The following is a 57,671-nucleotide window of genomic DNA, read 5'->3' on the forward strand; positions in this document are numbered from 1 at the left end:
TTATCCTCTTTTTTATCTTTATTCTTCAAGGAATATGGCTTTTTATAGCCGATTTAGCAGGAAAAGATTTAGACTCCTATTTAATTTTCAAGTTTTTAGCCTTTTATTCTCCCAAAGTTGTACCTCTGGTTTTGCCACTTTCTGTATTACTGGCTTCCATCATGACTTTTGGTAATTTTGCTGAAAATTATGAGTTTGCTGCAATGAAATCATCCGGTATATCATTAAAACGTGCTATGCATTCATTGGCTATTTTTATTTTAGGATTAAGTTTCATAGCTTTTTTATTTGCTAATAACATTATTCCTCAGGCCGAATATAAATTCATTAACCTTCGAAAAAGTATTGTACAACAAAAGCCTTCGATGGCGATTGCCGAAGGTCAATTTAGTAACGTTGGAAGTTATACGATAAAAGTTGCCGATAAGTATGGTGATAATGACAATTTATTACGCGATGTGACAATTCACAAACTGTCGAATCTTGGAGTTGGTACGAATGTGGTGATTAAAGCCAAGCGAGGAGAATTAATCAGCAATGAAAATTCAAATTTTCTTCAATTAATTTTATTTGATGGAAATTACTATGAAGAAGTTCCGGTTAAAAATTATACCGAAAAGAATAAAGTCCCTTTTGCCAAAAGTTCGTTTAAAAAGTATATTATTAATTTTGATTTAGCTCCATTACAGAAATCAAATTTAGATACTGATCAAATCACAAATACGAACAACATGCTGAATGTTAATGAATTAAAATACACATTAGATTCGCTTGAGGGCAACTATAAAAAAGATATTGTTTCCTACACTGAAAATACGCAACAACGTTTAACAAACTTACGGACTACCCAAAAAAACAATACATTAAAAGACACACTTTTGACAGATTTAATGTCAATTGTACAACCCAATCAAATTATAACCGTTTATGATAATGCCAAGGCTAATGTTTCAAATATTAAATTTTCCATAGAAGGTTCTTCTTTTGACCTTCAAGGAAAAATAAAAAATATAAACAATCATTGGCTAGCTCTGTATGATAAATTTGTCATTGCCTATGCTTGTTTGCTAATGTTTTTTATTGGAGCTCCCATTGGTGCCATCATCCGAAAAGGAGGTTTGGGATTACCGATTGTGTTTGCTATGGTTATATTTATTGTCTACCATTTTATTAATGTATTTGGTAAAAAATTAGCCCAAGAAAATGGAATTACACCTTTTTTAGGGGCATGGATGTCATCCATTTTATTAACACCTTTTGCTGTTTTGTTAACTTACAGGGCTACGAATGATATAGGATTAGTCAATATGAATTTAATTTTACAACCCTTTCATAAATTATTTAATAAGCGAAAAACAGAATAAATCTCAAAAAATTTATGTCTCAAAAAATACAACTAAATACAATTGAAGAAGCCATAGAAGATATCCGACAAGGAAAAATTATCATAGTGGTGGATGATGAAGATAGAGAAAATGAAGGCGATTTTTTGGCTGCCGCCGAAAAAGTAACACCTGAAATGATCAATTTTATGGCAACACATGGCCGTGGACTCATTTGTGCTCCATTAACAGAAAAACGTTGTCAAGAATTAGAACTTCGCACCATGGTTAGCAACAATACCGACCACATGGAAACGGCATTCACTGTGTCAGTTGATTTAAAAGGACATGGAGTAACTACGGGGATTTCAGCAGCCGATCGTGCAAAAACAATTTTAGCTTTGGTTGATGAAAACACCAAACCTTTTGATTTAGCTAGACCCGGACATATTTTTCCTCTCATTGCTAAACAAGGTGGTGTTTTACGAAGAACCGGTCACACTGAAGCTGCCATAGATTTCGCCAGACTTGCCGGTTTTACACCAGCGGGTGTTATATGTGAAATTATGAATGAAGACGGTTCAATGTCTCGTTTACCGGAATTGGTAGAAGTTGCCAAAAAATTTAATCTCAAATTAGTTTCAATTGAAGATTTAGTGGCTTACCGAATGCAACATGACAGTTTGATTCAGAAAAAAGAAGATTTTGAAATCAACACCCGTTTTGGAGCATTTCGCATGAGAGCTTATTTGCAAACAACTAATAAACAAGTGCATTTGGCTTTAACAAAAGGAAGTTGGAATAATGGAGATGCTGTTTTAACTCGTATTAATTCAAAACAAGTGAACAATGATATTTTAGAGACTCTCACTAATAATTCGGAGAAACGTTTGGAAAATATGTTCAATCGCATCAATGAGGAAGGAAAAGGTGCCATCATTTTTATCAATCAGGAAATACCTTCGATAGAATTGCTTAACCGCATTGGCGAATTAAAAACTTTACAGGAAGAAGGACAAATGAAAGCTCCTCCAATTAAGATGGATGCAAAGGACTTTGGTATTGGAGCACAAATTCTTCATGATTTGGATATTTCCAAAATTAGATTACTCTCCAATTCCGAACAGACTAAGCGAGTTGGAATGATTGGTTATGGACTCGAAATTATGGAATATGTTAAGTATTAATCCACTATTTTAGTGCCTTCAAAAATTTTCTGTTCTTCTAAATCGTAGAAAATGAAACGTTTAGTTCATACTTTTTAAATAGTAAAGTTTTTTAATAAAAAAAGGTTTGTTTAAACCAAAAATCGTTCTATATTTGCACTCGCAATCAGAAAATGGTTGTGATTTATTGGAGAAATGGCAGAGTGGTCGATTGCGGCAGTCTTGAAAACTGTTGACTGTAACAGGTCCGGGGGTTCGAATCCCTCTTTCTCCGCAAAATTAAAACCCTAACGATTGAAAATCAATTAGTTAGGGTTTTTTATTTGCTAATTATCCCCACATTATCCCCACGTTGTTTGTGTTTTTAAAATATTATTTTAATAAAAAATCAATAATCATGAATGCTCAAGTCTCAATTAAAGATTTTATTTATATCAGAAGTCAATTATTAAAATCATTTATATTGAAATACAAATTATCAATCCTTTGTAAAAAAATCAGCCATTAATTCTGCTTGTTTTAAAACTGTCTCAATTGCTTTGGCTTGTTTGTCTGGCGGATAACCCCACTTTGTCAATGTCCGCTTTACAATTACCATAAGTCTTGCTCTTGCACTTTCTCTAATTGTCCAGTCAATAGTTGCGTTTGCTCTTACTTTGTCCGTAATTTCTCTTGCAATTTCTTTGAGTTGGTCGTCACCCAGAACCATAACTGCACTGTCGTTTACTTCTAAAGCATTGTAAAAAGCAACTTCGTCTTTTGTTAATCCAAGTCGTTCGCCTTCTTTGTCCGCTTCTTTAATTTCTTTTGCAATGTTTATGAGTTCTTGAATAATTTCTGCCGTTGTCAGCAAGTTGTTTTGATAGCGTTTTATTGCACCTTCCAACATTTCCAATAACTTTTTACTCTTTACTAAATTGGTTTTTGAACGTGTTTTTATTTCGTCATTGAGTAATTTCTTTAAAAGCTCTAAAGCCAAATTTTGATGCTTCATTCCTTTAACTTCTAAAAGAAATTCATCAGATAAGATTGAAATGTCTGGTTTTTCCATACCAGCAGCTTCAAAAATATCCATTACTATATCTGAACTTATGGCTTCATCTACTATTTGTTTGATAGCTGTTTCAATTTCAATGTCTGATTTACCGTTTCCATTCCCTTCAAATTTTACAAGGCGAGCTTTTACTGCTTGAAAAAATGCAATGTCGTCTTTGATTTCCATTGCTCTTGGATGCGGAATAGATAAGGTGGAAAAAACGGTCAAATTGACCACCTAATTCCGGAGCAAATTGACCACCGATTCCGATTCAAAATGACCACCTAATTTCGGGTCAAATTGACCACCACTTTCCGGTTGAAATTGACCACCGAAAAATACTACTTTTTTTCATGCTGTTAGCCACCTAAATTCGTTGAAAAACGAATTATGGCAAATAAAATAACAGACATGAGTAAGATAAGAAAAGTCATTAAATTTCATTGTAACGGCAAGAGTAATTTATTTATCAGTAAGTACCTTTCACTTTCCAGAAACACGGTAAAGAAGTATATTTCTTTGTTTAAAGTATCGGGCTACAGACTTGATTATATCGCTGAGAAGACAGATGCTGAACTAGAAGCTATTTTCGTTGGAAACACTGCAGAACAAGTCAATCCTAAGCTAGAGAAGCTTTATAGCTTTTTTCCACAAATGGAGCGACAACTCAAGAGCGTTGGGGCAACTGTTCAACAGCAGTGGGAACTGTACTTTGCCGCAAACCCTGATGGAGTGCGGAGCTCACAATTTAGAGTTCACTTTAAAAACTGGAGTAATCGTGTGAATCCGGTGATGCATATTCAACATAAATCCGGAGATAAGATGTATGTGGATTATGCCGGGAAAAAACTTTCTATCGTTGATGAGAATACCGGAGAAATAAAAGAAGTTGAGTTTTTTGTAGCGATTCTTGGTGCCAGCCAATACACCTATGGAGAAGGCTCGATGAGTCAACAGAAGGAAGATTTTGTAAATTCTGTTGAAAACGCCATGCGTTATTTTGGTGGAACTCCAGCTGCGATTGTTCCTGACAATTTAAAATCGGCAGTCATAAAAAGTAGTCGTTTTGAACCAACGATTAATGAAACTTTAGCTGATTTAGCAGAACATTATGAAACTACCATACTACCTGCTAGGGTTTACAAACCAAGAGATAAATCATTGGTTGAAGGAGCAGTTAAGATTTTATACCGAAGAATTTATGTGCATCTTAAAAACAGAACATTTTTTAATTTAGAGCAATTGAATGAAGCTATTTGGGAATTATTAGATCTTCATAATCGTAAAAAACTCACCGGACGACCTTATTCTCGCTACGAACTCTTCCTTGAAGACGAGAAGGACAAACTGCGTCCATTGCCACTAGAACGTTTTCAAATCAAGTATCATTCTTTTGCTACGGTTATGCAAAACGGACATGTATTAAACAGTCAGGATAAAAACTATTATAGTGTTCCCTATCAATACATCCGTAAAAAAGTAAAGCTTTTGTATACGCAATCAGTAGTTGAAGTGTATTACAAATACAATCGTATTGCTATACATCAAAGAAGTAATAAGGCTTATGTATACACCACCAATGCGGAACATTTAGCCAGTACGCATCAGTTTGTAGCTGATTGGAGTGCTACTCGTTTTATTGATTGGGCAAACAGTATCGACCCTTGTGTGGGTGAGTTTATCATTAAAATCATAGAGAACAGAAACCACCCTGAACAGGCTTTCAAGAGTTGTTTAGGAGTTCTGACGTTCGAGAAAAAAGTGGGCAGAATACGATTAATCAATGCTTGCAAAAGAGCTCTTGATTTTAAGATTTACAACTTTAAAACCATACAAAACATTTTGGAAAACAATTTAGACTCTATTGATGAAGATAAAGACTTGAATCAAGACTTACCTGAACACCAAAACATTAGAGGCAAAAACTATTATGAATAATTTAAAACCATTACCTATGAATCAAGCAACAGAAAGCAAAATGAAACAAATGAAGCTCTATGGCATGCATAGTGCTTTTAAAACCGCATTAGAAAGCGGTAAAACAGACCATTACACCATTGACCAATTTGTGTCAATGATTATTGATGCCGAATGGGATGAAAGGCATAACAGACGCATTGAGCGAAGCATTAAAAACGCCCGGTTCCATTACAAGTCAAACATTGAAAATATCCATTTTGATGAATCTCGGAATCTGGACCGTACTCTTGTTTTTCGATTGGCAGAATGTGATTTTGTAGAGAAAAATCAAAACGTTTTAATCACCGGAAGCACCGGTGTCGGTAAAAGTTTTTTAGGTACGGCACTGGGTTATCAGGCCTGTATACAAGGTTATAAGGTTAGTTATTTTAATACTTCAAAACTTTTTGCCAAGTTAAAAATGGCCAAAGCAGACGGCTCGTATTTGCGTGAACTCGCCAAAATAGAAAAACAAGATGTAATTATTTTAGACGATTTTGGTCTCCAAGCTCTCGATAGTCAAAACCGAATTACACTCTTAGAAATCATTGAAGACAGGCACAATAACGGTTCAATTATCGTTACTTCACAGATACCGGTACAAGGTTGGTATGACATTATTGGAGAAAAAACAATCGCCGATGCTATCTTGGATCGTTTGATACATCATTCACACAGAATCGAACTATTGGGTGAATCGATGCGGAAGAAAAAAACCATTAATAAAGATTAATTTTTTTAACTATTTTTGAATAGAAACTAACACATGAAAAAAAGTAATTTTAGGTGAAAAATCGAGGTGGTCAATTTGAACCGGAATTGGGTGGTCACTTTCAACCGAAATCAGGTGGTCACTTTAAATCGGAATTGGGTGGTCAATTTGACCGGAATTTGCAGTATGAACTACACGAATACATTGATTTTTTAAACAAAATCAATCGTAAAGTAAAAATTGAAATATAATTCCAAATCATATTGTAAATGGTAAATTTTATTTAAACCGTTGGGCAAAATATAATCTTTACATAAAATCTCTATTTTTTTTGATTAATTACATGACTCTATTCGAATTTTAATCTTTGATGAATGAATAATTTTGTTCTATCTCAAGTTTGTGAATTCGAAATAGGTGATAAATACAAATCTTATTATACCAGACGTTTTTTAAAATTTAGTTAATTTCGGCTTTTTTAATTTGAATTCATATTTCTTTGATTATGATAAATGTCATAATTTATAAAACCACAATTAAAGACCTTTGTATCTCTAATTAAACTTGTCATGCAAATCGATTTGGATTTACTTTTCACTTGGGGAGCGGTTGCAAAAAAATATAAAAAAAATGATATTATTTTTTATGAAGATGATAGAGCTTTATTCTATTATCAAATAATCGAAGGTGCAGTAAGAATGTACAATTCAAATGAAGAAGGCAAAGAGTTTACGCAAGGTACATATGGAAAAGGAAATAGTTTTGGAGAACCTCCTTTGTTTATTAATGAAGTTTATCCAACTTCAGCAATTGCATTACATGATAGTGTAATTATAAAATTATCAAAAGAAAAATTAATGAGAATTTTAGAAGATTATCCTTCAGTAAAACTCTCGTTCTTAGAATTATTGGCACAACGCATTTATAATAAAACCATAACATTTAAACAAATCATTAATCAAAATCCAGAACATCGGATTAAATGTTTTTTAGAAAATTATAAAAAGCAAAATAAATTAAGTTCTACTGAAAAAGTATTTATACCATATACTCGACAAGAAATTGCAGATTTTACCGGATTGAGAGTTGAAACGGTCATAAGAACTCTTTCAGAGATGAACAAATCTAAAAAAGTGAGCATCGAAAAACATAAATTATATTTTTAATGAAAAAACTAAACTTAACACATTGGATTAAAATATCATTATTTAGTTTATTTGTTGTTGCTTTACTTGGGGTTTTAATGCGTTATAAAATTGCTTTTGAATTGCCTTTTATAGCTCAAAAGAATATTCAACACGCTCATTCACATTTTGCATTTGCCGGATGGGTTACGCAATTGCTGATGGTTTTAATGGTAAATTATTTATCCAAATATACATCCGAAGTAAAAATTTTAAAATATAACACCCTTTTTTGGATTAATATTATTGGAGCTTATGTAATGCTCGTAAGCTTCATTATCCAAGGATATGGTTTTGTTTCCATTCTGTTTTCAACCTTGAGTATTTTTGTCTTTGTTTGGTTTGCCATTTTGTTTTACAAAGACGCAAAAGAAATTCCGTCAAGTTCATGGAGCAAAAAATGGTTTTTGGCTGCATTGTATTTTGGAGTTCTTTCTTCTATTGGGACTTTTGCTTTGGCATATATGATGGCTACTAAAAATGTGCCACAAGATTTATATTTATCGTCTATTTACTTCTATCTGCATTTTCAATACAACGGTTGGTTTTGGTTTGCTTGCACGGGATTGTTTGTCAGTTTAATTCCTGCTGATTTAAAGAATACCAAAGAAAACAAAACGGTTTTTCAATTATTTGCTTGGAGTTGTATTCCTGCCTATTTGTTATCGGTTTTATGGTTAAAACTACCGGCTTGGGTTTACGCACTCGCAGTAATTTCTGCTGTAATTCAATTGATTGCATGGTTTAAATTAGTAAAATTATCATTTACAATTTTTAAATTAAACCCTCGCATCGCTGGATTTTTAAAAATTCTCTTTATTGGAATTGCCTTTTGCGTAACACTAAAATTAGTATTACAATTCGGTTCTGTTTTTCCGGCTATCAGTAAATTAGCTTTTGGATTCAGATCCATTGTGATTGCTTATCTTCATTTAGTTCTATTAGCAATCATTAGCGGATTTTTGTTAGCCTATCTATATACCAATGATTTGGTATATCGAACTTCAAAAACAGTATTTTTTTTAGTACTTTTTATTGTAGGAATATTTTTAAACGAGTTAATTTTAGCTCTTCAAGGAATCTTTTCCATTAAATATGTGCTTATTCCTTATGCTAATGAGTTGCTATTTATAGTATCAATTATTCTTTTTACTGGAATTTTCGGAATGGTGTACTTTAATAGAAAAAAAGTCTAAAAAAAGTACATTCTTATGATTTCACTCATAAAATTTCTTTGTTAAATATGTGAACTTTGATTCAGAAATTTTAAAGAAACTTAATTATGAAAAAAACAATTCAACTTCTCTTTATTACCGGGTCTATGCTGGTATTAAGTTGTAAAGAGAACAGTGAAACTCCTCAATCTACTGCTCCAGAAAATGGAGTAGACTTAAGTGTAGGACAAGAAGGAGTCGTAGATGAAACCTCTAATCCGAATATTGTTCAGGTGGCTTCAGGAAGTAAAGACCATACTACATTGGTTGCTGCAGTTCAAGCTGCCGGCTTAGTTACTTCGTTAAGCAATGCCGGACCTTTTACAGTCTTTGCTCCAACCAATGCTGCTTTTGATAAACTTCCTGAAGGAACAGTAGAGGGTTTATTAAAACCGGATAAAAAAGGAGATTTGGAAAATATCTTGGGGTATCATACTTACGTTGGTTCTTTAAAAACAGAATATATGCAAGACGGTCAAGAATTTGATATGGTCTTTGGTGGAAAAGTTAAAATTACCAAGGAGGGAGATAAAACATTTGTAAATGGCTCAGAAATTGTAGCCAGTATTCCAACCTCTAATGGAATTATTCATGTAATTGGAGACGTTTTATTACCCAAATAATATACTTATTTTTCTTATTTAATTATTAATTCAAAAAAGCGTGATGTGTCGTACTCACGCTTTTTTTAAATATTTTTCAAGAAGGTTTCGCCCGATTTTAATCCCATCGCAAGTTCTTCCAAACTAGTGGTTTCAAGCATTTGACGCAAATCATTGCGAATAGTTTTAAATTTTTGATGTAACGGACAAGGATGTATTTCATTGCACCTTTTCATTCCTAAACCGCAACTATTAAAAACTTTTTCTCCATCAATGGAATAAACTACTTGAGCTAAATTGATTTTATTAATCAACTTAATTGGTATATAAAAACCTCCATTCACACCTCTAACCGATTGAATAATACCCTCTTTAGAGAGTTTTTGTAAAATTTTTGCGGTAAACGCTTCCGGGGAATCAATTTCTTTTGCGATGTCAACAAATCCAACTTTTCTATTCAACAAAGAATTATTGGCAATAAAAATAACCGCTTTTATAGCGTATTCGCAAGATTTTGAAAACATAATTTATTTTTTACAATAGTAAATAATTATCCACTAAAATCAAAGAAAGAGGATTATTGAAAATACTTAAAACCTTTAGATTAAACTCAATTCTATTCTATTTCCTCCTAAAATTAAAATGACTACCTTTTTAGCAGTCATGTTTAAATTTAACGGGTTAGTAAGAGTAGATTTTTAATATAATCTAAACAAAGTTTGCTTGTAATTCAATCGCTTTTGGAAATAAAATATTGTTTTCCAAGTGTATGTGTTTGTGTAAATCTTGCTCAAACTCTTTCAACATTTGAAAGGCTACTCTGTATGTTGAACAAGCATCTTCCGGAGGTGTAAATCCATCAGTTAAGGTTGCAATCGTTGCAAAACGTTCGCCTTCAACGGTATGCTCGTCTTGCATCATGGCGATTGGATTTTCAACGGTACCAAAATGAGGTTCTTGAATGGATTGATTTTCTTTTTGAGCTTTCACCATTTTTTGAATAAAAGGGAAAAGAATTAATTCTTCTTTTTTCATGTGTTGAGCTAAATCACCGGCACTTAATTTGAATAAAGAATTAATTTCAAAAAGTTCCGGATGACGCTCACCATGCACTTTGCATAGTTTATCCAAAAATTGTAGTATCAAAGGTGTTTTTTCTTCCACATACGAATGATGTTTTTCAACAATATATTCTATTAGTAAGGAAGGTGACCATGATTTAAAATCAATTGCATGATCGCTTTTAGTTTCTAAAATCGCTTGGATTTCATTTTCTAAATCTGTCGGATTGATGTCTTTTTTTGCACAAACTTCTTCCAAAGTTCTGTTGCCTTTGCAACAAAAATCGATGCCGTATTTAGAAAACAAAGCTGCCGTTCTGAAGTCGTTGGCAACATATTCGCCTACTGTTAATTGTTCTAATGTATTCATTGAATGTGATTTTTTAATTATACGTCAAAGATAAAGTGATACATTTCCTTTGTTTATGACCTCAATCATAATCAACTTATATTTAACTTTTTTTTAATTATTGTATGGTTTTATACATAATCACATCTGAAATATTTTTCGCTCTATCTTTGATTTCTTCGGCTTTTTCCCCTACAAAAAGTTCATCTACCGTTTGTCTGAAAACTTCATTCCAATGATTAAAATGAGCATGGGTTAACGGACATTTGTTGTGCAATTCTTTATGTTTTTGCATTGGATTTCCGTCAAAGTTTCCGGTAAAAAACAAAACATTATCCCAAAAATCATACATTTTAGGCAAATGATCTTCCCAATTCACTTGGGCAACATCATTAAATATAAAACCGATTACTTGATCGGTTTTAATTTTATCATAAAAAGCATCCACTAATCGGATGATGTCACTTCGATTTTTTATATCTTTTCTCATCGTACTTTAAATTTGGTGATTATAAATCTTTTCGGATGAATTTTCGCAAGGATAAATAAAACGGAATGATTACCCAAAGAAGCAATAACCCGAAGGAAGCAAAAAGTCCTACTGTTGTTCCGAAAAAATCTTTAAAAATAGCTCCGGTGTAACCCATCATCGCAGAAACATCTAAATGCAATAATATTTGAATTCGGGCTAAATCTATCGGACTTAACGCTGTTACGGCAACCATAGCCTTTTCAATAGGATATTCAGACAATTGAAACAATAAAAACAATACTAATCCATCAAAAAGTAACGCAAAATACAACCAGGTTAAGATGGCAAATCCAATACCTTTTGCTTTGTCACGCGTAAGAATGGAACATAAAAAAGCCAACGCAATAAACACAACCGAAATCAAACATCCAATTAAAATCATCATCAATCCAACAGCATTCGGGGCATTGATTAACAGTGGAATTCCCGCTCCAATAAAAAAAGCCAATACCATCGAGGCACTCAAACCAAAAAATAAACTTTGCCAGATTTTGTTTCGTTTAATGGGCTGACTTAATAGTAATTCTATAAACTCGGAACTATTGTATAAATAGATAGTGGTGAATAAAATTGACACGAGTGGAACCGTAAATAGAATGACATTTAATATGGTTAAAAGTCCTTTGGCACTATTATCTTCTAAGCCAAAAGCACTCCATGACAACAGACTTAAAACAATGGTATAAACTAAAACAATTTTGTTTTTTAAGATGTCGGTTAATATGATTTTGATGATTCTATTCATTTTTTCTGTTTTAAAATACTTGCAATGGCTTTGGAGATTTTCGTTTCATTGGTTTCCATTTTCAAATCATCTACTTTTTTATGAAAATGAATGTTCCCTTCTTGCATAAAAACAATCTCTGTAACCAAATCGTCTAACTCACTCAGCAAGTGCGACGTAATTAAAATCAATTTTCCTTTTTCCTTTTCTTTGATGATTTTATCTTTTAAAATTTCAGAAGCCAACGGATCTAAACCGGCTGTAGGTTCGTCGAGAATCAACACCTCTGGATTGAATAAAAAAGCCAACGTTGCACTTACTTTTTGGGTGGTTCCGCCGGAAAGCGTTCGCATTTGCTTATCCGCCATTTTATCTAACTCGAAACTGTGCCATAATTCTTCATCCAATTCTTGATTGGTATTACGAATGGCTTTAATCATTTCAATCACACCACCAATGGTCATTGTATCAGGATATCTACCAATTTGAGGCATGTAGCCAATCGATGAACGGTATAAATATTCTTTAACAATACTTTTTTTATTGAATTTTATGGAACCAGTGTCCGGTAAAACCATCCCTAAAATGGTTTTTATTAAGGTGGTTTTTCCACAACCATTTGGACCAATCAATGCAATACATTCACCCTTTTTACAGGAAAGTGAAACATTCTGTAGCACGTTTAACTTTCCGAATGTTTTAGTTAAATTTTTTATTTCTATCATAATTTCAGGGGCTTCATCAGTGGTGCTTTATCTACAAAATTATCGGGTGTAATACTCGGTAATACTTTTTCTGATTTATCTAACAACGTAATCATAAAGCTACGAAACAGTAACATTGCTGAAGGATTTTTTTCAACCAAAACCGCAAATAAACTAAGCGGATGATAGGGAACATCGCCCAATCCATCTCTATTAATATCATAGCCTTCGTATTTATCCCAATAATTATTGTTAAACGTATTTAAAACTAAACTTCCATTGGTTCCCATGTCGAAAGTATTGCCTTGAAAATTATTATTTACAATTTCATTATCCATACAACTGGCTTGAATTTTCATGGCCCAACCATTACCTTCAAAAACATTTTTTTCAATTTTGATACGGTTGGTTCCTTCCATGTAAATACCTGATGTGTTGTTTTTAAAATAATTGGTATAGATATAACTATCTGAAATCTCTTTTAATAAAAGTCCGTACGAGGAAGCTCCCCAATTTTCATCAAAATAATTATTAATCATTGTTACATTTTTAGAAAACATGACGGCTACTCCAGCCCCATTATTTCTGAAAATATTTGTGATGTAGGAATCATTAGATGAGAACATAAAATGCAATCCGTATCGAATGTTATTTGTTGCGATGTTTCTCCAAATGACAGAATCATACACAAATTCAAAATAGATACCGTCACGATGACCTTTGACAGAGTTTCCAATGATTTGTAAATCATTACTTTTCCATGCATGAATACCGTTTCCGATTTGTTGTTCTTCTTTGCCGTAAGCAATAATCGTGTTGTTTTTAACAATACAGTTTCTTCCGTTTTGGATGTAAATACCAAAGAAATTATCATCCAATTGATTTCCTTCTATAACCACAAACGATTTATTATAGACTTTAATTCCGCAAGGATCTTCTAAAGCTGCAAATCCGGAATTAATTACTCTAAATCCTTTCACAATCACACTATCCGCATGAATCGAGAGGACTTCTACTTTTTTCTGTCCGTCTAAAACCGGAAAATCTTTTCCCAGGAAAACAATCTTCTTATCAATACGAATGTTTCCTTCTTTGTAAATACCTTTATGAACCAAAACTGTATCGCCATCATTTGATGCATTCAATGCTTGTTTGATGGTTCTGTACGGTTTGTTTGCTCCAACTTCAAGTTTTTGAGCTTGTAGCGAAAAAGTACAAAGAAAGAAAATGAAAAGTAGTCGCATTAATAGAGTTTTTATTTTAAAATTTCATTCCATTTAATTGCTTTTGCTTTTAGTTTATCACCAAAAATTTGAGCGTCAGCCTGTGTTGAAAATGCAGCAATGTTGCCATTCATGGGACTATTGATGTCACCTCCAGAAATGTAAAAGGCAGTTGTGGCATCAATCAGTTGATTATTTTGAGTGTAGTCATGCACGTAATAACTTTTGACCTTTGTAGATTCATTTTCTTCACAGTATTTTACTAAACAAGAAATGTCATCGAATGCATAAAAACGTCCCTTTTGGGTTTGAATCTCAGCACCAAATTTTCCGTCAGAAATGGGCATTTTACAAAATTCACAAGCATCCACATTTAATTTAATAGGTTTGGGCTCATTACTTCCACAAGCTGTTAGTAAAAAAACAGGAATTAGTAATAAGGTAGCTTTTGGTTTCATAAATCTTTTGTACCATTTGAATTCCAATGTCAGCACAATAAAAATTAACAAACCACTACCAATTAACATCCATCCGCCAATATCGGGAACCGAATAGGCACCAAAATTTAATAATTGTTTATACCCAATTAATGGTGGTTGATAAGACATTCCGGGAACTTTAATCGCTGCATTAGGATCCAAGTTGTGGCCGTATTCGTAGTTCCATCGATAAAAATCGACACCTGCGAGAATGGTAAAAAGTATAAAAGAAGCAAATAATGCTAATACAAATTTTCTCTTGGCAATCAAAACCGATACTAAGGCAAAAAGTCCAAAAAAACCAATAATGTAGGGTAGAATTTTAAATTCTATAAAGTTTTCGGTATGTAAAGTAGCCATACCAATGTAATGGTTGAGGCCGTTAATAATTTCTACATCGCCACCAATTTTGTTTGCATACAATTTTAAATTTAAACCTTCAGGATATTGAGGGGCATCTAAATCAATCTGCCACATTGGAAAATAGAGAGAACCCAAAAACAAACCAGTTACAATCAAAAGTAACACTTTTGAGAGTAAAGATATTTTTACTGTTTTCATATTTTTTGAATTAAGGGAGCGTCCAGAAACAGATGCTCCCTTTGAGTTATTATTTACTAGCCGGTAAGTTTGTACCTAAGCTAAATTGTAAAGGCACATTTGAACCTTTTGGAGATACACGAATATACCCTTGCATTTCTTGATGTAACGCACTACAGAAGTCCGTACAATAGAATGGGAATGTTCCCACTCTGTCCGGAACCCATTTTAAGGTTGTGGTTTCACCCGGCATGATTAAAAGTTCACCATTATCGGCACCTTTAACAGCAAATCCGTGAGGCACATCCCAATCTTGTTCTAAATTGGTGACGTGGAAATATACTTCATCACCTAAGAATACACCTTCAATATTATCGGGAGCAAAGTGCGAACGCATCGAAGTCATGTATACATGTACTTTATTACCTTCACGCACTACTTTAGCTTCTTTTTCACCTTTGGCAGCATACGGATGTTTGTTTTCCTCTAGTTTATAGAATTTATATTGTCCGTTGTTTCGAATTAAATCGGCTGGTGCAGCTTGAGCATAATGAGGCTCTCCAATAGTTGGGAAATCTAAAATCAACTGCATTTTATCACCACTGATGTCATAAATTTGAGCACTCTGGCACAACTCAGGGCCGGTTGGTAAATAACGGTCTTTCGTAATTTTGTTGTACGCTACTAAATATTTACCAAATGGTTTTTTACTATCACCACCCGGAATACATAAGTGACCCACTGAATAATAAGTAGGAACTCTATCTAATACTTTTAGTGATTTAATATCCCATTTCACTACTTCAGATGAAACGAAGAAAGTTGTATAAGCATTTCCTTTACCGTCAAATTCGGTATGCAAAGGTCCTAAACCTGGTTTTTGCACTTCTCCATGTAAGGCTGCTTCATATTTTACAACCGGAATTCCACCATAATCACCCTCAAATGATTTATTTTTGATTGCGGTTTGCAATTTATCATAACTAAATACAGGAATTAAAGCCGCTAGTTTCCCCGAACCTACAATATATTCACCTGTTGGATCCACATCACAGCCATGAGGAGATTTAGGACATGGAATCATGTAACAAATATCTTTTAACTCGGAAGCATCTAATACTAAAACTTCTGTTTTAATTTCAGATTTTGCTGAATGGGTAGCATCATCCCAAGTGTTATGGGCATAACGTACTTTTTGTTTTTTTCCTTTACCGGCTTTTACATACTCTTCCGCTTTTTTCCAATTCACAGCCATGATAAAATCTTTGTCTTTTTGTGAAGCATTAACTTCTAATAAAGTATTGGCTTGTTCCGTATTATAGCACGAAAAGAAGAACCAACCGTGTGATTTGCCTTTACCGGCATGCGATAAGTCAAAGTTTACACCGGGAGTCATAATTTGAAAAGCGATATCCATCTCACCCTCTTTACCCACTTTTACAAAACTAATATGTCCTTTGTAATTGTCTTTGTACGTGTTAATTGGTACATCTCCATTTTCATAATCGCCAGGTACGCTAAAACGAGTACCGGCAACCACATATTCGGTGTTTTCCGTAATAAACGGAGAAGAGTGATTACCACCACTGTTTGGTAACTCAATAATTTCAGCGGTTTTAAATGTTTTCAAATCAATTCGAGCAATTCGAGGCGTATTATTGGCATTACCAAAAACCCATCTACCATCTATTTCTCCATTTGTTTGAGACATTTCGGTATGATGCAAATCATCCCAAGGCACAAAACCATGTGACGTATTTAACATCGGTTTGGTTTCTTCACTATATCCCCAACCTTTTTCAGGGTCAACTGAAAAAACAGGAATTACTCTAAACAATCTTCCACTCGGAAGTCCGTACACACTTAATTGCCCGCTGAAACCTCCGGAAACAAAGTTGTAAAATTCATCATATTTCCCGGGTGCTACATATGCTTTTTGGGCAGCATCACCACTTACTGTATCACTAGTGTTTTTGGGTTTACAGGATCCCATAAAAGCAGCAACAAAAACTACAGCTGAAGTTATTTTTAAAAAATTTGTTTTCATATACTTTCGATTTATATTCATAATTAGTTTATTAAAACTACTTCACACCGTCATTTTGACGCATGTATTCCAAAATATGTCGGGCTTCATCATCGGTTAGAGCTTGATTAGGCATACGCACCAAACATAGTTCCAATTGAGCCTGTAATTCAGGATCTTTGTCAATCATCGGGTCGGGATTCGTTGAAAAATTCATAATCCATTCCGGAGTTCTACGTTCTGTAACTCCCTTCCAACCTGGTCCAACCAATCGTTCATCTGTCAATTTATGGCAAGACATACATTTAACACCCGCCACTTTTTCACCATTTGCTGCCATGGCTACATCTAAGCCGTCTCCTAAATCTACAGAAGTAAATTTCCCTTCACCTCGTTTTGGATCATAAGTAGAAGCATCTGTTGCAGACGATTCTGTTGAAGATTCTGATGAAGAAGACTTTGAAAAATCCTCTCCTGCATTGGTTTTATCTTTTCCACATGAAATGAATAAAAGCAAACCAATTGCTAGTGCATACATTTTGTTCATATTAGTATAAGTTTAAATTATGACACAAATTTCCTAACTAATTATTCTAAATTTTATGATTGCAATCATATAAATCAACTTTTTTTAACCATTATCTTTGCGTCATAAATAATAGTTGGTTTTGAAATATTTTATTATCATATTCTCCTTCATCTTTTTCTTCAAACCCGTATTCCCGGTTTTGAATTATGTGGTGAATTATGATTATATCTTAAAAGAATTATGTGAAAACAAGGCAAAACCGGAATTGAAATGTAATGGTAAATGTCATTTAAAAGCTGAATTAGCTAAAGCTTCTAAAGAAAACATTCCAGCCTCACAAGAATCAAAAAACATAGTTATTTTAGATTTACTATTTTTAGAAACCCTTTCTGAATTCAAATTCAACAAACTGTACGTTGAAAAACAAAAGGTTTCTATTGCTTATTCAAAACTATACTTTCGATTACATAGTACCGGCATTTTTCACCCGCCCACTGTGTAATCTTCCCTTGCGTATTTTAAAATTTCTAAACGGATTAATTTATAATCCACAAAATACTAGTATCTTATTTTTACCATAAGCCGATTTCAATCGGTGAATTCCAACTCATTGTTGTAATGGGCTTATGGTTCTTATTCCTATAACTCAAATTAAATTTACAATGAAACTTTATAAAATATTCTTCCTTTTTGCTCTAGCATTAATTACATCTTGTTCTTCTGATGATGATTCAACACCCGTTAACGAATTAGACGGTATAATTAAAGTCAAAGAATTTACCAATGACACTCATATTATCGAGTTATACACCTCTACAGGAACAACCCAACAAGGTTACAATGAGATTTCACTTAGAATTAAAGACAAAACAACAAACAACTACATTCAAAACGCAACAATTGAATGGATGCCAATGATGCACATGACCATGATGAATCATTCGTGTCCCTATTCTACAGTTGAAAAAGAAACCGATAAAGAAACCTTATACAAAGGATATATTGTTTTTCAAATGCCCCAAAATGAGACGGAATATTGGGACTTAAAAATTGATTATTCTATAAATGAAACAAACTATACTGTTACGGATGTTGTAGATGTTCCAGCCACCGAAAAAAGAGTAGTTAGCTCATTTATGGGAACAGACAACGTACGTTACATTGTTGCATTGATTGATCCCAGAAACCCAAAAGTGGCCCTAAATGACATGACCGTTGGGGTGTATAAAATGGAAAACATGATGAACTTTCCGGTAGTAAACAATTATACCCTTAAAATTGACCCCAGAATGCCGAGTATGGGAAACCATGGTTCACCAAATAATCTAGATTTAACACAATCTGATTCTGATGAATTTTACCACGGCAAAGTATCCTTAACAATGACCGGATATTGGAAAATTAATTTGCAATTACTAAATGCTTCTGATGAAGTGTTAAAAGGGGAGGTAGTTACTGAAACTACTGAATCCAGTAGTATCTTCTTTGAAATAGAATTCTAAATAAAATAGTAACGGCCAAAAGTTATCTAAATTTTTGGCCTTTTTCTCTTACTCATGAAAAAGCAATTTATTGTTTCAACAATGCTATTGATTTCAACCATTAGTTGGACTCAAGAGCAAGTGAAAGATAGCATTTTACCTGTAAATCTCAGTGAAGTGATTCTAATAGGTAAACCAACTCAAGTAAATCAAAAACAAGCAAAACCCCTAGCAAGTTTAGAGGAATATTTGCAACAATCAGGCAGAATTGATATGATCAAACGAGGGGGCTATGCTTGGGAACCCATGATTAATAATATGGCAACCGAACGAACGATTGTCACCATTGACGGCATGCGGATATTTAGTGCTTGTACCGATAAAATGGATCCGGTGACTTCTTATGTAGAAATATCCAATCTTTCGGAAGCAACTATTTCATCGGGGCAAGAAGGAAGTTGTCACGGACCAACCATTGGTGGCTCTTTGGATTTGAAACGACTTCGAAGCACATATTCCGAACTGGGCTGGTCGGGTAGTTTAAGTAGTGGCTTTGAATTCAACAACAAGCAACGTATTATAGGCGGAATGGTGCACTTCAAAGATAGTTCTTTTTATGCCGATGCGAATGTAACCTATCGAAAAGCTGATAATTATAAAGCTGGAAATAGTCAAGAAATAAAGTATTCTCAATTTCAAAAATGGAATGCTTCTGTCATTTCCGGTTATCAATTTCAAAATAAATTGATTGAAGGTTCGGTTATTTTTGATGAAGCCAATGATGTGGGTTATCCGGCTTTGCCCATGGATATTTCGCTTGCTCGTGCACTAATTACATCATTTAAATATGAAGTCGCACCAAAGTCGGGACTCCTCAACCATTGGGAAAACAAATTATACTATAATACGATTACCCATTTTATGGACGATTCCAAACGACCAAATGTTCCCATTCGAATGGATATGCCGGGTTGGAGCGATACGTATGGTTATTATTCCAAAGGAAAAACAAAAAAAGATAAGCACCATCTACTATTTAATGTGAATGGCTTTTACAATCGTTCTATTGCCGAAATGACCATGTATCCAAGTGACCCTGATGAAAATGCGATGTTCATGTACACTTGGCCGGATGTTAGAACCCTTTATAATGGTTTATATTTAGAAGATGAAATTGAACTTTCTTGCCATAACTCACTAAAAATAAATGGTTCGTTTGGCTTTCATCAAAATAAAGTAGCTAACGAATTTGGATTGGAAAGTTTACAAATCTTTTATCCTGAAATGGCAGACCAACAAAATCGATTTTTAAAGAGTATTTCGCTGCAATACAAACATCAAGTAAAAGATTGGTTTTTTTCAGTGGGCTCCGGCTATGGTGAACGAGCTCCATCGGTAACAGAAGGCTATGCGTTTTATATCTTTAATAGTTTTGATTTGTTTGATTATATAGGAAATCCCAATCTTTCCAACGAAAAATCTGTGGAAGGGAATTTTGATATTCGGTACAAAACTGAAAAAATTAAAACAGGCATTACTTTTTCTGCATTTTATCTTCCGGACTATATCATCGGAATACCAGACGACAATCTTATTCCTATGACTATTGGGGCAAGCGGAGTCAAAATTTACGAACAACTATCTTTTGCCAATTTAATTCATTCTTCATTTCAATTTGATTATCGATTTAACGATTATTATTCATGGAATACTAAATTGCAATACAGTTATGGAAAAGATGCAGAAAAACGAAATTTACCCTTTATTAGCCCTTTGCAATACCAAAGTCAAATACAATATAAAAAGAATAGATTTCAAACGGAATTAAATGTATTTGGAAATGCGACTCAAACCAATTATAGTCCTTTTTATGGGGAAAATAGAACACCGGATTATGCTATCTTAAACTTATCTGTGGGTTATACTTTTAAATGGTATTCACAAAAACTATTGGTGAATGCAGGAGTTGAAAACCTATTTGACACCTATTATTCTACCTTCACCGACTGGAATAATATACCGCGAATGGGTAGAAATATTTACATAAATTTAAATTTCAGTCTCTAATATCAGTTTGTCTTTTTATAACTCCAAACGGCTAAACCATTTACGACAATTGCAAAAAGAGTTATTATCCCTAGATTTGGCAAAACTTCTTGAAGTCCGGCTCCTTTGAGTAGAACCATTCGTATAAATTCAACAAAATAGCGAATCGGATTGAATAAGGTCACGTTTTGTGCCCATTTTGGCATGCTTTCAATTGGCGTAAACAAACCACTCATTAGAATAAAGATAACAATGAAAAACCAAGCAATAAACATGGCTTGCTGTTGGGTTTCGGTATGATTAGAAAGAAATAAGCCAAAGCCTAAAATGAGCAATAAATATATAGAAGTAAAAAAATAAACCAATACAATGTTTCCCAACATAGGTACATTGAAAACAATTTTAGAAATTAGTAAGCCTATAGTTAAAATTATAAGCCCTATAATCCAAAAAGGAAATAATTTGCCAATAATAAATTGATATTTTTTTATCGGAGTAACGTTGATTTGCTCTAAAGTACCCAATTCTTTTTCTCGCACAATATTCATTGACGAGAGGAATAATGTTAACATCGTAATCAACAAGACTAAGATTCCCGGGACCATAAAAGTTTTATAATTAAGTGTTGAATTATACCAAAACGAGGGAATAGTTTCAATTCGATTAGGCATAATTTGATTATTTACAATATGTTTGTTTTCCAACTGAATTTGCTGATTGAACTGCTGAACAATTTGCGAAAGATATACATTTTGAACTCCCGCAGTTGCTCCATCAATAGCATTAATTAAAACCTGAATTTGAGTGGTAGTCTCATTTTGAAGTTGTTTTTCAAACGGGATAGGAATTTCTATCACCACATCGGTTTTACCGCTATTTAACCGCTCAATACCGGCTTGTGTTGTGGAAACAAACACTGCATCAGTAAAATAAGCATTTGCATTTATTTTTTCAATCAAAGTTCTTGAAGAGGATGAATTACTATAATCAACAATGGTTACCCGAATGTTTTTGACATCAAAAGTAGCCGCATTAGAAAGAATTAAAAGTTGTAAAATTGGTAGTATAAAGAGTAAACGAAGCATACTTTTATCCCTAAATATCTGTTTGAATTCTTTTTGTATGATGAATAGAATGATTTTCATGGTGCGATTATTTACTCCAAACGAGTTTTGTAATTTTTAATACTTAAACCAATAAAAAGAATGGTCATTCCCACTAAAATTAATGTTTCTTTGAGGATGTATTCTAAACCAACACCTTTTAACATTATCGACTTTACAATAATAATAAACCATTTCGCAGGAATAATGTTACTGATGACTTGCATAGGTAATGGCATCGAAGCAATGGGAAAAATAAAACCTGATAATATGATAACCGGCAACATCAATCCCATCAACGAAATCATCATGGCTGTTTGTTGGGTGTTGGAAATGGTAGAAATGAATATCCCTAATGAAAGGGCTGTAATAATAAATAAAATACTCTCGACGGCTAACAATAAAATACTCCCTTTAATTGGCATTCCAAAAATAAAATAACCCATTGAAACAATAACGATGGCATTGATTACAGAAAGAAAAATATAAGGAAACACTTTACCCAAGATAACTTGAAAAGGCTTTAAAGGGGATACCAATAAAATTTCCATAGTGCCCAATTCTTTTTCTCTTGTAATTGAAATAGAGGTCATCATGGCAGAAACCAACATCAAAATAACGGTCATAACACCCGGAACAAAATTAAAGACGCTTTTTAATTCAGGATTATACAACATACGGCTTTGTATGACAACCCCAGTAGTATTTTTTTGAACTGTACTTTTTTGACTTTGATGGTTTTGAATAATCGATTGAGTATAGTTTGCTATCGTATTGGCAATATTAGGTTCAGTAGCATCTGTAATGACTTGAACCGTAGCTTTCATTTCGGTTTGTAATTTTTTTGCAAAATCTTTTTCAAAGAGTAAAACGGCTTTTATTTTTCCTATTTTAAACTCGCTTTCAATCGCTTTTTCATTCGCAATTTCATTTGCCACATGAAAATAAGGAGAAGCTTTAATCTTTTGAATAATTTTTTGTGATTCAGTATCTTTCGAATAATCCAAAATAGCAATCTCTACATTATTAATTTCATTGGTAATGGCAAATCCAAACAGCAAAATTTGGGCAATAGGCATACCAAAAAGAATAAACAACGAGCGTTTATCTCTAAAAATATGATAGAATTCCTTTTTAATAAAACCTAAAAATCGTTTCATCTTCCTTTTTATTTTGTTATTCTATGTTTCGGGCTAGCTTTAAAAATACTTCATTCATCGTACTAACTTGAAATTGATTTTTTAAGTTTTTCGGGGTATCCAAGGCTTCAATCACACCATCAACCATAATCGATACGCGGTCACAATATTCTGCCTCATCCATATAGTGTGTCGTTACAAAAATAGTAGTACCCTTGTGAGCTTCAGCATAAATCAATTCCCAAAATTGTCTGCGGGTGATGGGGTCTACTCCTCCGGTAGGTTCATCTAAAAAAACAATTTTAGGTTCATGTAGCATAGCTACAGAAAATGCCAATTTTTGTTTCCACCCCAAAGGTAAGTCGCCAACCTTTTTTTGGGCAATATCACCCAATTGCAATGTTTGAATTAACACCTCCGTCTTACTGTTGATTTGTTTTCGTGATAATCCGTAAATTCCACCAAAAAAAGTAATATTTTCTTTCACTGTTAAATCGTCGTACATCGAAAATTTCTGACTCATATAACCAATATTTTGTTTCACTTTTTCGCTTTGTGTGTGCACATCAAAACCGGCTACATTTGCTCTACCATTAGTAGGATTTGAAATTCCTATCAACATCTTCATAGCTGTTGTCTTTCCTGCACCATTTGCCCCTAAAAAACCAAATATTTCTCCTTTGTTTACGTGAAAGTTGATTCCTTTAACAGCAGTAAAGTGGCCAAATTGCTTGGTAAGGTTTTCTACGACTATAATTTTTTCCGAAAGATTGTTCATGTAAAATGGGTTTATAAATCCATAAAAATATCTTCTATAGTAGGGGTTGTTTTTTGAAGGATGATACTTTGATGTCCTTTTGCCTTCAAATAGTTACGCAAAGTTTCACTATCAAAAAAATTGTTCAAATCAATATAATGAACAAATTCTCCGAAAGCAAAAACACTGTAATACGATGGAAAATGTTTTAAATCTTCAATCAGTAGGTGCATTTGGTTACTGGTAACCTCATAAATGGTTTTTTGATAAGCATCAACAATTCCCTGTGGTGTATCAATTTTAAGGATTTTCCCCTCTTGAATGAGTGCGATTCGGTCACATAATGTGGCCTCATCCATATAAGGTGTAGAAACTAGAATGGTAATACCTTTCTGCTTCAGTCGTTTAAGCATTTCCCAAAATTCTTTTCTGGAGACAGGATCTACACCCGTTGTGGGTTCATCCAGAAACAAAACTTTTGGTTTGTGTATTAAAGCACAACAAAGGGCTAGTTTTTGTTTCATTCCACCTGATAACGCACCTGCTTTTCGGTTTTTAAAAGGTTCTATTTGCACATATATATCTTCAATTAAATCATAATTTTCTTCAATCGTAGTACCGAAAATAGTTGCAAAAAAGGCTAAGTTTTCCGAGATAGTTAAATCCTGATACAGCGAGAATTTTCCGGGCATGTACCCCACAGCATTGCGTATTTCTTTCACTTGTTTCAAAATGTTGTAATTAGCTACTGTTGCACTTCCTTCGTTTGGTAATAACAAGGTGGTCAATAATCGGAAAAGAGTTGTTTTTCCGGCTCCGTCTGGTCCAATTAAACCAAAAAGTTCCCCTTCATTTACCTCCAAAGTAATGTTTTGAAGTGCTGGAATGTTTTTATACGATTTCGAAATATTCTGAACAGAAATACTCATGGTCTTAACCCTTAAAGATAAATAGTTACTTAATTAACAAAAAATTAGTTAACTCGTGAGCGTCAACCCAATGTTTTACATTAACCGGAATTTTAACATAATCCCCAGATGTCAAATGTATTTTTTCACCGGTTTCTTCATTGTAAGTGGCATCACCTGATACACACAGCAACAATGCCGGAATTGTGGTAACATGCTCTTTTAACTGTTCATTCTTGGCTATCTGTAAGGAAACTACTTTGCCTTGTGTAAGCTCAAAAAGCAGTTGAGTAGCTACTGCCTTATTTTCTGTATGCAAATTTTTAAGGTTCATACTGTTTGATTTTAAATTAGTTTTTGTTGATTTACAACCCATTGCAATTAAAACAATTGCTAGAAATAGTATTTTTTTCATAATTATTAATTTGTTAGCCTGACCTCCGCAGGCATCCCTATTTTTATACTTCCTTCATTTTTAACCGCTACTTTTACTGCATAAACTAAATTGGCTCTTTCTTCTCTCGTTTGAATGACTTTTGGCGTAAATTCTGCCTGAGCACTTATCCATGTGATTGTGCCATCATAGGTTTTTATTCCTTGTTCAGCATCAATCGAAACGTTAACTTTTTGTCCAATTTTCAATTGTGCTAATTGCGTTTCAGTAAAATACACGCGTAATTCCATTTCATGTAAATTAGCTATTTTATAAAGTGGTTTTCCAAATGAAGTGATTTCAGATGGTTCTGCATACTTTGTCAAAACTGTGCCTTCTAATGGATTAATAATAGTAGCTTTTTTTATCTGATCGTCTATTTTGTCAATTTGAACTTTTAACGATTTTATTTCATTTAAAATGGGAGCGTTTTGAGTTTGCACACTGCCAATTTGTTTTTCAATGACTTTCACTTTTCCTTCAATCTCGTCCACTTGTCGTTTTGTAGCTGCATTTTCTGCAAACATATTTTTAATTCGGGTTTGTTCTATTTTAGCAGTTTTTAATTGTTCATTTAAAACACTAATTTCTGATAGAACAGCAGCTGATTTTGCTTGAACGGTTTCAATAGTGGCTTTTAATTGTTCTTTATTATAATGCAGTTGTAAGGTATCGACTAACCCAACAAGTGTTCCTTTTTTAAGTTGAATTCCTTCCTCTACATTTAAAAATTCAATTTTACCGTTGGATTCAGAAGAAACAATGATTTCAGTGGCTTCAAAATTTCCGTAAGCATCCGCTTTTTCATTATTTTTTTGGCAACTTATAATTAGTAGAAATGCTGTAAATGGGATTATTTTTTTTTTCATGGTTGATGTTTTAAATTCCGCTTATGATTTGGTAGTTTGCTTTAGCTAAAAGTAATTGAATATGGTGCGTTTTTTCATTAATTTTTGATTCAAATAAATGTGTTACCTCATTCAAATAGTCTGATGAAGTGATCACACCATTCTTCATTTGAGCTTCTGCCGAGCGTACAATTTTTTCACGTAATTGAATAATTTCTAAATCTGATTTCAATTGTGCATTTATTTTTTCGATTTCAAAATTGTATTCATTCAATTGACGATTTTGATTGACTTCAAACGTTTCTTTTTCTGTTAAAATGATTTGTTTGGATAATTCTAGTACCTCTTTTTCTTTTTTTGTTTTATTCCATTCAAACAAAGTCCAATTTAACCGTAAGCCAGTCATATAAAATGTTTCAAATGAATTATTTAACATGTTTAACGCCGGATTTCCGTAGCCACCTTGAAGAAAAGCGTTTAGCTTTGGGGCATGGGTAGTTTCAATCACTTTTTGAGCAGCTTCAACTTGTTGATTTTGCAAATCATACAAGACTAATTCAGGTCGAATTCCACTTCTTTCTGTCTCAAAATGTGTTGGTTGGGATAAAATGGTGGTTGGATGAAAAACTTGTCCGGACAAGAGTTCTAAATTCTTCCAAAGTTTCATTTGTTCAAGAGTAATATCACTTAACTGTTGATTGATGTTGATTATTTCAGCTTCAATCACTTGTTCTGAGGCCGGTAAAACCGCTCCAAATTTAACAGCAGTTTGAATCTCCTTACTTTTCTCTTCAAGTAGAACTTTTTTAGCTTGCAATAATTCCTGCCTTTCTTGCGAAAGTAATAGCCCAAAGTAGTATTGATTAACCTGGCTTTTTAATTGATATATATTTACGATAGCTACTTGCTGTTGCGATTTAATTTGAGTTGCTTTAAGTTGCGTTTGAGCCTTAATAGTTCCGCCATTATAAATCAATTGATTAATATCGAGGGTAGCTCTGTATTGATCTTTATTTAACGGCTCAATTGTTACATTGGGCATAGAAAACGGTACTTGTGTAACATCCGATTGATAACTAGCTTGAGCATGGAATGAAATTTTTGGTAATTTATCCTTTGCTAAAACTATTGCTTCTAATTCCGATTGATTTTGGAGCAGATTGTTTTGTTTGGCTAGTGGATAGTTTTTTTCAACCAACGCATAGCATTTTTCAAGTGTCAATTGCTCCTGAGCCCTAAAATCTTGCCCAAACAAGATTATTATACTAAAAATTAATTTTTTCATCCTTTCTGAATTGCATTGATAATTTGAGTGGAAATATGCACTTTCCGAGCTTCCATTAACGCTATAAATTCATCGTCAGAAATAGCAATGATTCCTTTCACTAAAGTTTGAGCAGCAAATGGAAAAACGGTCATTGAGAAAATGTCTAATAAAAGTTGCTTTGGAGATAGGGGCATTATTTCTCCCAATTCAATTGCTCTTTCAATTTGTTTTACCAATTTTATGGGGTTCGGTCGTTGTTCTTCTTTGAGAAATTTTTCAACAAAATCAGGATTGTTGTTCATTTCCTGAATAATAAACTGAGGCAGAAAAGGATACTCAATCACAAAGGTGATATAACTGGCAGTAAATTTCCTTATTTTTTCAAATAGATCATCGTCTGAATTGAATATCTCATTAATTTGAGGGGCTAATTTGCCAAAAGCTTTCATAAAAACGGCTTCAAAAAGTTTTTCTTTACTCCTAAAAAAGTAATGTAACATTGCTTTGTTTATTCCTGCTTCATCTGCAATCTCTTGCATTCTTGCTCCCATAAAGCCTTTGTTTTGAAATACTTTAAAGGCGGCTTCAAATATTTTTTCTTCTGTTGTCATTGAACTAACTATTAAGTTTAACCATTTGGTTAGCAAAGGTAATTATTAATTCATATCATCAGTAAAAAAAATAACTATTTTTTATGATTTAGATTTTTTAATAAAAGATTGTTGCATTAAAAAAAGGAGAATTCCAGCCAAACTAAAGAACAAAAGGGCACCCAATACAATAAAAACAACAATGATAAACGATAAACTATCTTGATGTTGAGAAAACGTTATAGAGGAATCGCTAAACTGCCAAATACTCTTTTTAACACCCATAATAACTAAAACTAATATAAAAAGAAACAATAAAGATTGTACAAGCCAAAAAAGTGTATTTAAAGTAATCCTAGTTAATTTATTTAAAAGTGGAGGTGCAATGTAATAAAACGCCCCTGCCAAAATAATCATCATGTTGATCCCGATTGTAGTGCCCATGGCATGAGCTACTGTAATGTGGGTTCCGTGAGTAAAAAGATTAACCGCCGGAATTGATAGTAGCAAAGCTAAAAATAAGTTAATGGCCACCCAATATTCAGAAGCCATGATGAAACGATAAGGGAAAAAGTAATAATATTTTTTGGACTCAGAAAGTTGCTTTTTCCAATCTATGATTATTTTTATAAAGATAATCCACTCTGTCATACTAACGATATAAGACAAATGATGGATAAATCGACTAGTGGGAACTAAATAAATATGATGCCCCCAATTAAACATCAAATTGAATAGACCAAGAAAATATAAGGCAAAGGCTATTTTTTTGTGAGCCATTTCCGAATTACCACTTATTTTTGTCATCATATAAAGCGAGAATCCATACAAAAGCTGATTTACAGCACCAACAATTGAACCATTTACTTTCCATTGTAGCGTTAAATCAGAAATCAAATCATTTTTAAAATAAGGAAATATCCACAAATAATTCTCTAAAAAAACAAAAAGGAAGAACACAATTCCGGTAAACCACATCCAATAATAAGAGGGCCATTTTTTTTCGGTTAACAAATTTTTCAAAATGAAAAATAAAAAAATGACAAACGAAAGAAAAATGGGTAAAGCCCAGATAGGATTAAACTCCCAATATTCTCTGCCGGAGAAATCTTTTGTAAAATAACTGTAAAATATTCCACAAATAGAAATAAGCCACAAAAGCAAGTGAATTTTTAGCCATTTTGATAGTTTCAGATTAGGAAAAATTTCAAATAAAGCAAGTGATACACAAGCTAATCCACCAATAATTATTCCAAAATATGCAGAGCTAACATGTAAGGGGCGTAACACATGAAAAGGTAATATTCCTTGAGTTGCATCTGTAAAACGGTAAGACTCTGAGGCAAGATGACCAAAAAACATTCCTAACAATAAAAGTGCTAACGCAAAACGCATTAACCAATAACTTGTTTTCATTTTACTTTTTCAACGTATAAGTACCATTTATATTAATTTGATAATCGGTAGGATTAGCAGTTCCGGTTTCATTCATCGCTTTTAAAAAAAACAATAAATCTGTCAACTCTTTATCCGATAACTGAAAAGCCGGCATTTGCTTGACTCCACTTGTAATAATTCCTTTTATATAAGCATCTGTCCTTCCCGGCTTAGACATAATATTGGTTAAATCCGGTCCCAAATAACCACCTAATCCATACATTTGATGACAAGTATGGCAATTGTTTCGTTGCCAAACTTCTTTTCCTGCAGACACTTGTTTTTGTGTAGATAAATTTCGAAGCTCTTTATTTCTATGAGGTTTCAGATAAAGAGAAAAAGAAAATAAAAGAAATAAAACACTTAATGTAATAAATATTTTTAGGGGGGAAAACGAATAAAACTTAGCAACTATAGGCATATTCATTTTTTTTGTTTGTTTCTAAATGCAAGGCAATGGACGATTGATTCACGATAATCATCGCAGTTTGCAACATGTTCTCTAATTCACAACAATTTTGGCAACGGTAATAATAATCTACACACTCCATTAAATCGGTATGAATTTTAATCAACTGTGTTAAAACTTTCATTTTATCTTCTTGACTACCCTGTAAAACTTGGTAGGTCATAATGCTTCTCACTTGCTCTTTAAGTTCATTCAAAATAGCAGAATCAATGATTACGGGGGATTCAAATTCAATCAATTGGGTACATGAAAACTTTTGTTCAATCCCGTAAATTGAGGTAACTATTTGTTGAGCGGCATTAAACGAATAGACCAAAGCTTCCAACAAAGAATTAGAAGCCAAGCGATTGGCACCATGTAATCCTGTACACGAACATTCACCTAATGCATATAAATTTTTCACAGAAGTTTGTCCGTATTCATTTACCGCAATTCCTCCACATTGATAATGAGCAACAGGAACAATGGGTACTAAGTCCTTTTCAGGATGAAGACCTGATGATATAAATCGTTCATAAATGGTAGGAAAATGATCTTTAAATTCGTCTTGATTTAAATGACGAAGGTCTAAATACACAAAGGATTCAGCTGAGTGCTTCAATTCCTCAAAAATGGCGGCTGTAACGATATCTCTAGTCGCTAATTCTCCTCTACTATCAGAATTAAATAAAAATCGTTTACCATGTGAGTTAACCACATAACCGCCAAAACCTCTTACAGCTTCTGAAATCAGAAACAAATTACTTTTACCTTTTTCATACAATGCTGTGGGATGATATTGAATATATTGCATATCGGTAATTGTTGCTCCTGCTCTAAAAGCCATAGCTACTCCATCACCGGTGGCTATCGTTGAATTGGAAGTAAATGCAAACAATTGACCACATCCTCCGGTAGCAAGAACCGTTGTTTTAGCATAAATAATTTTCAATTCTGATTGTGATTCCAACATATACGACATTCCAATGGCTTCATTTTCATCAGAATCCCTATTGGTGATAACATCAACACAAAATGCATTTGGAATCACTTCGATGTTTGCCTCATTCTTAATTCTATTCCACAAAACATCTTGGATATGCCAACCGGTTTGATCTTTGTAATGCACCACGCGGTTTTGAGTATGACCACCTTCCAAGGCCAAAGCAAGCTGACCATCTTTTTCGGTATCGAATACCGCTCCCCATTTGATTAATGCATTCAATCGTTGCGGTGCTTGTTTAATCACCATTTCTACCACTTTGGTATTGCATTTTCCTCTACCTGCTGCTAACGTGTCTTGAATATGTTGCTCAAAACTATCGGTAAGTCGGTTACAAACCGCAGCAATTCCTCCTTGAGCCAAGGAAGTATTGGTTAATCGTGCATCGTTTTTAGACAACACAATAATTTGTAAATCAGGTTGTAGTTCAATTAAATGAATGGCTATGGAAAGTCCTGCTATTCCAGTGCCCGAAATTAATACATCACATGTTTTCATGGGTCTAAATTTGAAGCATTCGTTGAATGGGGTGTTGTGCTTTAGTGATTATTTCTTGTTCTAAAAAAACTTCAGGTGATTCGTCTAAAAGACAAGTATAAATTTTTTCTAACGTATTCATTTTCATAAATGCACATTCACTACAGGCACAAGTATTATCTTCTTTGGAAGGTGCAGGAATGAGTATTTTATCTGGAACTTCTTGTTGCATTTTATACAAAATTCCATGTTCAGTAGCTATAATAAATTTTGTTTTGGGTGAAGATTTTATATAGTTAATCATTCCGGAAGTAGATCCAATATAGTGTGCTGTTCGCAAAATATGAGCTTCTGATTCAGGATGAGCAACTATAACTGCATCAGGATTTTTTTGGTGTAAACGAATTAGTTTTTCCAACGAAAATGCTTCGTGTACCACACAAGAACCTTCCCATAAAACCATATCCCGACCGGTTTCTTTGATAAGAAAATTCCCTAAATTCCTATCCGGTGCAAAAACAATTTTTTGTTCTTCAGGTATTGTGCTAATTACTTTTATAGCATTGGAAGAAGTGCAAACATAATCACTCAGGGTTTTAATTTCTGCCGAACAATTGATGTATGTCACGACCACGTGATTGGGATAATTTTTAAGAAATTCTTCAAATTTATCGGGCGGACAACCATCAGACAATGAACATCCTGCATTTACATCAGGAACGATTACTTTTTTTGACGGATTTAGAATTTTTGCCGTTTCTGCCATAAAATAAACACCGGCAAATACAATAATTTCTGCTTCTGTTGAAGCTGCTTTTCTGGAAAGTTCAAGACTATCACCCACAAAATCTGCAATTTCCTGAATCTCAGGAACCTGATAATAATGAGCTAATAGTATTGCTTTTTTTGTTTGCTTTAAGGCTGTAATTTTTTGTTGTAAAGTCGATACATTCATTTAAATAGGACTTTTTTATCTTATTTGCAATTAAAATTTTTTTTATGTTTTTAAAAAGGTGGAATGAGAAACTAAACCACTAACTAAATCGGCTAACGATGTAGAATCTAAAGCTAATTTTAATTGCTCACGAATAGGTTTATATTGATTGTGAAACGGGCATGGTTTAATTTCTGAACAATCATTTAAACCTAAACTACATCTTTTAAAAATAGCTTCTCCATCAATGGCTAAAATAATATCACTTAATGTAACCTGAATAAGTTTTTCTTTAGAAACAAAAAAACCACCGCCATTTCCTTTCAGGGAATCAACTATATTGTTTCGGGCTAATTTTTGTAAAATTTTAGCCGTAAACGACTCAGGTGAATCAATCTTACGTGCAATTTCTCGCAAACTGATTCGATTACCTTGATCCGTTTCTGCTGCAATTACTAAAGTTGCCCTAACGGCATATTCACATGTTTTAGAAAGCATTTTTTATTTCAAAAATAGTCATAATTCTCCAACAAAAAGCAAATGTATTAACTCTAACAACCCTTATGTATGATTTTAATCATATTAACGCATGCAAAGTCGAATGTTATGAGTTGATAAATGCGTATAGTCAAAATTTTTAGAAGTATTGAGTGGCTTCAAAGTGATTGAATTATTTCTGTAGGGTTGCAAAAAATAATTTCCATTATAGTCTTTATCTTCTAAAAGTTGGGTCATTTGGACAATATCATTTTCATTTAACAAATCGGTGTGAACAGTTGTTCGCACTTCAAAAGGCGTTTTTGATAGTTGTAAAATTGAAAGACATTCTAAAAATTGCTCATAAAACCTAGATTCAGTAATGCTTTTAAACTTAGCTCGGGTTGCTTTAAAATCTAATGCTACATAATCAATCAAACCTAAATCAATGGCTTCTTGTAATCGCTCAGGTTTACTTCCGTTAGTGTCAACTTTAATCAAAAAACCCATTGCTTTGATCAAAAACATTAATTCGATGGATTCTTTATACAACAAACATTCACCACCACTAAAAACAACAGCATCTAATAAACCTCTTCGTTTTTCCAAAAAAGAAAGTAGTTCGGGAATGGAATAATTTCCTTTCCCGAAAACAATCTCCGGATTATAACAATAACTACATTTCATGTTGCATCCCGCAAACCAAAGAATGCACGCAGTTTGGTCGGGATAATCCAATAAAGTAAAAGCAGTGATGCTATGAACAATTTTTTTAGCACTTGGTTTCATTAAAATGTGTGCGTTGTTTGTGTTCTCCTTTTTTACCAATGTTAAAACTTTCTACCGGCCTGTGATAGCCCATTACTCGGGTATAAACTAAACATTTGGTTCGCAATTCGTTGTGTTGTTCTAATACAGAATTAGTTTGAGTTTGTGATTTCATAGTGGTTTGATTTAAGTTTTTCTAACAAAATTTCGTCGCATTTCGGACAGTATTCGTGTTCACCATTCAAATAACCATGAACGGAACAAACACTAAACACTGGCGTAACGGTGATATAAGGTAATTTAAAGTGGGTAATCACTTTTTTTACAAAATTTCTGCAAGCTTCGGGTGAGCTGATTTTTTCATTCATATATAAATGCAAAACGGTTCCTCCCGTGTATTTACATTGTAAATCATCTTGCATCATTAAAGCTTCAAACGGATCTTCGGTAAAATCTACCGGAATTTGTGAACTATTGGTGTAATAAATATTTTCTCCTTCACCGGCTTGAATAATATCGTGATAACGCTTTTTGTCTTCTTTAGCAAAACGATAGGTGGTTCCTTCGGCCGGAGTAGCTTCTAAATTGTATAAATTTCCGGTTTCCTCCTGAAATGCTTTCATACAATTTCTTATATGTTCTAATAATTCTAAGGCCATTTCAGAACCAAAATGACTCGTAATGTCGTGTTTACCATTTGTGAAATTTAAAATCATTTCATTAATTCCATTCACACCAATGGTGGAAAAATGATTCCGAAAATGAGGCAAATAGCGTTTGGTATACGGATACAATCCTCGGTCGTACATCTCTTGCACAAATACACGTTTTTTCTCTAAAGTTGATTTTGAAATGGCTAACAGATGATCCAATTGCTGATACAACTGCAATTTGTTACCGGCATTCAAATAGCCCAAACGAGCCATATTAATAGTAACAACACCAATACTTCCGGTCATTTCTGCACTGCCAAATAAACCATTGCCTCGTTTTAATAATTCTCGCAAGTCGAGTTGCAAACGACAACACATACTTCGAACAGCATTGGGTTTGTAGGCATTCAGGTTTTCTACTTTTTGGCCATTGGCATCAAAAGTGTACTGACTTCCAATAAAATTCTGAAAATAAGACGACCCAATTTTAGCCGTGTTTTCGAATAGCAAATCGGTGTTTTCACCATACCAATCAAAATCTTCAGTAATGTTTACTGTGGGAATGGGAAAAGTAAAAGGTTGTCCATTGGCATCGCCCTCCGTCATCACCGTGTAATAGGCTTTATTAATCATATTCATTTCCGGTTGAAAATGTTCATACCGCATTTCAATAACCTCAGCAACGCCCCTAATCTGTGCTCTATGTGCCAAGTCGGGTGTTGTATGATGTAGAAATAAGTGTGCATTATTGCGTGTAGGAATTTGTTCTTTCAAATCACCCGGAACCACCCAATCCAATGTGATATTCGTAAAAGGTGATTGTCCCCAACGTGCGGGAACATTCAAATTATAAACAAAACTTCGTATGGCTTTCAGTACCTCCTCATAACGTAAGTTGTCTTTAAAAACATAGGGGGCTAAATAGGTATCAAACGAACTAAACGCTTGTGCTCCCGCCCATTCACTCTGCAAAATACCTAAAAAATTAGCCATCTGTCCCAAAGCTTCTCTAAAATGAGAGGGTGGTTTGCTTTCTACACGTCCACGTACGCCATTGAAACCATCGTTTAATAAAACCCGTAAACTCCATCCTGCACAATAACCTGTTAAACAATCCAAATCGTGTATATGGATATCGCCGTTTCGGTGTGCATAGCCTTCTTCTTGTGTATACACTTTATCCAGCCAGTAATTGGCAATAATTTTGCCGGCCACATTATTCACTAAGCCGGCGTTTGAATAAGATGTATTGGCATTCGCATTAATTCGCCAATCGGTTTGCGATATGTATTCTTCAATGGTTTGAGTACTGTCAACATAGGTCGTGTCTTCATTTAATCCGTTAACGTGTTCTCGCTGTAATTTACGCGTATGTCGGTAAAGCATGAACGAACGCATTACTTCATAATATTTAAAGTCAAACAAAACTTTTTCTATGACATCTTGAATTTCTTCAACCGCCCATGTTTCTTTAGTGTCTAATTGTTTCATCACTTCCTCTACCACTAACGGATTAAAGATTTGTGATTCACTTTGAAAAGCTTTTTCAATAGCTTGTGCTATTTTAAATAATTCAAACGGCTTAAAAACACCATTTCTTTTAATAACATATTTTTCCATACATCATGATTTTAAAAATAAATAAGTTGAATTGATTCTTCAAAAATAAATCAAATAATACTTTTATATCCTATTTGAATATTTATATATCAACATATTAAAAAATATTTTGTTGATAAGTTTGATAACTTTTTGGTTGATATAGAAATTCGTAAATTGAACTGTCAGTTTGTGGTAGAGTCCAAAAGGAATGAATTGAAGATTAAATAGCAATTTGTTTTTCTCTAACATTACGGATTTCCGTATTTTAAAACGCACTATTTTTTTGTATGTTTGTAAGAATCATATCAGCATAATGTAATGTACAAAATCAAACGACAACCAAATGAATATTGATTTTCTTCCAATCTAAAAATTCAATCCCTATTCACTACATTTACGAATTAATAAACTTACAAAAATACAATGGCCAATTTCGAGCAAACATTCAAAAACATTGACGACTTATTATATAAAGATTCTGGAGCAGATTCAGAAATCGATTACATCGAACAAACCTCTTGGGTATTGTTTTTAAGATACTTAGACAGTTTTGACAAAAACCGTGAAGACGAAGCCATACTCGAAGGAAAAAACCATACCTCCATCTTAGAACCAAAATTTCAATGGGAAAACTGGGCAGCTCCTAAAAATGATAAAGGTGAAATCGACATCCACAAAGCACTTATCGGACCCGATTTAGTAAAATTTGTAGAATTCGAATTATTCCCATACTTAGCAAGTTTCAAAGAAAAACACATCGATAACCCAAAAACCATCGAATATAAAATTGGCGAAATATTCTCCGAGTTAAGTAACAAAATCAAATCGGGGTACAACATGCGTGAAATCATCAACATGGTCGATGGTTTGCCTTTTGGTACCAGTAAAGACAAACACGAACTTTCTCATCTGTACGAAACCAAAATTAAAAACATGGGTAATGCCGGTCGTAATGGTGGACAATACTATACACCACGACCATTGATTCGTGCGATGATAAAAGTAATGAACCCGAAAATTGGAGAAAAAATATACGATCCTGCTTGTGGTTCTGCAGGTTTCTTATGTGAAGCGTACGAGTATTTATATGATAAAATGGAAAAAACAGCTGCCAATTTAGAGCAGTTGCAAGACAATACATTCTTCGGAAAAGAAAAGAAAAACTTAGCCTATATCATTGGAACGATGAACATGATTTTGCATGGCATCGAAGCACCAAACATTGTGCACACTAACACCCTTGGCGAAAACATACGCGATATTCAAGAAAAAGACCGTTACGATATCATCCTAGCTAATCCACCATTTGGCGGAAAAGAACGTATCGAGGTGCAACAAAACTTCGACATCAAAACAGGAGAAACGGCCTTCTTGTTCATGCAACACTTTATTAAGTCATTAAAAGCTGGCGGTCGTGCGGCGGTAGTTATTAAAAATACGTTTTTAAGTAATACCGATAATGCTTCGGTAGCTTTACGCCAACACTTATTAGAAACCTGTAATTTACACACCATTCTCGACATGCCTCAAGGAACATTCTTAGGAGCAGGCGTTAAAACTGTAGTGTTGTTTTTTACCAAAGGCGAACCTACAAAAAACATTTGGTACTATCAGTTTGATGCAGGTAGAAACATGGGAAAAACCAACCCATTAAACGATGCTGATTTAGATGAATTTGTCAGGCTGAGCTTGTCGAAGCCCGAAACCGAAAAATCTTGGAATGTCACACTGAGCGAAGTAGAAGTGTCTAATTACGACTTATCCGTTAAAAACCCAAACAAACCAGAAGAAGCACCTCTACGTGAACCTGCATTAATTTTAGAAGAAATGCAAACCTTAGATGAGGAAACAAACGATATTTTAGGAACTTTAAATGAGTTTGTATAAAAATGGAATATATTGAATTAGGTAAAATCGCAGAGCTTGTTCGTGGTCCTTTTGGTGGAAGCTTAAAGAAAAACATTTTTGTCAATGATGGTATAGCAGTTTACGAACAACAACATGCTATTTACAATCAGTTTGATCAAATTAGATATTTTATTGATGAAAGTAAATTCAATGAAATGAAAAGATTTGAAGTAAAACCAAACGATTTAATAATGAGCTGTTCAGGTACATTGGGAAAAGTCGCTATTGTACCAAAAGGTGTTAAAAAAGGTATTATAAATCAGGCATTGTTAAAAATTACTCCATCTTCAAAACTAGATTCAAGATTTCTTGAATATTATATGAAGAGTACTATTTTCTTTGAGTTTTTAAACGCAGATGTAAAAGGTGCAGCAATAAAAAATGTAGCTTCAGTCAAAGAATTAAAGAAAATACCTGTTATGGTTATTTCTCTAGAAGAACAACGCACCATAGTAGCCAAACTCGACCAAGCTTTTGCAGCCATAGACCAAGCCAAAACCAACATCGAAAAAAACATTACAAACGCTAAAGAATTGTTTCAATCCAAATTGAATCAAATTTTTTCTCAAAAAGGTGATGACTTTGGGTATGATAAACACAAACTAGGTAATTTAGGTATAATTACTTCAAGTAAAAGGATATATAAAAGTGAGTATGTTAAAGAAGGTATCCCCTTTTATCGTACCAAGGAAATTAAAGAATTAGCTAACGATAAAGAAATATCATTAGAATTATTTATATCTGAGGAAAAATATTTAGAAATAAAAGAAAAATTTGGTGTACCAAAAATTGGAGATATACTAATGTCAGCGGTTGGAACAATTGGTGAAATTCTAGTAATTGAAAATGAAAACAGATTTTATTTCAAAGATGGAAATATTGTGTGGTTTAAAGATTTTAATGATGTTAATTCTTTTTATTTAAAATATTTACTCAGAACTTTTGTAGAAAATTTGAAAAGTTTAGCGAAAGGTGCTGCTTACAGTGCATTAACTATTGAAAAAATTAAGGAATATGAAGTATATATTCCAAACACTTTAGAAGAACAACAAAAAATCGTAACCCAACTAGACCAATTACAAGAACAAACCAATTTATTAGTAACCAAATACAAACAAAAACTAGCTAACCTAGAAGAACTCAAAAAAAGTATTTTAGAAAAAGCGTTTAAAGGGGAGTTGGTCTAAACACATCCGTTTTGTCATTCCGTAGGAATCTCAAAAAGTAGCATTTAAAAAAGTAAAATATGACAATGAAATATCTTAAACCAGAAATAATTAATTTAAAATCAAGTGCTGAGTACAACGAAAAATGGTTGCAAGCTCGTATTGAAGAAGACCCATCCATAATTGGGTTAGGTGATTTAGAATTTCGCTACTCAGAGAAAATGATGGTAGGCGGTGGTCGTTTAGATACCATTTTGTATGACCCAGAAAGCAATCGCCGTTATGAAGTAGAAATACAGTTAGGTAAAACAGATGAAAGTCATATCATTAGAACTTTAGAGTATTGGGATATCGAACGCAAACGCAATCCTCAATACGAACATTGTGCTGTAATTATAGCGGAAGATATTACAAGCCGATTTTTAAATGTAATCTCATTATTCAATGGGTATATTCCTTTCATAGCTATTCAAGTAAAAGCAATTAAAGTTGGTGATAATATTTCGCTTTTTTTTACTAAAGTAATTGATGAAGTAAGATTAGATTTATTAGAAGAAGACAACCAATCAGAACCAACAGATAGAGCTTACTGGGAGAAAAAATCTACCAAAAACATGATTAAGTTTGTAGATAAAATTTATGCAGATTTAGCTGATATAACTTCTAGCTTCAATTTAAAATACAATAAACATTACATAGGATTAGAAAAAGAAGGCGTAGCCAATAACTTTATCAATTTTAAGCCAAGAAAAAGTACGGTTATTATGTCAATAAGACACGATAAATCAGATGAAATTGATCAATTATTAAATGAATCTGATTTGGATATTTTAGATTATGAAACAGGTTGGAGAAGATATAGAGTACGCTTAAAAGAATCCGATTTAAAATCTAATTTAGAAGTAATTAAACAAATTGTTCAAAAAGCGAAAGATAATAGTGTAGCTTAAATCTAATGTTCAAAAAATAAACAATCTTTCAATAGAAAATAGCAATAATCTATCAATTATGGAAAGCCAAATAGAAATCTACGCAGCAAATGATAATTCAGTTGAAATTGTAGTTCAATTTGAAAGCGATACAGTTTGGTTAAACCAAGAACAGTTGGTAGCATTGTTTCAAAGAGACCAATCGGTTATATCGCGTCACATTAAAAATATTTTTAAAGAAGGTGAATTAGAAGAAAAAAGCAATATGCAAAAAATGCATATTGCAAATTCAGACAAACCTGTAGCTTTTTACAATCTCGATGTAATCATTTCGGTAGGCTATCGAGTAAAATCAAAACAAGGTACACAATTCCGTCAATGGGCTACAAAACGATTGAAAGAATTATTAGTTCAAGGCTATTCCCTCAACGAAAAACGCCTAGCACAAAAAGAACAAGAAATAAAAATACTTAAAAACGGTATTCAAATTTTAGCAAGAAGCGTAGGTAAAGCTATCGAAAATCAAGAAAACAACACTAGTTTTCTAGAAACCTTTGCAAAAGGGTTAACGCTATTAGATGACTACGACCATGAACGTTTAGATACGAAAGGTTTAACCAAAAAACAAGCCATTTATCCTACTTTGTCAGACTATCAAATGGTACTAAAAAGTATGTTACAAGATTTTGATAGTGATGTTTTTGGTATCGAAAAAGATGGTGGATTTAAAAGTGCTATTGCACAAATCGAAAAAGGATTTGATAACCAAGATTTTTACCCAACTTTAGAAGAAAAAGCAACAACATTGTTGTATTTAATTGTAAAAAACCATGCTTTTGTAGATGGTAATAAACGAATTGCAGCGGCTTGTTTTCTTAAATTCTTAGAGCAAAACAAAATGTTGTATACTAATGAATATAAACTAATAATTAGCAATGATACTTTGGCTAGTTTAACGTTGTTTATTGCTTCTAGTAAAGCAGAAGAAATGGAAACAGTTAAAAAATTAGTGATAAGTGTATTAAATAGAAACAAATGAGAAACGAATCCGAAACCCGTGCCGAATTAATTGACCCGCACTTGCAGCAACAAGGTTGGGCAGTAGTTCCGGAAAGTAGAATCCGAAGAGAATATCCCATCACCAAAGGACGTTTATTGGGGAGTGGCAAAAGAGCTATGCCCGATAAAGCGGATTATATTCTTCAATTCAACAACCGAAATGTAGCGGTTTTAGAAGCCAAAGCAGAAGGGTGTTATTACACGGAAGGATTGGCACAAGCCAAAGAATATGCCACTCGCTTAAATCTTCGTTTTGCCATTTGCACCAATGGTCGAAAATACTACATGGCCGACTTACAGGGCAGAGAAGACGACATTGATGAGGTACCTACACCGGAGGAGTTATGGAATAAACTATACAAAATAGAAAAACAAAACAACCCCAATTCTTTCGATTGGGAACAGAAATTCCACAAAATACCTTTTGAAACAAAAGGCGGCTCATGGGAATTAAGATATTACCAGCAAAACGCCATCAATGAAGTGCTGAAAGCAGTGGCTACAGAACGAAAACGTATATTAATCACGTTAGCCACCGGTACCGGAAAAACAGCAGTAGCTTTTCAAATCGTTTGGAAGTTATTCCATGCCAAATGGAACATGAATAAAGACGGAATCCGTAGTCCAAGAATTTTATTTTTAGCCGACAGAAACATTTTAGCCGACCAAGCATTTAATGCGTTTGGTGCTTTCGAAGACGATGCATTAGTTCGTATTAAACCTTCAGAAATTAGCAAAAAAGGAAAAGTACCCACCAATGGCAGCATTTTCTTTACCATTTTTCAAACCTTTATGTCAGGTGAAGAAGCCAATTTTGGACAATACCCAAAAGACTTTTTCGACTTTATCATCATAGACGAATGTCACCGCGGGGGAGCCAACGACGAAAGTACTTGGAGAGCCATATTAGAATATTTTGAACCGGCAACCCAACTGGGATTAACCGCAACTCCAAAACGGGATGGAAATGGAGATACGTACAAATATTTTGGCGAACCGGTATATGTGTATTCATTAAAAGAAGGGATTAACGATGGATTCTTAACACCGTTTAGGGTCAAACAATTTCAGACCAATATAGATGAATACCAATTCACACCGGATGATATTTTGGTTACCGGTGAAATTGATGTGGCCAGAGAATATACTGAAAGCGATTTCAATAGAATCATAGCCATAAAACAACGGGAAGAATTTAGGGTAAAAGAGTTTTTAAAGCTCATCAATCAAAACCAAAAGACTTTAGTGTTTTGTGCTACACAAGACCATGCGTTGGCTGTACGTGATTTAATTAACCAACATAGTGAAAGTAAAAACCCGAATTATTGCCAAAGAGTAACCGCAAATGACGGAGCGTTGGGTGAGAAATATTTAAGAGATTTTCAGGATAATGAAAAAACGATACCTACTATTCTCACTACATCACAAAAATTGAGTACGGGTGTTGATGCTCCTGAAATAAGAAACATTGTGTTGATGCGTCCGGTAAATTCAATGATTGAATTCAAACAAATTGTGGGAAGAGGAACACGATTGTTTGATGGAAAAGATTATTTCACAATTTACGACTTTGTCAAGGCCTATAAGCATTTTAATGATCCGGCTTGGGATGGTGAACCATTAGAACCGGAACCAAAAGAACCCGGCATACCATTGCGTGTGTGTACAATTTGTGGACAAAAGCCATGTATATGTCCGAAACCCGAAAAAGAGCCATGTGAAAAATGTGGGTACATTGAGTGTCGTTGCGAAAATCAAAAAGAAGTGATAGAAGTGATTTTGTCAGATGGAAAAGCACGTCAATTGCAATCCATTGCAACAACCTCATTTTGGAGTCCGGACGGAAAACCGATTTCAGCACCGGAGTTTCTAAAATCATTGTATGGTACAGTTCCCGAATTATTTCTGTCTGAAGCAGATTTAAAACAACAATGGAGTGTACCGGCAACGCGTAAATCATTATTAGAAAAATTGGCTGATAAAGGGTTTACAAGAGAACAATTGGCAGAATTTCAAAAAATTCTCAAGGCAGAAAACAGCGATATTTACGATGTTCTATCTTATGTTGCCTATCAATCAGAAATACTGGAAAGAGAACAACGGGCAGCCAAAATGAGAGAACATTTTAAAGAATTAAACGCCAACCACCAAGAATTTTTGGAATTTGTACTCAATCAATACATTTTGAATGGAGTTTATGAGCTAGACGATGAAAAACTCGGCACCTTCTTGCAACTAAAATACAAAACCATCGCCGATGCAAAACCAATCCTTGGCGATTTAAAAACCATTCGAAACAATTTTATTGAGTACCAAAAGTATTTGTATGTGTAAATTTTAAATCGGTTAGGAAATTGAAAATATTGGTTTAACCAATCAAATTATGAATTCATTAACGAGTTGGAAACTAAAGTCGGAGTGTATTTGTAAGGCATAAACCTTTTATAGTTAATAAATTACAAAGCATTAAAAAACCAAAAGGCGTTCGGTTAATAAAAGTGTGAAATAACGAAAGGTTTTATAACAAATTTAAAACGAATGAGTTACAGTTTCTAGTGATATAAAGAGTAATTACTGGAAAATACTTCCAAAAAACAGGTCTATAATGGAAAATGCAATACTATTTTCCACTAAAAAGCACTTGTAGAGGAAATGAAAATCAACCAGCAATGTATTTATAATGGAAAATTTTTACACTAAATAACTCTTTAATGGAAAATAAAAGCTAATTTTGAGTTTCAAAAGCATTTATAATGGAAAAGAACATCCCAATCCATCTTCAAGAAATCATTTTTGCAACAAGTGATAGTAAATTAAATCGGAAAGTAAGCAAACTGGAAGAAGAAGGAAAGATAAAAAAAATTGCTCCAAGAATCTACACGTCAAACTTCAATGAACCTGAATCGGTAATAATCAGAAGAAATATTTTTACGATCTTAGGAAAACTTTATCCGGGAGCGGTAGTAAGCCATCGCTCCGCTTTAGAATTCAAACCTACAGCAGCAAACCAACTATTTGTTACCTACACCTATACAAAAAAAATTGAGCTCCCGGGGATAACCATTCGTTTCCTTGAAGGAAAACCGGCGATAGAAGGAGATAATCCATTTACCGGCGAATTATTTGTGTCACAACAAGAAAGAGCTTTTCTGGAAAATCTACAAACTTCACGCCAAATAGGTCCAACATCAAAAACCATTACGTTACCCGAAATGGAAGCCAAATTAGAACAAATCGTTCAAGTAAAAGGCGAGGAAGGATTAAATCAATTCAGAGATAAAGCAAGGGATATCGCTGAAAAATTGGAAATGCAACAGGAGTTTGAAAAACTAAATAAATTGGTAAGTGCTTTGTTAACTTCAAAACCGTCAAAAATACTAACATCACCTTTTGCACTTGCAAGAGCGTTAGGAAATCCATATGACAAACACCGTGTTGAAGTATTCGAAAAACTATTTATAGAATTACAGCAACAACCTTACAAAGACCATAAAGACAGAAATTTAGAAAGCAATGCATTCAGAAACATTGCTTTCTTTGAAGCCTATTTTTCTAACTATATCGAAGGTACAATTTTTGAAATAGAAGAAGCCAAAAGTATCATTCAAACAGAGACTCCAATTCCAAATCGTGATGAAGATTCTCATGACATTTTAGGCACATACAAATTAGTAAGTAATCAAAAGGAAATGAGTACAACTCCTTCAAATCCGGAAGAATTATTGAATATTTTACTATACAGACATCAAATACTTTTAGCAGCCAGAACCTCTAAAAAGCCGGGGCAATTCAAAGATAAAAACAACCGTGCCGGAGAAACAAATTTTGTTGACAATGCCTTAGTAAGAGGAACGTTAATAAAGGGGTTTGACTATTATCAAGCATTAAAAGAACCATTTGCCAAAGCAGCTTACATCATGTTTATGATTAGTGAAATACACCCATTTCTGGACGGTAACGGAAGAATAGCAAGAATCATGATGAACGCCGAATTAGTAAAAGCAAACCAAACAAGAATTATCATTCCAACCGTTTACCGCGATGATTATTTGGGAGCATTAAGAAGACTAACAAGAAACGATGATCCGGCAGTTTATATCAGAATGTTACAAAGAGTACAAGAATTCAGTGCTACACTATCCGCAATCGATATGGAAACCCTTGAAAATCAGTTAACCCAAAGCAACGCTTTTAAAGAACACGACGAAGCCAAATTGAAAATATTAAAATTCTAATGAAATAACCATTACTCTACTAAAAAGTTAAAATAAACTAACAAATCATCTTAAAACAAATAAAATTTAAAAAACTAAAAAACTAAAAAAACTCTTATATGCCCGGTTTAACGTTTTAGTCCTCCGTTCACCAACGCTTGCCAACGCTCAAAAAAGTTTTTGTATGCCCACAAAAGCATTCCTTCGATAAATGAGAGTGCTCGGCAACAAAAACTTTTCCCAAAGCTTCTTTACATAATGTGGCATTATGGGTCAATAAAGAAGTGTATTCCTCCGAAACAAGAGTATTCATTGCCCCATAATAACATTATGTAAAAAAGCCGCACGGCCAACGCTCGAAAGCCCCGCTCCAGCCACACATTTTTTTCGCTTTCCTCGCACCACCCAGCTTCAAAAAACACGTGGCTTCGCGGGTCTTACTTTGTGTTTTCATAAGAACATTTATCCTTTGCTTAAAAGCCTCACTTCGAATAACGTTTTGTCAATGGTCTTTATCAACGAACCGCTTAAATCGGAAGTATTTGCATTATATTTTGAAGTTGCTTTTAGTTTTCATAACAACATTTAAACATTTAAACCCTTAAACATTTAAACCTTCCAAGCAACCTCAAAATATAAAATCATCCGCAAGAGTATAGTTTTGATTTGCTCAAGCGATTAGTAATCATTGCTTTTAGTCTTGCCGATGCCTTTATTGGTATCAAGAACTTTTAAACTTCTAAAACTTTCAACTTTTCAACCCTTTCCCGGCATCAGCAATCCTTAAAAACAATCAGAAAATAAGTGCTAAGCAAATAAAAACTATACACTTGCTCATCCTCCGTAATAAATTCTTCCTAAATACTTAAAAAAAGCGGTAGTATTTGCATTGTTTTTTGAAGGTGCTTATGGCATTTCATAACAACTTTTAAACTCTTAAACCCTTAAACTTTTAAACTATCCTTGGCACCCTCAAAAATCAAAATGTGCCAGCAAGAGTTTCAAATTTCGTGTTCGGATAAAAAGCGTCTTTATTGTTTTTTTTTTTTATCCGCCCCCAAAATTTGAAACACTTACAAGAAAATCCCAACTCCGAACGAGAGCAAACCGGTCTTCGATAGAAATATTCCCTAACATCTTGTAAAATCGGAAGTATTTGCATTGTTTTTTGAAGGTGCTATCCATCTCCGAATCCACTCAACTCTAACAACTGAATACTGAACACTATCTCGCACCCTCAAAAATCAAAAAGTGCCAGCAAGAGTTTCAAATTTTGGTTCTGGATGAAAAGCGTTGTTATTGTTTTTTTGGTTATTTCATCCAGAACCAAAATTAGAAACCCTTGCAAGACGTCCCCAACTCCGTACGAGAGTAAACCGTCCTTCGAAACAAAATCTATTTTATACAAAGCGGTATTAGATAAAAAATGAAAGCAGAAATAAATCCGTGAAAATCAAACAATAGCGAAGCTATCAAAATCAGTGAAAATCCGCGTTTAGCTTTAGCTAATCCTCCCGACACTACGGGACAATCCTCGTTCCATTTTAAAAAAAAGTTGATTTCGACTTTATCTAATACAAACCAACTTTTCTACTAAAACATCTCTTCTTGATAAATGCCATTGCTTCTTCCATAGTTATATCATCATACCTTTTTTTTCTTTTTTTTGGTTTTTCATTAATTCTATTTTGAACTAATACTTGTAATTTAATTAATTCTTCCTTTGACAGATGGATGGCTACATTGAATACTGTTTCAGCTTTCATTGGTTATTTTATTAATATTTAATCGTCACTAAATAAGGATCAAATTTTATTTAAAATCTAAAGATGAGTTTTTTTTAAGAGATTAAAGTTTATCAATAATTTATCTTACATGGAAAGAGATACAAATCCGAATCAAAAAAAATAAAATAAAAAAAAAGAGAGCAAAGTTAAGTTCCGGGTTATCAAAAAAGCAAGTTCAAGCCCTTCGGGTTTTTTAAAAAATCTCCACCACCCATACCTCTCCGAATCAAGTTTAACCTAACTATCTTTTTCATAAGACGTGTCGGGGTGGTAGTATTTTTTAAAAAAAACTTGCTTTTTTGAAACCCTCCACTTAAAGAGAGTGCTTTCTTTTTTTTTCTTTTTTTTCTTTTGAAATAATTATTGTTTCCAAAATTTAATTGAAAAAATTCAATAATTATTCTCCGCTTCCGATGAAAAACAATAGAAACGCAGCGGAAAAAAATTTTATAGGAAAAGTGTGTCTTGTCAGTAATTCTTTAAACGCCACGTTATGATAAATTTTAAATTAAAACACCACCGAACCGGGGAAACCTACTCAAACCCTCATTTTTTCATTCTCAGTAAAGGAATGAACACAGGCAAACCTTTAAATGAGCCTTGCCCGAACTGCTTTGTAATTCTTTTGTATTGCTCCGAAGATTGCGAACACATGAAAGCCATTATATCATCCCTTTGGAGGATAAAATTTTGGCATCAGTTTTTAATCGGTTCCGTGATACCTTACATCAGAATCCATGATTTTTCTAAAAACCTGATGCTGAAATCCAATGAAATGATGCAAGATTATGAGCAGCACAAAAAAGATATCGCAACCCTCAAATTGTTGGAGCAAAAAGAGGACCAATTTCACAAAAACATCAACCTCATAAATGACCTCAGAAGGGTTATTTTATACCGGTACTGTAAAAGGTAGCATTTCCAAAAAGAGCCTAGTCGAGACTAGGCTTTCTTATAGGATTGTATTTAAACTTTTTATGATTTTAGCTGAAAATTTAACATAAAATATTTTTTTTAACACTTTTAAAATAAATGTATTGGAATTTAAAAATTTAGTATATATATTTAATACAGACCTATAAATTAATTCCTACATTTATGACCTTTCACCACAAAATCATCGCACTAGACCTTCAAAATGCCAAAGTTGAAAATTTCTATCATTGGTGTTCAACTAACGATTTTATTAAGGCTAATGCAACAAAAGATTTTATCAGATATCGTATAGTAGAGCAAAATGAGGATAATCCAATGCGATTTATGTTTATCATTAATGATTACTTTTTTGGTACGGCTCAAAAAAATGATTTCAGAACCATTGACATACCTATTTATGTAAAAGAAGAATTTATAGAACAATGCATTCCTATTCAATTAAACGAAATAGAACTGTATCGGTCGGTCCTTATCGATTGGATTTTTAATAATAACCGAACCAACGCCAAAACGGGTATTGAATTGCTGGCATTTCAAAAATACAAAGATGATTTTGAAGACATGATACATCCACATTTCACTAGCTGTGTGACCTGTGTAGAGGTATTGGAACTGGGTTTTACTTTACGCGATTTTTTTTCTCCATTTAATGATAAATTCAAAACCATTTTAGAAGAATTCAAAATGCACTATACTGGCGGTGGCTATTTGAATCGCGTTAAACTTTCCAGAATTTACATTCTTGAAAAATACATCATGGGGTTTAGTTTTCAAATGGAAAACGAGCCCATTCATCATTTTCATTTGAACATGAATTTTGAAGACATGTTGTATGATTATATTCAACCGTTCAAATTTGATCAAGTCAATGAAATCACCTTGGATGAAGTTTTAGATAAAATCAACGCTGTAGGGTTGGAACAATTGACCGCATTGGAACGAAAAGTATTAACAGAAAATAAATAGAATATGCCAATTATAAACATAGTAATAGTACCTGTTGGTCTCCGTGAACGAGGTAAATTATTAACTTCCTACCAAGGGTATAACCGAAAAATACTTAATTCTCCGGACGAATTAACCCATCAAAATGTTAAGTTTCATGAAAAATTAACTATCAATGGTGGAGAACAAGTGAACTTGTGCTTTGAATTTAAATTGTTAAATCGCACATTTTTAATGGCGTTAGATTTGGAAAAACTATATGAAGTGATTACAGATGGCGATGAAAAAATTTACATCAGGCTCACAGAATCTTGGTTTTATGTTATGAGTCGATTTGAAAAAGACAAAAGAATTGTGTATAAAATCACTTTAACACTGAACTACGAATACACACCTGAAGCGGAATACCATGAACAATTTAAACTACAATACAGCATGGCTAAACACGACCAAGTAGAAAAAATGTTGGCTACAATGCGAACAGGTGTTGATCCTGATGAGATGGAATTGAATTAAGGAATATATAAATTTTATAGATATGTTATTGAGAAAAAAACGTTTACCAAACGAAACCGAAGCACAATTTAATGCTTTGAATCATCAACCGGAAAACAATGACCACATTGCCAATTACATTTTGGAACACAATGGTCAATTGCCTGCTCAACCCATGTTTGAGAAACATCCGTATAAATATACCGAATTCGAACTAGGATATGATAAGATGATTATAGGAACTTTTCCGCCAATCAGTTATATTTACGACAATACTATTTTAGTTGAAAATGGAATTAATCAACAAAAAAGACCTCTTGTTCCTTTTTTTCACGGAAATAGAGGTAGTATGTGGGATGTTTTATTAATTGGAGACTGTTTTGATGAAATTCTCATGTTGGATAGAGATTTAAGACGAAAAGAATTAATCGATGAATTAATTTTTAGATTTATCAGATATGATGACATTATTAAATTCACTAGAAGAGTAAAAGTTGGCAACAAATTCTCAGCAGAGGATAAAAACCTTTACAACATAATACCTAATATACATATGGTTAACGATGTTTTCAATAAGAAAGACTTACTCGCAATTTTATTTAATACTAGTACAACTTTTTCTAAAAATATTAAAATAAATAAAGATGGATTAATTGTAGTTGAAAAAGATTCTAATGTTAAATCTTTTGATTTATTTATAAGAACAATTCAAGAATTGGGTTATAAAGTTGAGTTTAGATTAGAAAATTCTGATTTTGAAGTATTATTAGATTGGATAGAAGTTAGTTATCAAAATAGAAATTTGATTCAATCTAATTTTAGTTACAAAATTATTTTTAAAATAAGAATTTCTAATTCTGATAAAATAGTAAATGAGTTTTATGCTATAACTCCATTTAGTCCAGCAGCAAGAGGAAGGGTTGAATTAAATCCAATAGTAAGTTTATGGTTAAATAATAACTTACAAAAAAACAGATTTGATTTGTTAAAAAACATTTATCAGTCATTCTCATTATTTTCATTTGAAGAAGAGTATTCTGAATATAAGAATTTCTTATTTAGTTTAAATCATTACCAATGAAGCCACTCCAAACCATCCTCCTCGCAACAGCCACCGCAGACGCACTCGGTGTCCCGGTTGAATTCAAACCAAGAGCATATTTAAAAGAAAATCCTGTAACCGATATGCAGGAATATGGTACACATTACCAACCCAAAGGCACGTGGTCTGACGATACCTCCTTGATGTTGTGTTTGGCAGAAAGTATCATCGAGGGTTTGGATGTAAATCATCTTGCTCAAAAATTCGTAGCTTGGAAAAATGATAATTTGTGGACACCGCACGGCTGGGTTTTTGATATTGGCATCGGAACACGTATAGCTATCGAACGATTAGAAAAGGGCGAACTGCCGGAATTAGCCGGTGGCTTTGAAGAGATGGATAACGGCAACGGTTCGCTCATGCGAATTTTGCCTCTTGTGCTTTATACAAAAGATTTAGATAGAGATGAACGCTACTATTGGACCAAAAAAATATCTTCTCTCACACATGCACACGTTCGTTCGGTCATGGCTTGTTTTTATTATTTGGAGTTTGCCAAAAAAATCCTTGATGGAAAAGAAAAATTTCAAGCGTATTCCGAACTTCAAATCGAAATCTATAACTACTTTGAATACAGAAAAATAAATCCGTTGGAAATTCAAAAGTTCAGCAGATTACTAAAAGAGGACATTTCAAAAATCGAGGAAAACCAAATTAAAAGTTCGGGCTATGTAATCGATACATTGGAAGCTTCAATTTGGTGCATATTAAAGACCAACAATTACAAAGATGCAGTACTAAAAGCTGTCAACTTAGGAAATGATACCGATACAACAGGAGCGGTTACAGGTGGTTTAGCTGGATTAATATACGGCTTGGAAAATATTCCAACTCAGTGGTTAGAAGTTATAGCAAGGAAAAAGGATATCATTAAATTGTGTAAAAGTGAGGAGGATAATTAAAATAGCTTGTTGGGTCGTAGTGATTTATTTTTTATCAAGTTTCAAAGATAGGAAGGCCATTATTTTTGAAAATGAAAAGATAATATTTTATCTAAAAGATAAAGGCATACAGGCTAAAATAAATTTATGTAGTGGTGAAGAAGGTGAAAAATTAAACTTCAGATATTTAGTTTATACAAAACCGAAAACGTTTATTGGAACGGAAAAATATACTACCAATAAAAAGCTGATGGACGTGTATAGCAGAAAATATAAAATGGCAGCATGGGAGGAAAATAAAAACAAACAGGACATAGAAGCAACATTAGAAGATTTTAAAATTGTTCAGGAAATAAAAAACAACAAGATATATTTTTATTACTATAAAGCAACTTCTGGTCTGTACAAGGAAATTACAAAGACCGGTGTTTTAGATAAAAAAATGAATCCCTTTTGGCAGTATATTGGAGCGGATAAATTTTTAATTGATATCTATATCAATGAAAAATTAGTACACTCTAAATATTTTGAACTCTTAAAATAAAAGAAACCTGGTGATAGGAGTAAGTAGTCTTATTTGTTGATAACCGATAATTTTGTTAATATTCTGTACTTAAAAAATCCATCAAAATTAAATTTAAAAGGTATTTTTGAAAATAAGTAAAAATTTAATTCGAGGTTATGGAACACGAAATGATAGGCACTTGCAACACGTGCAGCTACTCCAAAAGATTCAAATTTGGAGGAGGTCGCCTAAAATTTCAAAATGTGTGTTTAGGTCCGGCGATTAATACTAAAACGGGGAAGATGGAAACCATCAACTACAAAATGTATGACCCGATGGTTTATAAAGTCTATACCGACATTGAACTTCAGTCCGAACATCCGGAATACCTTGATAAATTCAAATATGGCAATTTTATCATATATCCAACTGGTAATTTTTGTCCATCCTGCCATAACAAAACATTCGATTTTTCTATAAAAGTAACGGTAGAATAAAAAAAATATTCAAATGTTCAAATTTTACGGCTACAGTTAACTATAAAACGTAATTGAAATAAGTATTGTCTTTTGTTTACATTTGAAACGATTGAATCCAATAATTATTAAACCTACATAACTTTTTTGGAGAGATATGCTTTCTTTTGTAAATTACATGAACGAGTAAGTAGCTATTTAAAAAAAATATAACAAAAAACAATGACGAAAAGTAATTTCATCAAATTTCTAAACGAACTAAAGTCGTCTTCTTTGATAACGCTCCCATTAGCATTTATTTTCTACTTATCATTGAAAGAGGTATTTACAAGCATTTTGATATATATTGCAATAACACTTATTTTAGTAATTTGGTCTTATCTTGAAGAATATTATGGATATAAAAGACATTGTAATATTGTTGAAAGTGATGCATTTAGAAAACTCATACAAAAAGGTTTTTCTATTGAAAGAGAAAATGATTTTGTTGGAATAAATGGAGTTTACAAAAATTACCTATTTGACATTTATTATGACTGGCTAACTATAACGAATACGAGAAACAGTAAAGCTATTGTATTGAATATTTATTTTGATCCTCCAAAATTTGTCAACGGTGATACAAACCATAAACTTTTAGAAGATATTTCAAAACGAAATATTACCTCTACTTGGAGTTTTAAACCTTATAATTTTCGATGGAGAGAAGGAAATTTGATGATGAATAATCCTGTTGGAATAAGAAATCCAAACTATGATTTTATTGTCAAGAGAATGGATATAGTAATAGACATTTTAAAAAAAGAAAATTTACAACCTGTCGAAAAATCAATAGTCTTGAAAAGAAGAGAGATAATTAAACATGCATTAGTTCCTGAAATTGTGGTTTATTTCAATGAAACAGATATAAATAACGACTAGAATTCTATACATTTCTAGCTTGTTCTCTTATAAAAATTCTTTCTCAAATAAAAGTAGGAACTTCATTTGCTTCGCAGAAAGCCATTATCCATGTAATGTAGAGCATAAAAAAAACCAGTCTCGCGACTAGGTTTTCTTTATATTCGGTAAACCCCGATTACTATCGGGGCAATCAAACCCGCAATTATATTTTATATTTCTCAACATTTGAAATAAAACAGTTTATTTTTTTACATATTGAATCATTGTAAATTGTGTAAATTTGATTCTTTAAAAAGTTATTAAATAAAAAAAATATTCTATAATTAACAAAATCTAACAAACAATTATATGAGTTTCTACGATGAAATAATTAAGTATTCGGTTAGCGGCTTTGAAAAAACTGGAAACACTTTAGTTTTAAATGGTACTCACAAACATGTTTTGAAAAATGCACAGGATAATTTTTTTGGTAGTCGTCGTCCAGATTTCAAATTTCATAGGTGGGCTGGTAGTTTAAAAAGTTCTCAAGCACTAGCTTTTAATATTTTTTCAGGAGTTGATCATGCTGAATTTGAATATGATATGTGGGCTCTTGATAAATTTTCAAATCATAAAGCATGTGTTGATGTAGCGATTGACGAAAATGAAATAGTCAAAATGTATGAAGTAAAAATGTTCGAAATTGTAAATTCACGTGGAAAGAATAAGATTTTTAATAAACCGGATAATCAGAAATATTTTAATCTTGAAAATTATAAATGGAACAAGGAAATCGCAATCTCTTTCATATCGTTTATAAAAGATGTCCAAATTCAGTTTCTGGATAAACCTATTTATGGCGAAGGAATTAAACAATTATGTTGCCATTTACTTGGAATAATTAATGAAATGACGATTAAGGATGGTAAGTTGTTAGGAAAAAAAGTTGAACTATATAGTCTTTGTTTTGATTATCCATTTAGTAAACAATTTGAAATGGATTTGAAAAATTATCAAGAAACGCTTTTCAAATTTTCATTGATAGTTGACGATTTTTTGGCTCAAATTAAAATGGACAAACAAATTAAGTATTATGGCTTCTTGTCTTTAGAAAAATATATAAATGAAAATATTACTTTAATAGGCTCAAAGAATTTTAATTACGTTAAAAATAGATATCTGTTTGAAAAATGTTAATTTAAGAAAATATAATTTTGCAACTTAGAACTTTCTCTATCTAACTTTCAAAATCATTTAAAGTAAAAACTACAAAAAAAACCTAGTCTCGCGACTAGGTTTTCTTTTTATTCGGTAAAGGTTACCAATCAAAACCGAATTATTTTTCTTTAGATTTTGTTAAACATTTGAGCAACAAGGTTACAAAAAAACTAACAATTGCACCAATAATAGCTAAAATTATTGTTCGTAAAACATCAACTGAAGTAATATTTGGAACGATACTCAATAGGGTTCCGCCGGCAGTTCCGACTTTTAAAGACAATGTATTGTTAAAACTAGCCATCAGGTTCGCCTCCTTTGGGCTGACCTTCATCATCAGCTTCTTTTTTGGCAGAATCCTCAACAGTTACTTGACTAACTGCTGACATGACTCCACCGGCAACTGCAATATAACCGGCTGCACTAACTACAGCTGCCGGTAAGGCAACCGGTGCAGCCATTACAGAACCACTAATGCCCAATAAAGTAAGGCCAATGGTACGCAAAATCTTGAAAAACTTAGGGGTGGGAGCTTTTGCTCGTTTAGCTATATTCATGACGCTAAGTATTAAAACCTACTTCGTGTAGGTAGATTGAACAATCAATAAAACGGACTCTTTATTTTCCAAAGCTTTGTAAACTTGATCTTTTAGTTTAGTAAATGCTTTTCGGGAGAACAGTCCTAAACCTGGACCCGATAACTTTGTTACCGGTGCAATACAGCCGTTTAACTCTTTCAAAGCATTATTAGCCGGGTGGAACAAAATCAAACTTCGATTTTCAACGTCCAAAATATGCAAATGCCATTTGAATTTCAAACTGTATCGTTTCTCAATAAAATATTCCCCCTCCGGAATACAGGAAACTCTTCTTTCATTGTTTCGCCATGGCAATTCGATGGTGTTACAAATCAATCTTCCCTCACATTCGAGTTTTCCGTTTGTTCCTTCGGGGAAATAAGTTCTTGTTAGCACTAAAACCATACTTAAATTTTCTGATTTTTAAAGACTAACTTCAGATTACAGTCCGCTTACTTGAACCAAAGAAAGAGGGTTAAACGCTCCATTTTTCAAAGGATACATTTGCCCATTCACTTCTTGATAGAACTCTAACCCAAGAGCTAAAAACAACGGTTTTGTACTGTTAGGTGTAACAGTATTCACTTGGTTAATAGCAACTGTTGGAACGGCATTCCATGGCAAAATAGCCGTTTCAGAGTTTTGAACCACAAACGTTTCAGCTTCAAAATCAACTTCCGCTCCCGCAGAGATGATTTTAAAATGGGTCGTTCCGGTAGGTGCTGCAATCATATTTGCTGGTACAAACGCAGCCACATCAACAGTCAACTCTCCCGTAACGCGGTCAATGTTGGTTGTAAAGGGTGCATACAAACTAGTACCAAGTTTCCCACGAATGTTAAACTCAAAACCGGTTAGCAATTCCGCTTCACCGTCAATCACATTCCGCAAACCTCTTTCATTCACAGCATCCGCCTGAATTACTTTAACCATCCGTTGCGTCAAACGACTCACCATTCTGGAATCAGCAGAATTCAAAAGCAAAGCTCTCAAAGAAGTTCTCAAAACCTTTCCGGCTGCTCCTGCTCTACCAAACTCCGCCCCATTCTCACGCGTTCTCTGAAACGCAGGATCACTCGCGATTCTACTAGCGTCAATTCCGCCTTTTTCTCTAGCTAAGTGCCCATCCTGGGTTTTGTAAAAGGTAATATCCCCGATAGTACCTTTCAATTTAATTATGCCTCTCTGTCTAGCCATAATTTCAAAAATTTTAATTCATAAATCATTTTCACACTCCCTCAATCCACATTCGGTTGCAACCCTCTCGATTGATTTCGATGCAAATATTAAACTTAAATTAAAAGATTAGTTAACGGCTATATACCATATGACAATCAAAGGTATAAATGTCACATATCAACACAAATGACACGTAAAGCACTATCAAAATTGAAGTAAATTGCACCCATAAATGGAAACATATTTTTCAGTAACTTTAAATCTTGAAAAGTAAAAACAAGTCCAACCCAAAGACTACTCAAAGCCAAGTCATAACCAAGGATAATGTATGAAAACAGAACCAAAACGAATATGCATCTACCCAAAGGACATACAACGTATTACAGGTAAGTCCTACCGTCAAAGCATTAGATTGTTACAAAAGATTAGAAAAGACCTTAATAAGCTTGAAAATGAGTTTGTGAGTATAGAAGAGTTCTGCCATTATACTAGCTTAAAATATGAACAAGTAGAGCCATTAATTATTGGATAATATTCATGTAAACAGTACTAAATATTGAACTGAATATTATGATATTCAATATACTTTGTTTAAATTTGTGTATCATTGAATTTGATACATTTGAAACCATATTAAGAGGTGTCAGTTGAGGTGTCACTAAAATTTTTAGTCCTTAAAAGTCTATATTTTATTGACCTTTTTACTAAAAATACAAATCCCTCTTTCTCCGCAAAAGCCTTGTAATCAATTGATTTACAAGGCTTTTTTTATTATAATTACTTCAGAAGAATATCAATACCTTAGTTGGGTTTACTTATTTCCGAATTTTTTTTATGAAAATGATATTCTATATTGCAAAAAAGTTAATCTTAACATTCTGTTAATTAACGCATTTCATCGAAAATAAAACATTTTGCTAGGTCACACTTTTGGTTTTGTTTACCTTTGAAACTAAGTTACCTTTATAGGGTTAAGAATAAATTTGGGAGGAAGCTCCTCTTTTTTGAGGAGCTTTTTTTAAGTATTCCAACTAATATTTATACATTTGCTCTTCCAAAAGTAAAAAATCCACAATTTTAAATTTATGCTAATGTTCCAAATTTTTTTTTTTTAGGACTACTATTTGTAAGTTATAATTCCAAAAACCAAAAACCACTACACGAAAAAGACTTTTGATTTCAAAAGTCTTTTTTATTGCTACAGTTCATTCCAAAAAAAAAGGTGAAATTACTTTCACCCTTTTTGCCCCAAATTTATCCATAAACTTAACCTACTTAACTTATGGTGATTCAAAAGTAGAATAGTAATACAGTTTAAAAAAATATTTCTGTTGATAGGAAAATAAAATCGATAAAAGGCTATTTTTAAGCATTTAAGACTTAACTTTTTATAAATAGTTCGTTCAAAAAATAATTAAAAATATAAAAAATTAATTTTCAGCCTGTTTGTCTTTTGCTTTTTGAACTTTATCTTTCCAAGTAGCAGAAAGTTCTGCATAATCAATAAATTTTGCAGGTGGTTGTCTTTGCAATCTTCCTTCATTGAAAGCCTTTATCAAAATACTCTCAATAAGAAAATCTTCGGTAACAGCAAATGGATTGTATTCTTCTTTCAAGTCAATGTCAAAAACTTTGGCAGTATTGCTAGCCCAAAAGGCCTTCCACCCACTTTTTAAAT

At 33.2% G+C, this 57,671-nt stretch carries 58 protein-coding genes and 1 tRNA gene (2 of these 59 cut by a window edge); 27 read left to right on the forward strand and 32 right to left on the reverse strand.

Going from position 1 to position 57,671, the window contains the following annotated elements:
- From EQG68_RS10370 to EQG68_RS10380, 3 genes are all read left to right on the forward strand, one after another.
- Positions 1 to 1,364 carry the 3' portion of an LptF/LptG family permease gene (locus EQG68_RS10370; RefSeq protein ID WP_129464821.1) on the forward strand. It extends 61 nt beyond the left edge of the window, so the window shows 1,364 of its 1,425 coding nt (coding positions 62-1,425); the start codon falls outside the window, past its left edge; the stop codon is at positions 1,362 to 1,364.
- 14 nt (positions 1,365 to 1,378) lie between these two features.
- Complete coding sequence (gene ribB, locus EQG68_RS10375) at positions 1,379 to 2,509, forward strand: 3,4-dihydroxy-2-butanone-4-phosphate synthase (protein WP_129464822.1); 1,131 nt, start codon at positions 1,379 to 1,381, stop codon at positions 2,507 to 2,509.
- Positions 2,510 to 2,677: 168 nt separating this feature from the next.
- Positions 2,678 to 2,762, forward strand: a tRNA-Ser gene (locus tag EQG68_RS10380).
- Between the two features lie 204 nt (positions 2,763 to 2,966).
- On the opposite strand, the gene EQG68_RS10385 is transcribed toward EQG68_RS10380, so the two are convergent.
- The gene (locus tag EQG68_RS10385) at positions 2,967 to 3,752 is read right to left on the reverse strand and encodes a DUF3387 domain-containing protein (RefSeq protein ID WP_222845213.1); all 786 of its coding nucleotides are present in this window, start codon (positions 3,750 to 3,752) and stop codon (positions 2,967 to 2,969) included.
- Between the two features lie 162 nt (positions 3,753 to 3,914).
- On the opposite strand from EQG68_RS10385, the gene istA reads away from it, so the two are divergent.
- From istA to EQG68_RS10410, 6 genes are all read left to right on the forward strand, one after another.
- On the forward strand, positions 3,915 to 5,462 hold the full coding sequence (gene istA / locus EQG68_RS10390) for an IS21 family transposase (RefSeq protein WP_222845214.1): 1,548 nt from the start codon (positions 3,915 to 3,917) through the stop codon (positions 5,460 to 5,462).
- Between the two features lie 16 nt (positions 5,463 to 5,478).
- The gene (gene istB / locus EQG68_RS10395; protein ID WP_129464823.1) at positions 5,479 to 6,216 is read left to right on the forward strand and encodes an IS21-like element helper ATPase IstB; all 738 of its coding nucleotides are present in this window, start codon (positions 5,479 to 5,481) and stop codon (positions 6,214 to 6,216) included.
- A gap of 53 nt (positions 6,217 to 6,269) precedes the next feature.
- On the forward strand, positions 6,270 to 6,446 hold the full coding sequence (locus EQG68_RS15060; RefSeq protein WP_164975434.1) for a hypothetical protein: 177 nt from the start codon (positions 6,270 to 6,272) through the stop codon (positions 6,444 to 6,446).
- A 318-nt stretch (positions 6,447 to 6,764) separates the two neighbouring features.
- Complete coding sequence (locus tag EQG68_RS10400) at positions 6,765 to 7,361, forward strand: Crp/Fnr family transcriptional regulator (RefSeq protein WP_129464824.1); 597 nt, start codon at positions 6,765 to 6,767, stop codon at positions 7,359 to 7,361.
- Positions 7,361 to 8,575 carry a hypothetical protein gene (locus EQG68_RS10405; RefSeq protein WP_129464825.1) on the forward strand — a complete coding sequence of 405 codons (1,215 nt, stop codon included), beginning with the start codon at positions 7,361 to 7,363 and terminating at the stop codon, positions 8,573 to 8,575. The genes EQG68_RS10400 and EQG68_RS10405 overlap by 1 nt, the downstream gene beginning before the upstream one ends.
- A gap of 86 nt (positions 8,576 to 8,661) precedes the next feature.
- The gene (locus EQG68_RS10410) at positions 8,662 to 9,216 is read left to right on the forward strand and encodes a fasciclin domain-containing protein (protein WP_129464826.1); all 555 of its coding nucleotides are present in this window, start codon (positions 8,662 to 8,664) and stop codon (positions 9,214 to 9,216) included.
- 65 nt (positions 9,217 to 9,281) lie between these two features.
- Here the strand turns inward: EQG68_RS10410 and EQG68_RS10415 are convergent, their stop codons facing one another.
- The 9 genes from EQG68_RS10415 to EQG68_RS10455 form a co-directional block, all read right to left on the reverse strand.
- Positions 9,282 to 9,719 carry an RrF2 family transcriptional regulator gene (locus EQG68_RS10415; RefSeq protein ID WP_129464827.1) on the reverse strand — a complete coding sequence of 146 codons (438 nt, stop codon included), beginning with the start codon at positions 9,717 to 9,719 and terminating at the stop codon, positions 9,282 to 9,284.
- 184 nt (positions 9,720 to 9,903) lie between these two features.
- The gene (gene ric / locus EQG68_RS10420) at positions 9,904 to 10,626 is read right to left on the reverse strand and encodes an iron-sulfur cluster repair di-iron protein (RefSeq protein WP_129464828.1); all 723 of its coding nucleotides are present in this window, start codon (positions 10,624 to 10,626) and stop codon (positions 9,904 to 9,906) included.
- Between the two features lie 97 nt (positions 10,627 to 10,723).
- A complete protein-coding gene (locus tag EQG68_RS10425; protein WP_129464829.1) occupies positions 10,724 to 11,095 on the reverse strand; it encodes a group III truncated hemoglobin in 372 nt (123 codons plus the stop codon).
- A 19-nt stretch (positions 11,096 to 11,114) separates the two neighbouring features.
- Positions 11,115 to 11,882, reverse strand: coding sequence for an ABC transporter permease subunit (locus EQG68_RS10430; protein WP_129464830.1), 768 nt, complete (start codon positions 11,880 to 11,882; stop codon positions 11,115 to 11,117).
- Positions 11,879 to 12,586, reverse strand: a complete 708-nt coding sequence (locus EQG68_RS10435) for an ABC transporter ATP-binding protein (RefSeq protein WP_129464831.1) — start codon at positions 12,584 to 12,586, stop codon at positions 11,879 to 11,881. The genes EQG68_RS10430 and EQG68_RS10435 overlap by 4 nt, the downstream gene beginning before the upstream one ends.
- Positions 12,583 to 13,809, reverse strand: a complete 1,227-nt coding sequence (locus tag EQG68_RS10440) for a nitrous oxide reductase family maturation protein NosD (RefSeq protein WP_129464832.1) — start codon at positions 13,807 to 13,809, stop codon at positions 12,583 to 12,585. Before EQG68_RS10440 ends, EQG68_RS10435 begins: the two co-directional genes overlap by 4 nt.
- 11 nt (positions 13,810 to 13,820) lie before the next feature.
- Positions 13,821 to 14,828, reverse strand: a complete 1,008-nt coding sequence (locus EQG68_RS10445; RefSeq protein ID WP_129464833.1) for a nitrous oxide reductase accessory protein NosL — start codon at positions 14,826 to 14,828, stop codon at positions 13,821 to 13,823.
- Between the two features lie 49 nt (positions 14,829 to 14,877).
- Positions 14,878 to 16,854 (reverse strand): Sec-dependent nitrous-oxide reductase, encoded by a 1,977-nt coding sequence (nosZ, locus tag EQG68_RS10450; RefSeq protein ID WP_026709997.1) that lies wholly within the window; start codon positions 16,852 to 16,854, stop codon positions 14,878 to 14,880.
- A gap of 37 nt (positions 16,855 to 16,891) precedes the next feature.
- Positions 16,892 to 17,380, reverse strand: a complete 489-nt coding sequence (locus tag EQG68_RS10455; RefSeq protein ID WP_026709996.1) for a c-type cytochrome — start codon at positions 17,378 to 17,380, stop codon at positions 16,892 to 16,894.
- A gap of 121 nt (positions 17,381 to 17,501) precedes the next feature.
- On the opposite strand from EQG68_RS10455, the gene EQG68_RS10460 reads away from it, so the two are divergent.
- From EQG68_RS10460 to EQG68_RS10470, 3 genes are all read left to right on the forward strand, one after another.
- Entirely contained in the window at positions 17,502 to 17,864 is a 363-nt protein-coding gene (locus tag EQG68_RS10460; protein ID WP_129464834.1) for a hypothetical protein, read from the forward strand.
- A gap of 160 nt (positions 17,865 to 18,024) precedes the next feature.
- Complete coding sequence (locus tag EQG68_RS10465) at positions 18,025 to 18,864, forward strand: hypothetical protein (protein ID WP_129464835.1); 840 nt, start codon at positions 18,025 to 18,027, stop codon at positions 18,862 to 18,864.
- A 54-nt stretch (positions 18,865 to 18,918) separates the two neighbouring features.
- Positions 18,919 to 20,910: a TonB-dependent receptor plug domain-containing protein gene (locus tag EQG68_RS10470; RefSeq protein WP_129464836.1), complete on the forward strand. Its 1,992-nt coding sequence runs from the start codon at positions 18,919 to 18,921 to the stop codon at positions 20,908 to 20,910.
- 2 nt (positions 20,911 to 20,912) lie between these two features.
- On the opposite strand, the gene EQG68_RS10475 is transcribed toward EQG68_RS10470, so the two are convergent.
- From EQG68_RS10475 to EQG68_RS10550, 16 genes are all read right to left on the reverse strand, one after another.
- On the reverse strand, positions 20,913 to 22,034 hold the full coding sequence (locus tag EQG68_RS10475; protein WP_129464837.1) for an ABC transporter permease: 1,122 nt from the start codon (positions 22,032 to 22,034) through the stop codon (positions 20,913 to 20,915).
- 11 nt (positions 22,035 to 22,045) lie between these two features.
- The gene (locus EQG68_RS10480; protein ID WP_129464838.1) at positions 22,046 to 23,152 is read right to left on the reverse strand and encodes an ABC transporter permease; all 1,107 of its coding nucleotides are present in this window, start codon (positions 23,150 to 23,152) and stop codon (positions 22,046 to 22,048) included.
- Positions 23,153 to 23,168: 16 nt separating this feature from the next.
- On the reverse strand, positions 23,169 to 23,909 hold the full coding sequence (locus EQG68_RS10485; protein WP_129464839.1) for an ABC transporter ATP-binding protein: 741 nt from the start codon (positions 23,907 to 23,909) through the stop codon (positions 23,169 to 23,171).
- Between the two features lie 11 nt (positions 23,910 to 23,920).
- Entirely contained in the window at positions 23,921 to 24,817 is an 897-nt protein-coding gene (locus tag EQG68_RS10490) for an ABC transporter ATP-binding protein (protein WP_129464840.1), read from the reverse strand.
- Positions 24,818 to 24,842: 25 nt separating this feature from the next.
- The gene (locus tag EQG68_RS10495) at positions 24,843 to 25,130 is read right to left on the reverse strand and encodes a cupin domain-containing protein (protein ID WP_246011717.1); all 288 of its coding nucleotides are present in this window, start codon (positions 25,128 to 25,130) and stop codon (positions 24,843 to 24,845) included.
- 86 nt (positions 25,131 to 25,216) lie between these two features.
- Positions 25,217 to 26,098 (reverse strand): HlyD family secretion protein, encoded by an 882-nt coding sequence (locus tag EQG68_RS10500; RefSeq protein WP_129464841.1) that lies wholly within the window; start codon positions 26,096 to 26,098, stop codon positions 25,217 to 25,219.
- A gap of 10 nt (positions 26,099 to 26,108) precedes the next feature.
- Entirely contained in the window at positions 26,109 to 27,362 is a 1,254-nt protein-coding gene (locus EQG68_RS10505) for a TolC family protein (RefSeq protein WP_129464842.1), read from the reverse strand.
- Positions 27,359 to 27,955, reverse strand: a complete 597-nt coding sequence (locus tag EQG68_RS10510) for a TetR/AcrR family transcriptional regulator (protein ID WP_129464843.1) — start codon at positions 27,953 to 27,955, stop codon at positions 27,359 to 27,361. Before EQG68_RS10510 ends, EQG68_RS10505 begins: the two co-directional genes overlap by 4 nt.
- A gap of 81 nt (positions 27,956 to 28,036) precedes the next feature.
- A complete protein-coding gene (locus tag EQG68_RS10515) occupies positions 28,037 to 29,350 on the reverse strand; it encodes a cbb3-type cytochrome c oxidase subunit I (protein WP_129464844.1) in 1,314 nt (437 codons plus the stop codon).
- Position 29,351: 1 nt separating this feature from the next.
- Positions 29,352 to 29,648: a c-type cytochrome gene (locus EQG68_RS10520; protein ID WP_164975435.1), complete on the reverse strand. Its 297-nt coding sequence runs from the start codon at positions 29,646 to 29,648 to the stop codon at positions 29,352 to 29,354.
- Between the two features lie 127 nt (positions 29,649 to 29,775).
- Positions 29,776 to 31,320 (reverse strand): L-aspartate oxidase, encoded by a 1,545-nt coding sequence (gene nadB, locus EQG68_RS10525; protein WP_129464846.1) that lies wholly within the window; start codon positions 31,318 to 31,320, stop codon positions 29,776 to 29,778.
- A gap of 4 nt (positions 31,321 to 31,324) precedes the next feature.
- Entirely contained in the window at positions 31,325 to 32,254 is a 930-nt protein-coding gene (nadA, locus tag EQG68_RS10530; protein ID WP_129464847.1) for a quinolinate synthase NadA, read from the reverse strand.
- A gap of 42 nt (positions 32,255 to 32,296) precedes the next feature.
- Positions 32,297 to 32,731 (reverse strand): RrF2 family transcriptional regulator, encoded by a 435-nt coding sequence (locus EQG68_RS10535; protein ID WP_129464848.1) that lies wholly within the window; start codon positions 32,729 to 32,731, stop codon positions 32,297 to 32,299.
- Between the two features lie 84 nt (positions 32,732 to 32,815).
- Positions 32,816 to 33,499 (reverse strand): anaerobic ribonucleoside-triphosphate reductase activating protein, encoded by a 684-nt coding sequence (locus tag EQG68_RS10540; RefSeq protein WP_129464849.1) that lies wholly within the window; start codon positions 33,497 to 33,499, stop codon positions 32,816 to 32,818.
- Positions 33,483 to 33,653, reverse strand: a complete 171-nt coding sequence (gene nrdD, locus EQG68_RS15310) for an anaerobic ribonucleoside-triphosphate reductase (protein ID WP_129464850.1) — start codon at positions 33,651 to 33,653, stop codon at positions 33,483 to 33,485. Before nrdD ends, EQG68_RS10540 begins: the two co-directional genes overlap by 17 nt.
- Positions 33,631 to 35,751 (reverse strand): ribonucleoside triphosphate reductase, encoded by a 2,121-nt coding sequence (locus EQG68_RS10550; protein WP_129464851.1) that lies wholly within the window; start codon positions 35,749 to 35,751, stop codon positions 33,631 to 33,633. Before EQG68_RS10550 ends, nrdD begins: the two co-directional genes overlap by 23 nt.
- Before the next feature lie 405 nt (positions 35,752 to 36,156).
- Here EQG68_RS10550 and EQG68_RS10555 point away from each other — a divergent pair, with 405 nt between their 5' ends.
- The 6 genes from EQG68_RS10555 to EQG68_RS10580 all read left to right on the forward strand — a co-directional run bounded on the left by EQG68_RS10555 (position 36,157) and on the right by EQG68_RS10580 (position 45,030).
- Positions 36,157 to 37,620: a class I SAM-dependent DNA methyltransferase gene (locus EQG68_RS10555; RefSeq protein ID WP_129464852.1), complete on the forward strand. Its 1,464-nt coding sequence runs from the start codon at positions 36,157 to 36,159 to the stop codon at positions 37,618 to 37,620.
- Positions 37,621 to 37,622: 2 nt separating this feature from the next.
- Positions 37,623 to 38,828, forward strand: coding sequence for a restriction endonuclease subunit S (locus EQG68_RS10560; RefSeq protein ID WP_129464853.1), 1,206 nt, complete (start codon positions 37,623 to 37,625; stop codon positions 38,826 to 38,828).
- Positions 38,829 to 38,893: 65 nt separating this feature from the next.
- A complete protein-coding gene (locus EQG68_RS10565; protein ID WP_222845215.1) occupies positions 38,894 to 39,757 on the forward strand; it encodes a hypothetical protein in 864 nt (287 codons plus the stop codon).
- Positions 39,758 to 39,815: 58 nt separating this feature from the next.
- Positions 39,816 to 40,775, forward strand: a complete 960-nt coding sequence (gene rhuM / locus EQG68_RS10570) for a virulence protein RhuM/Fic/DOC family protein (protein WP_129464855.1) — start codon at positions 39,816 to 39,818, stop codon at positions 40,773 to 40,775.
- On the forward strand, positions 40,772 to 43,129 hold the full coding sequence (hsdR, locus tag EQG68_RS10575) for an EcoAI/FtnUII family type I restriction enzme subunit R (protein ID WP_129464856.1): 2,358 nt from the start codon (positions 40,772 to 40,774) through the stop codon (positions 43,127 to 43,129). The genes rhuM and hsdR overlap by 4 nt, the downstream gene beginning before the upstream one ends.
- 419 nt (positions 43,130 to 43,548) lie before the next feature.
- Positions 43,549 to 45,030, forward strand: coding sequence for a Fic family protein (locus EQG68_RS10580; RefSeq protein WP_129464857.1), 1,482 nt, complete (start codon positions 43,549 to 43,551; stop codon positions 45,028 to 45,030).
- Between the two features lie 1,550 nt (positions 45,031 to 46,580).
- Here the strand turns inward: EQG68_RS10580 and EQG68_RS10585 are convergent.
- Positions 46,581 to 46,775 carry a hypothetical protein gene (locus EQG68_RS10585; protein ID WP_129464858.1) on the reverse strand — a complete coding sequence of 65 codons (195 nt, stop codon included), beginning with the start codon at positions 46,773 to 46,775 and terminating at the stop codon, positions 46,581 to 46,583.
- A 514-nt stretch (positions 46,776 to 47,289) separates the two neighbouring features.
- Here EQG68_RS10585 and EQG68_RS10590 point away from each other — a divergent pair.
- The 9 genes from EQG68_RS10590 (at position 47,290) to EQG68_RS10630 (ending at position 54,215) form a co-directional block, all read left to right on the forward strand.
- Entirely contained in the window at positions 47,290 to 47,712 is a 423-nt protein-coding gene (locus EQG68_RS10590) for a DUF6943 family protein (protein ID WP_129464859.1), read from the forward strand.
- Between the two features lie 182 nt (positions 47,713 to 47,894).
- Positions 47,895 to 48,698 carry a hypothetical protein gene (locus tag EQG68_RS10595; protein ID WP_129464860.1) on the forward strand — a complete coding sequence of 268 codons (804 nt, stop codon included), beginning with the start codon at positions 47,895 to 47,897 and terminating at the stop codon, positions 48,696 to 48,698.
- A 3-nt stretch (positions 48,699 to 48,701) separates the two neighbouring features.
- A complete protein-coding gene (locus tag EQG68_RS10600) occupies positions 48,702 to 49,193 on the forward strand; it encodes a hypothetical protein (RefSeq protein WP_129464861.1) in 492 nt (163 codons plus the stop codon).
- A gap of 22 nt (positions 49,194 to 49,215) precedes the next feature.
- The gene (locus EQG68_RS10605; protein ID WP_129464862.1) at positions 49,216 to 50,253 is read left to right on the forward strand and encodes a hypothetical protein; all 1,038 of its coding nucleotides are present in this window, start codon (positions 49,216 to 49,218) and stop codon (positions 50,251 to 50,253) included.
- Positions 50,250 to 51,176 carry an ADP-ribosylglycohydrolase family protein gene (locus EQG68_RS10610; protein ID WP_129464863.1) on the forward strand — a complete coding sequence of 309 codons (927 nt, stop codon included), beginning with the start codon at positions 50,250 to 50,252 and terminating at the stop codon, positions 51,174 to 51,176. Before EQG68_RS10605 ends, EQG68_RS10610 begins: the two co-directional genes overlap by 4 nt.
- On the forward strand, positions 51,160 to 51,699 hold the full coding sequence (locus EQG68_RS10615) for a hypothetical protein (RefSeq protein ID WP_129464864.1): 540 nt from the start codon (positions 51,160 to 51,162) through the stop codon (positions 51,697 to 51,699). The genes EQG68_RS10610 and EQG68_RS10615 overlap by 17 nt, the downstream gene beginning before the upstream one ends.
- Positions 51,700 to 51,836: 137 nt before the next feature.
- A complete protein-coding gene (locus tag EQG68_RS10620) occupies positions 51,837 to 52,157 on the forward strand; it encodes a hypothetical protein (RefSeq protein WP_129464865.1) in 321 nt (106 codons plus the stop codon).
- A gap of 252 nt (positions 52,158 to 52,409) precedes the next feature.
- The gene (locus EQG68_RS10625) at positions 52,410 to 53,057 is read left to right on the forward strand and encodes a hypothetical protein (protein ID WP_129464866.1); all 648 of its coding nucleotides are present in this window, start codon (positions 52,410 to 52,412) and stop codon (positions 53,055 to 53,057) included.
- Between the two features lie 330 nt (positions 53,058 to 53,387).
- A complete protein-coding gene (locus EQG68_RS10630; RefSeq protein ID WP_129464867.1) occupies positions 53,388 to 54,215 on the forward strand; it encodes a hypothetical protein in 828 nt (275 codons plus the stop codon).
- A 139-nt stretch (positions 54,216 to 54,354) separates the two neighbouring features.
- On the opposite strand, the gene EQG68_RS10635 is transcribed toward EQG68_RS10630, so the two are convergent.
- From EQG68_RS10635 to EQG68_RS10660, 5 genes are all read right to left on the reverse strand, one after another.
- A complete protein-coding gene (locus EQG68_RS10635; protein WP_129464917.1) occupies positions 54,355 to 54,540 on the reverse strand; it encodes a hypothetical protein in 186 nt (61 codons plus the stop codon).
- A complete protein-coding gene (locus tag EQG68_RS10640; RefSeq protein WP_129464868.1) occupies positions 54,533 to 54,793 on the reverse strand; it encodes a hypothetical protein in 261 nt (86 codons plus the stop codon). Before EQG68_RS10640 ends, EQG68_RS10635 begins: the two co-directional genes overlap by 8 nt.
- Positions 54,794 to 54,811: 18 nt before the next feature.
- Positions 54,812 to 55,219: a DUF5675 family protein gene (locus tag EQG68_RS10645; RefSeq protein ID WP_129464869.1), complete on the reverse strand. Its 408-nt coding sequence runs from the start codon at positions 55,217 to 55,219 to the stop codon at positions 54,812 to 54,814.
- Between the two features lie 36 nt (positions 55,220 to 55,255).
- Positions 55,256 to 56,011, reverse strand: coding sequence for a hypothetical protein (locus EQG68_RS10650; RefSeq protein WP_129464870.1), 756 nt, complete (start codon positions 56,009 to 56,011; stop codon positions 55,256 to 55,258).
- 1,412 nt (positions 56,012 to 57,423) lie between these two features.
- A protein-coding gene (locus tag EQG68_RS10660) for a DUF4294 domain-containing protein (protein WP_317125520.1) crosses the window boundary here: on the reverse strand, positions 57,424 to 57,671 show its final stretch. It continues 451 nt past the right edge of the window; the window shows 248 of its 699 coding nt (coding positions 452-699); its start codon lies beyond the right edge, outside the window — the gene reads right to left on this strand; the stop codon is at positions 57,424 to 57,426.

It is taken from the genome of Flavobacterium piscinae (assembly GCF_004122145.1).
In the GTDB taxonomy this organism is placed as follows: domain Bacteria; phylum Bacteroidota; class Bacteroidia; order Flavobacteriales; family Flavobacteriaceae; genus Flavobacterium; species Flavobacterium piscinae.

What these genes read in the sequence shown, in the direction of transcription:
- EQG68_RS10650 (WP_129464870.1), bottom strand. Translation starts at nt 56,011, where the DNA reads ATGGCTAGACAGAGAGGCATAATTAAATTGAAAGGTACTATCGGGGAT.
- ric (WP_129464828.1), bottom strand. Translation starts at nt 10,626, where the DNA reads ATGAATACATTAGAACAATTAACAGTAGGCGAATATGTTGCCAACGAC.
- EQG68_RS10565 (WP_222845215.1), top strand. Translation starts at nt 38,894, where the DNA reads ATGAAATATCTTAAACCAGAAATAATTAATTTAAAATCAAGTGCTGAG.
- EQG68_RS10640 (WP_129464868.1), bottom strand. Translation starts at nt 54,793, where the DNA reads ATGAATATAGCTAAACGAGCAAAAGCTCCCACCCCTAAGTTTTTCAAG.
- EQG68_RS10445 (WP_129464833.1), bottom strand. Translation starts at nt 14,828, where the DNA reads ATGAAAACAGTAAAAATATCTTTACTCTCAAAAGTGTTACTTTTGATT.
- EQG68_RS10425 (WP_129464829.1), bottom strand. Translation starts at nt 11,095, where the DNA reads ATGAGAAAAGATATAAAAAATCGAAGTGACATCATCCGATTAGTGGAT.
- EQG68_RS10585 (WP_129464858.1), bottom strand. Translation starts at nt 46,775, where the DNA reads ATGAAAGCTGAAACAGTATTCAATGTAGCCATCCATCTGTCAAAGGAA.
- EQG68_RS10555 (WP_129464852.1), top strand. Translation starts at nt 36,157, where the DNA reads ATGGCCAATTTCGAGCAAACATTCAAAAACATTGACGACTTATTATAT.
- EQG68_RS10560 (WP_129464853.1), top strand. Translation starts at nt 37,623, where the DNA reads ATGGAATATATTGAATTAGGTAAAATCGCAGAGCTTGTTCGTGGTCCT.
- EQG68_RS10590 (WP_129464859.1), top strand. Translation starts at nt 47,290, where the DNA reads ATGATAAATTTTAAATTAAAACACCACCGAACCGGGGAAACCTACTCA.
- EQG68_RS10535 (WP_129464848.1), bottom strand. Translation starts at nt 32,731, where the DNA reads ATGCTTTCTAAAACATGTGAATATGCCGTTAGGGCAACTTTAGTAATT.
- hsdR (WP_129464856.1), top strand. Translation starts at nt 40,772, where the DNA reads ATGAGAAACGAATCCGAAACCCGTGCCGAATTAATTGACCCGCACTTG.
- EQG68_RS10430 (WP_129464830.1), bottom strand. Translation starts at nt 11,882, where the DNA reads ATGAATAGAATCATCAAAATCATATTAACCGACATCTTAAAAAACAAA.
- EQG68_RS10475 (WP_129464837.1), bottom strand. Translation starts at nt 22,034, where the DNA reads ATGAAAATCATTCTATTCATCATACAAAAAGAATTCAAACAGATATTT.
- nosZ (WP_026709997.1), bottom strand. Translation starts at nt 16,854, where the DNA reads ATGAAAACAAATTTTTTAAAAATAACTTCAGCTGTAGTTTTTGTTGCT.
- ribB (WP_129464822.1), top strand. Translation starts at nt 1,379, where the DNA reads ATGTCTCAAAAAATACAACTAAATACAATTGAAGAAGCCATAGAAGAT.
- EQG68_RS10610 (WP_129464863.1), top strand. Translation starts at nt 50,250, where the DNA reads ATGAAGCCACTCCAAACCATCCTCCTCGCAACAGCCACCGCAGACGCA.
- EQG68_RS10605 (WP_129464862.1), top strand. Translation starts at nt 49,216, where the DNA reads ATGTTATTGAGAAAAAAACGTTTACCAAACGAAACCGAAGCACAATTT.
- EQG68_RS10465 (WP_129464835.1), top strand. Translation starts at nt 18,025, where the DNA reads ATGAAACTTTATAAAATATTCTTCCTTTTTGCTCTAGCATTAATTACA.
- EQG68_RS10595 (WP_129464860.1), top strand. Translation starts at nt 47,895, where the DNA reads ATGACCTTTCACCACAAAATCATCGCACTAGACCTTCAAAATGCCAAA.
- EQG68_RS10440 (WP_129464832.1), bottom strand. Translation starts at nt 13,809, where the DNA reads ATGCGACTACTTTTCATTTTCTTTCTTTGTACTTTTTCGCTACAAGCT.
- nrdD (WP_129464850.1), bottom strand. Translation starts at nt 33,653, where the DNA reads ATGAAATCACAAACTCAAACTAATTCTGTATTAGAACAACACAACGAA.
- EQG68_RS10580 (WP_129464857.1), top strand. Translation starts at nt 43,549, where the DNA reads ATGGAAAAGAACATCCCAATCCATCTTCAAGAAATCATTTTTGCAACA.
- EQG68_RS10630 (WP_129464867.1), top strand. Translation starts at nt 53,388, where the DNA reads ATGAGTTTCTACGATGAAATAATTAAGTATTCGGTTAGCGGCTTTGAA.
- nadB (WP_129464846.1), bottom strand. Translation starts at nt 31,320, where the DNA reads ATGAAAACATGTGATGTATTAATTTCGGGCACTGGAATAGCAGGACTT.
- nadA (WP_129464847.1), bottom strand. Translation starts at nt 32,254, where the DNA reads ATGAATGTATCGACTTTACAACAAAAAATTACAGCCTTAAAGCAAACA.
- EQG68_RS10515 (WP_129464844.1), bottom strand. Translation starts at nt 29,350, where the DNA reads ATGAAAACAAGTTATTGGTTAATGCGTTTTGCGTTAGCACTTTTATTG.
- EQG68_RS10600 (WP_129464861.1), top strand. Translation starts at nt 48,702, where the DNA reads ATGCCAATTATAAACATAGTAATAGTACCTGTTGGTCTCCGTGAACGA.
- EQG68_RS10415 (WP_129464827.1), bottom strand. Translation starts at nt 9,719, where the DNA reads ATGTTTTCAAAATCTTGCGAATACGCTATAAAAGCGGTTATTTTTATT.
- EQG68_RS10470 (WP_129464836.1), top strand. Translation starts at nt 18,919, where the DNA reads ATGAAAAAGCAATTTATTGTTTCAACAATGCTATTGATTTCAACCATT.
- EQG68_RS10480 (WP_129464838.1), bottom strand. Translation starts at nt 23,152, where the DNA reads ATGAAACGATTTTTAGGTTTTATTAAAAAGGAATTCTATCATATTTTT.
- EQG68_RS10455 (WP_026709996.1), bottom strand. Translation starts at nt 17,380, where the DNA reads ATGAACAAAATGTATGCACTAGCAATTGGTTTGCTTTTATTCATTTCA.
- EQG68_RS10405 (WP_129464825.1), top strand. Translation starts at nt 7,361, where the DNA reads ATGAAAAAACTAAACTTAACACATTGGATTAAAATATCATTATTTAGT.
- EQG68_RS10410 (WP_129464826.1), top strand. Translation starts at nt 8,662, where the DNA reads ATGAAAAAAACAATTCAACTTCTCTTTATTACCGGGTCTATGCTGGTA.
- EQG68_RS10435 (WP_129464831.1), bottom strand. Translation starts at nt 12,586, where the DNA reads ATGATAGAAATAAAAAATTTAACTAAAACATTCGGAAAGTTAAACGTG.
- EQG68_RS10635 (WP_129464917.1), bottom strand. Translation starts at nt 54,540, where the DNA reads ATGGCTAGTTTTAACAATACATTGTCTTTAAAAGTCGGAACTGCCGGC.
- istB (WP_129464823.1), top strand. Translation starts at nt 5,479, where the DNA reads ATGAATCAAGCAACAGAAAGCAAAATGAAACAAATGAAGCTCTATGGC.
- EQG68_RS10495 (WP_246011717.1), bottom strand. Translation starts at nt 25,130, where the DNA reads ATGAACCTTAAAAATTTGCATACAGAAAATAAGGCAGTAGCTACTCAA.
- EQG68_RS10505 (WP_129464842.1), bottom strand. Translation starts at nt 27,362, where the DNA reads ATGAAAAAATTAATTTTTAGTATAATAATCTTGTTTGGGCAAGATTTT.
- EQG68_RS10510 (WP_129464843.1), bottom strand. Translation starts at nt 27,955, where the DNA reads ATGACAACAGAAGAAAAAATATTTGAAGCCGCCTTTAAAGTATTTCAA.
- EQG68_RS10485 (WP_129464839.1), bottom strand. Translation starts at nt 23,909, where the DNA reads ATGAACAATCTTTCGGAAAAAATTATAGTCGTAGAAAACCTTACCAAG.
- EQG68_RS10620 (WP_129464865.1), top strand. Translation starts at nt 51,837, where the DNA reads ATGGAACACGAAATGATAGGCACTTGCAACACGTGCAGCTACTCCAAA.
- EQG68_RS10490 (WP_129464840.1), bottom strand. Translation starts at nt 24,817, where the DNA reads ATGAGTATTTCTGTTCAGAATATTTCGAAATCGTATAAAAACATTCCA.
- istA (WP_222845214.1), top strand. Translation starts at nt 3,915, where the DNA reads ATGGCAAATAAAATAACAGACATGAGTAAGATAAGAAAAGTCATTAAA.
- EQG68_RS10550 (WP_129464851.1), bottom strand. Translation starts at nt 35,751, where the DNA reads ATGGAAAAATATGTTATTAAAAGAAATGGTGTTTTTAAGCCGTTTGAA.
- EQG68_RS10540 (WP_129464849.1), bottom strand. Translation starts at nt 33,499, where the DNA reads ATGAAACCAAGTGCTAAAAAAATTGTTCATAGCATCACTGCTTTTACT.
- EQG68_RS10400 (WP_129464824.1), top strand. Translation starts at nt 6,765, where the DNA reads ATGCAAATCGATTTGGATTTACTTTTCACTTGGGGAGCGGTTGCAAAA.
- EQG68_RS10645 (WP_129464869.1), bottom strand. Translation starts at nt 55,219, where the DNA reads ATGGTTTTAGTGCTAACAAGAACTTATTTCCCCGAAGGAACAAACGGA.
- EQG68_RS10500 (WP_129464841.1), bottom strand. Translation starts at nt 26,098, where the DNA reads ATGAAAAAAAAAATAATCCCATTTACAGCATTTCTACTAATTATAAGT.
- rhuM (WP_129464855.1), top strand. Translation starts at nt 39,816, where the DNA reads ATGGAAAGCCAAATAGAAATCTACGCAGCAAATGATAATTCAGTTGAA.